A 56,687-nucleotide genomic window follows, 5' to 3' on the forward strand; every position below is an offset into this window, starting at 1 on the left:
AGTCGTGGGGCGTTCGTCGTGTCTGCTCAGTCGGCCGGTCGGGCGTTCGTCGGCGCGCTCAGCTGTGCGGGGTTTCCGCGAGCCACCGGCCGAGGTCGTCGGACCGCAGGGACGCGCTCAGCGACTGGACCGCGCCGGTGTTGACCGCGACGTAGGACTGGCCGTCCGGGGACGTGCCCCCGCCGGCGGTCGGCATCGTGAACGTGTGCAGGTCGTCGGCGCGGACGTCCCGGAGGGACCAGCCGAGGTCGACCACGGAGCGGAACGTCAGGCCGGGATCGACGGCGAGGTACTTGCTGGTCGCGGTGACGAAGTCCTTGATCCGTCCCGGGTTCGTCAGGGTGCCCTCGGACAGGAGCCCGTCGACGATCCCGCGCATGAACGCCTGCTGGTTGCGGACGCGGGTGTGGTCGGCGTCGGCGAAGGCATGTCGTTCTCGCACGAACGCCAGTGCCTGTTCACCGTCGAGGTGGTTCTGGCCGGCGACGATCTGGTGACGGGCTGGCCCGTTGATCGTGAAGGCCTGCGGGGCGTCGACGGTGACGCCTCCGAGTGCGTCGGTCATCCCCGTGAAGCCGGCGAAGTCGATCTCGGCCACGTGGTCGATCCGGACGTCGAGGAGCTGCTCGACGGTCTGCACCGTGAGGGGGATCCCGCCCCAGGCGTACGCGGCGTTGATCTTCGCGGAGCCGTGGCCGGGGACGTCGACCCACGAGTCCCGCATGATCGACATCAGGTAGACGGCCTTCCGGTCCGCCGGCACGTGGGCGAGCATCAGCGTGTCCGAACGGCCGCCCTGGCCGTGACCACCGTCGGCTCCGGCGGCGGCGCGGGAGTCGGAGCCGATGAGCAAGATGTCCTCCGCCGCGGCAGTGGCAGCGGGACGCTCGCCGGAGGGGAAGGCGTCGGCGATGGTGTCGGTGTCCCGGTCGTAGCTCCTGGCGAGGCCGCCGATGAACACGCTCGCGACGACGGCGACCACCCCGGCGATCCCGAGGAGCGAGCCGAACGTGGCGACGAGGGCGACGAGGAACGGACGGCGACGGCGAGGTCGTGCAGAACCGCGGGGTCGTGCAGAACGGCGGCCGGACATGCGGGCTCCTGGGGTCGGGCCGACGTGAGTGCCGACGCGGTCCAGGGTACTGGATGTGGTATTTCAACAGTGATCTGGTCAGGATCTGTGGAGGATCCGGCCCAGGGCTGCGCGGAGTGCGGGGTCGTCTGGCAGCACCTCGCGTTCGATGTGCCTGGCGGTGTCCCACATCACCCGGCCGTGGTCCGTCACGGTGATGACCCGCCGACGCCGGTCGTCCGGGTGCTCGGTACGCTCGACCATCCCGTCACGCTCGAGTCGCTCGAGGGTGCGCGACATCGTCTGGGGCTGGACCCGCGCAGCCCGGGCGAGGGTGTCGGCGCCGGTCGGACCGGTCCGGATCAGGATGTCGATCGCGATCAGCGCCGCGTGCTGCAGGCCGATCGCCCGGAGTCGCTCGTCCCAGTCCCGTTCGACCGACCGCGCTGCCGCTGCGAGCAGTCGCCCGAGGGGCCACTCGGCGGGGGCGTCGTCCATGGGGGAAGTCTACGGTCGGCTCTCTGGCGACCCGACGGACGGCAAGTAGTCAGCATGCTGACGATCGGTGTACGCTCGCCGACGTGTCCCGCCTCCTCCGCATCGTGGTCCCCGCCGTCGTGATCGTCGTCTGGCTCGTCGTGGCCGCGATCGGCGGTCCCTTCTTCGGGCGGGTGTCCGAGGTCTCCACGAATGACCAGACCTCGTTCCTGCCGGCATCGGCGGACGCGACGACGGTGCAGGACCGGGCCGCGGCCTTCCGCGACGAGACCGGTGCCCCGGCGGTCATCGTGCTCGAGCGCGACGGTGGGCTGCGGGACGCCGACTCCGCTGCCGCGGCGACCCTGGTCGACCGGCTCGCCGACCGCTCCGACGTCGACGCGGTCAGTCCGCCGATCCCGAGCGCGGACGGGGACGCCGTCGAGATCGTCGCCACGCTGACGAGCGCAGCCGACACCGGGACCGCGGTCGCGGCGATCCGGACGGACGTGGACGACGCGTTGCCCGACGGTGTGCGCGGGTACGTCACCGGTCCGGCCGGGTTCGCCGCCGACCTCACCGAGGCCTTCGCCGGCATCGACGGCATCCTGCTCGGTGTCGCCCTGGCCGCGGTGTTCGTCATCCTGGTCGTCGTCTACCGCTCGCCGCTCCTGCCCTTCCTGGTGCTCGGGACGGCGACGTTCGCCCTGACTGCGTCGATCCTCGTCGTGTGGGCGCTCGCGAAGGCCGGCGTCGTCACGGTGAACGGGCAGGTACAGGGCATCCTGTCGATCCTCGTCATCGGCGCGGCGACGGACTACGCCCTCCTCTACACGTCCCGGTACCGGGAGGCCCTCCGAGACCACCGCACCGGGTGGGACGCGACGAGGGCCGCGCTCCGAGGCAGCCTCGAGCCCGTCCTCGCGTCCGGTGGCACGGTGATCGTCGGCGTGCTCTGCCTGCTGCTCTCCGACCTGAACTCGAACAAGGCGCTCGGGCCGGTCGCCGCGATCGGCGTCGCCTTCAGCGTGCTCGCGGCGCTGACGCTGCTGCCGGCGCTCCTGCTCGCGTTCCGCCGGGCCGCGTTCTGGCCGCTCCCACCGGTCCACGGCAGCGGACACCCCGTCGTCACCGGGCCGGATGCCCGCGGGCTCTGGGCGCGGGTCGGTCGCCTCGTCGCGCGGCGCTCGCGGGTCGTGTGGATCGTCTGCACCGTCGGGCTGCTGGCGATGGGGGCCGGCCTGTCCGGCCTCCGGGCGGACGGGGTCCCGCAGAGCGACCTGGTGATCGGGCAGTCCCAGGCGCGTGACGGTCAGGCCGTGCTCGCGGACCACTTCCCTGCCGGTTCCGGCAGTCCAGCGCAGGTCCTCGGTGACGCGGACCGGCTCGACGAGCTCGTCGCGGCAGCCGACGGCGTCCGCGGGGTCGACGACGTGGTCGCCGTCGCGAAGGACTCGCCGACGGGCACGGTCCCCCTGGGTGCAGGGCCCCGGGGTGGCGCGGCACCGGGGGCCGACGTGCAGCCGACGGTGTCCGACGGGCAGGTGCTCCTGCAGGCGACGCTGACCGACGCGGCGGACTCCCCAGCCGCCGAACAGACCGTCCGCGACCTCCGCACCGCCGTCGAACGCGCGGACCCGGGAGCGCTCGTCGGGGGTGTGACGGCGACGGCGATCGACACGAACGACACCGGCATCCGCGACCGCACGCTGATCATCCCCGTCGTCCTGGTCGTGATCCTGCTCATCCTGATGCTGCTGCTCCGGAGCGTGGTGGCTCCGCTCGTGCTCATCGGCAGCGTGATCGTGTCCTTCGCCGCGGCACTCGGGGTCGGAGCGTTCGTGTTCGACCACGTCCTCCACTTCCCGGGGGCCGACCCGGCCGTGCCGCTGTACTCGTTCGTGTTCCTGGTGGCGCTCGGGGTGGACTACAACATCTTCCTCATGACCAGGGTCCGGGAGGAGTCCCTGCGCTCCGGGCCCCGTGAGGGCGTCCTGCGGGGGCTCGGCGTCACCGGCGGTGTCATCACCTCGGCCGGGGTCGTCCTCGCCGCGACGTTCGCCGCCCTCGGGGTGATCCCGATCCTGTTCCTCGTGCAGATCGCGTTCGTGGTCGCGTTCGGCGTCCTGCTCGACACCGTCGTGGTCCGGTCACTGCTCGTGCCGGCGATCGTCCACGACCTCGGCCGGCACGCCTGGTGGCCGTCCCGCCTCTCGCGCCGACCGGGTGACATGTGACACGCTGAGACCATGCCAGTTCCCTCGACGCAGCCAGCAGCCGAGCGCAAGCTCCTCCGAGACACCGTGCAGGACAAGATCCGTGACGCGATCATGGACGGCACGCTCGAGCCGGGGGAGCGGCTCAACGACGACGACCTGATCGCCTGGCTCGGCGTCTCCCGCACCCCGATCCGCGAAGCCCTCGCCGAACTCGCCCGCGCCGGCCTGATCGAGATGGCGCCGAACCGCTACACGCGGGTCGCAGCACCCACCTCGGTGGAACTGCTCGACGCCTACCGCACGCTCGGCGTCATCTACGGGGGCGTGGTCCGCCTGGCGGTGCCGCGCTTCACCGACGCCGAGCGGAAGAAGATCGTCGCGATGCTCGACGACGTCGTCGCACGGATCGGCAAGGACGAGATCGGCGCGGTCGCACAGAACGGCACGGACATCTACGCCATGTGGGCCGACGCCTGCGGCAACCCGTCGCTCGCGCAGCTCTGCCGGTCCACGACGGACGGGCTCGCGTTCAAGCTGCGGGTCCCCGAGCTCGCCGAACTCGTGCCGGCCGCGGTCGTCCTGCCCGAGCTGGCGAAGCTCAAGGAGGCGGTGAGCGCGAAGGACCCGATCGCGGCGGAGCTCGCGATGGAGGCCGCCCACCTGCTCCCGACGCGCGGCTGACCCGGCCCCTCGTCCAGACATACTGACATACGGTGCACTGATGTACTAGTGTCCAGGTATGGTCACCACGCGCTCACCCTTCCTCGCTCTCGGGCTCGCGATCGCCGTCGGAGCGCTGATGGCTCCGGCGGTCGCGTCCCCGGCCGCGGCCGCCACGATCGGACTCTCGATCGCGGTGGGCAGCGACGGCGCCGGGAGCTTCACCCCCGCTGATGGTCCCGGGGCCGATTCCGGGCCGCACAACGGCGTCGTCCGCACCTTCGACTCCGTCACCTACCAGGTCGAGGTCAGCTCGAACGACGGCAGCTCGACCAACGAGACCTTCCGTGTCACGAAGCCCCAGGGCACGACCTGGGCTGGGCTCCCCGGGCAGTGCGTCGGACCGGGCTCCGGGATCGAGGGCGACGTCCTCACCTGCAACGTCGGAGTGCTCGCCGAGGGCCAGGCGCGGGCGACCCCCGTCGTCCTGCGGGTCGATGGTGACCTCGCGAACGGAACGCTGCTCGGGATCACCGGGACCGTCACCGCCGACGGCTCCACGGAGCCCGGTCCGACCATGTCCTCCCCGGTCACCACGGTGTCCGCCGCCCCCAGGTACGACCTGACCAAGAACGTCGTGACGTCGCAGCTCACCGCCGGGGTGACCGGCCCGGACGGCGTGACCGAGGGCATCGCGATCCGGTACCCGATCGCCGTGAGCTGGAACCCGGTCGTCCAGGGGCAGGGGATGCTCGGGTTCGAGCGGAGCACCGGGACGTTCTCGTTCGAGGACGACGTGTCGGGGATGGCGGGAGGTGACCGGTCCCAGGCACAGCTCCTCGACCTCGGCGGGGTCCCGGCGTGCGGCCAAAACGCGCGCGGCATCATCGGACTGATGCCCGGTGGCAGCGGCGGCGGCTCGCAGGCCGTCCTCGACTCGGGCTCGATCACCTGCACGCAGGACGGCGGCCCGGGCTCGCCAGTCCGGGTGGTCGCCTCGGGCGTCGACACCGCGATCACCCCGTCCACCCTCCCGGACCGCACGCTCGAGGGCGGTTCGATCCCCGGGGGCACCAAGCCGTACGTGATCTCCGGCTACATCACCCTCTGGGTCCCGGAGCCGGCAGCGAACGCGACGTTCGTCGCGGTGAACAGGTTCGGTGCCCTGCAGACCCAGTCGATCAGTGGCCGCGCGAACGCCGCCGAACCGATGGCGAACAACGTGGCCGAGCGGAACCTCTCGAACTTCCTCCCGGGGACCGGCTACAAGTCCCTCGGGCAGATCACGGACCAGGACACCGACGCGACGAAGGCCGGTTCTGCCAAGAACGGCGATCCGTACGTCACTGCTGGGCAGCTCCTCCGTGCCCATGTGAGCACGACCAACCTTGGCACCGGCGCGTACCGGGACGCGGTCCTCTGTGACGTCATCGACAACCGGTACCAGCACGTGTCGGACCGGAACGCCCGTCGGACCGCGGCCTACTCGTCCGGAATCGCAGGAGCGCGGGTCGAGTACGCCGCGTTCGGGTTCACGGACCCGGTCGTCGGGCGCGACGCCACCTGCGGCGACGGCGACGGGCCGTGGTACTCCGACCCCGACGACGTCCCCGGCGGCGCGCACGCGGTCGGCAAGGTCCGAGCCGTCGGTTCGGTCGACGGCGGCCGGACGGGCAACCTGTTCGTGTACCTCGACGTCGACGCCGCACCCAACGACACCCGCGTGCGGGACTTCGGGCAGGTCTTCTACGGCAGCACCGGCGACGGCACCTGGGTCCACGACCGGACCGACCCCGGGACCGGCGCGGGGCCGTACGCCGACAGTGTCATCGTCACGGAGTCGATGGCCCGCGTCACGAAGAAGATCGTCGACCCGGGCACGGACGAGGACACCACCCCCGACGACACCTCCTTCGTCGTGTCCGGGAACAGCCTCGACTTCGCGGTCTACCCGACACTGTCGAACGCGAACGGCACCGGGCGGGCGCAGGACGTCTCCGTGGTGGACACCCTGCCCGTGTCCACGGAGTACGAGGCCGGTTCCGCGTCCGTCGAGCCCGCTGACCGGGAGTGGGTCACCGACCAGGACGGACAGCGCCGGCAGCGACTGACGTGGGTCCTGCCGGGCGTGGTACCGGGCGTCGTGATCGAACCCATCCGGTACACGGTCGTCGTCGACCCGACCGCTGCGCCCGGGAGCATCCAGAACTCCGTGACGGTCAGTGCGCCGGACGACGTGTCCGCCGAGCGCTTCCGCCAGGCGTTCCGATCGGTCCGGGTCGTCGCGAGCGGCGGCGTCGGTGTCTCGAAGACCGCGCGCGAGCCGGTCGTCGTCAACGGTGACCTCCTCCGGTGGACCCTCACGTACACGAACACCAACGCGTCGCCGATCGAGGGTGTCGACCTGATCGACGTCCTGCCGTACGACGGCGACGGGGGCGGCTCCCGGTTCACCGGGACGGCCCGACTCGCCACCGGTGTGACGACCTCCCCGGGGGAGCTCGCGACCTACACGGCGTCACGTCCCCAGGACATCGACGTCGATGCCGGTCACGAGTCGAACCGTCCCGGCGGTTCGACCACGTGGTGTGCGGCGGCTGACTTCGGCACCGGCGCCTGCCCCCGTTCGTTCGACGACGTCACCGGCCTGCGGATCCTCCGGACCACCGGTGTCGCCGTCGGCGAGACGCTGCGACACGAGGTCGCTCTGACCACGACGGGTGCCGAGGACGGGGACCGGTACACGAACCGTTTCGGACTCCGGGCATCGAACCTGGAACTCGCGGTGCAGTCGAACCGTGCGACCATCACCGTGGTGTCCGGCGCCGTCGGCGATCTCGTCTGGGCGGACACGAACGCCGACGGACTGCAGGACGCTGACGAGCCCGGGGTCACCGACGTGGCCGTCACGCTCACCGGCACGGACGACACCGGAACCGCGGTGGAGCGCTCGACCAGCACCGACGCCGACGGTCACTACCGGTTCGACGGACTGCGACCGGGCTCGTACCGCGTCCACGTCGCGCTGCCACCGGGGACCGCCGCCACCGAGCAGCACGTCGGTGACGATCGCACGATCGACTCGGACATCGCGTCGAACGGCGTGACGTCCCCGGTGACGCTCGTTGCTGAGCGGGACGCCGACGACGTGCTCGCGGGCGTGTCCTCCGACCTCACCGTCGACGCGGGGCTCGTCGAGGACACCGGTCGCGACGACGACTCCGGCGACACGGGTTCGCCCGGCGACGGCGGTGACGGTGGCGACAGTGGCGACAGTGGCGACAGTGGCGACAGCGGCGACAGTGGCGACAGTGGCGACAGCGGCGCCATCGAGACCGGCAGCGGCACCAACGGCAGTGGCAGCAGTGGCAGCAGCGGGGTGGGTGACCGCGGTGCCGGTGCCGGGGCCGGTTCCGCCGACGACCGCTCGGCTGCCCGCACCAGCGCGACCGACCGCGTCCTCGCGTTCACGGGCGCGGAGGTGCTCCCGCTGCTGTTCGGCGCTGGGGCGCTCGTCCTGCTCGGTGCCGGCGCGCTCCTGGTGGCTCGCCGCCGACGATCCTGACGGCTCCGGTACCGGGGCGGCCCTGACCAGCCCAGGACAGGAGGCTCGTGGCGGCATCGCCACGAGCCTCCTGTCCGTTTCCCAGGGCTGTTCCATGTCCCGAGAGCGCGGTGCGGTTATCGTGCTGCAGTGAGCATCGAGCCCGAAGCGACGACCGCCCGCCGCCGACGCGGCGCCGTGCCGCCCCGACACGGCCGCCAGAAGCGCGGCGTCGGCGTGGTCTTCCCCGCCGTCGCCGGCGTGCTGACCATGGCGCTGCTGCTCAGCGGCGGGTACGCCGCGTACGCCTACGGACGGCTGTCGGGCGGGGTGACGCGCATCGACGCGATCGTCGGCGGGACGTCGAAGAAGAACGACGTCGACGGGAAGGCGCAGAACATCCTGCTCGTCGGTGACGACCACCGGCCCGACAACGCGACGCCCGAGCAGATGGCCGAGCTCAGCACGGAGTCCGACGGCGGCGCGACCAACACCGACACGATGATCGTGCTGCACATCAACGCCGACGGCACGCAGGCGACGATGATGTCGTTCCCGCGCGACTCGTACGTCGACATCCCGGGTGTCGGCAAGGGCAAGCTCAACAGCGCGTTCCACTACGGCACGTTGAACGGCGGCGGCGACACCGGTGGGGCGAAGCTGCTCATCCAGACGATCCAGGACCTCAGCGGGCTGACGATCGACCACTACGTCCGGGTCTCGCTGCTCGGCTTCTACCAGGTGGTCAAGGAGCTCGGCCCGGTGCAGGTCTGCCTCAACCAGGCGGCGAAGGACAAGGACTCCGGCGTCGACCTGCCCGCCGGGGTGTCGACGCTCGACGCCAAGCAGGCGCTGTCCTTCGTGCGCCAGCGCAAGGGCCTGCCGAACGGCGACCTCGACCGCAGCGTCCGCCAGCAGTACTTCCTGTCACAGGAGGCCCGCAAGGTCCTCTCCGCCGGCACCCTGCTGAACCCGGTGAAGATGGGGAACATCCTCGGTGCCGTCGGTGGGTCCATCCAGACCGACACCGACCTCATCTCGCTCGCGTCGAAGCTGCGGAACCTGCGTCCGGCCAACATCCAGTCCGCCACGATCCCGACGCTCGGCACCCCGACCATCTACCCGAACGGCGTCGCGCTCTCCATCGTCGAGGTCGACACCGTCGGGCTCCCCGCGTTCGTGCAGAGCCTCGTCGGTGAGCCGGAGTCCTACACCAAGGCGGCCGCAGCGCAGCCCGCGTCCACGACGGTCACCGTGCTGAACGGCAGCGGGATCACCGGCGCGGCGACGAACGCCGGGGGCGTGCTGACCGCCCGCGGCTTCCAGGTCGGTGCGCCGGGTTCGTCGGACACCACGAAGACGACCCTGGTGCGGTACCCGGCCGGCATGGAGGGGCAGGCCAAGGCCGTCGCCGCGGTGGTGCCCGGGGCGGTCGCCGTGCGGTCCACCACGGCCACCGGCGTCGAGCTCGTGCTCGGCACGGACGGCAAGACGGTCAAGCCCGTGGCCGAGGCACCGGCTCCGGCACCCTCGGAGAGCTCGGCACCCGAGCCGGCACCCGCTGAATCGCAGTCCTCCGAGCCCGCTCCCTCGTCGACCGACGTGCAGAGCTACGGCAAGGACGGCGTCTGCATCAACTGACGGGTACGGTCGACGGGTGGACAACGCAGCCCGTCCGATCACCCTGATGACCTACAACGTGAAGAACCCCGACCCGGCGCGCAACTGGCCGGCCCGGGTCCCCGTCCTGCTGGACATCGTCCGTCGGAACGACCCCGACCTCCTCTGCGTGCAGGAGGCCTTCGACCACCAGATGGACGACCTGCGGCAGGGACTGCCCGGGTACACCGCCATCGGCCAGGGCCGTGAGGGCGGCACGGCGGGCGAACACGCGGCCGTGTTCTTCCGCACGAGCCGGTTCCGCCCCGACGTGGACGGGTCCTTCTGGCTCTCCGACACCCCGGACGAGCCGGCGTCGAACACCTGGGGCAGCGTCTACCCGCGCATCGCCAACCACGTGCGCTTCCTCGACGTCGAGGGGCCGACGTTCACGCTCCTGACGACGCACCTCGACCACGAGCCGAACGAGCACGGCGACGAGGTCCGGGGCCGCGGTGCCGCCCTCATCGTCGAGCGCCTGGCCGGGATCGGCGGGCCCGTCGTCGTCGCGGGTGACTGCAACGAGCCCGCGGGGACCGGGAGCGCGTCACGCGTGTTCGCCGACGCCGGGTACTCGGACGCGTGGACCGTGGCGGGGGACCCCGACGACCGCACCGCGACCTACAACAACTGGGAGCCGCCGGTGGACTCCGGGGAGCGCATCGACTGGGTCCTCACGAAGGACGTCGCCGGCGTCGACCGGGTGCGCATCGACCACGACGGACCGGAGACCTGGTTCGCGAGCGACCACTTCCCGGTGATCGCGACCCTGCGCATGTGACGCTCTGGCCGCGCTGCGGTGCGGCGGGCTCAGCAGCCCCGCGTCGCGTGCACGGGCATCGGGGACCCGATGACCGTGACCGTGGTGTCGTCGGTGAGCGCTGAGACGCCGTTCGTGCCGGCACCGCGACGGTCGGAGGGCCAGCCCTCCTCGAGCAGGACCTGCCACGCCTCGGCGTCGTCGGAGCCGAGTGACTCGCGGTCGTCGGAGTCGGCGTGTTCGATGCGGTGCTCGACGTCGTCGCCGACCTGGACGCCGTGCGGGCCCTGGAGTTCGACGACGGCACCGGTGCGGGTGCGGACGTCGTCGCGGAGGACCCGGACCTCCACCGAGTTGCCGAGCGCCGACGGCGTGGCCAGTGCGGCGACGCGGACGGCACCACCCCACGTGGAGGTCGTGCTGGCGGGGAAGCAGCGACCGCCGTCGCCCTCGGCGGTCTGCGTGCGGGACGGTGTGCCGAGCAGTCGCGTGAGCACCCGGACCGTGGTGCGGGCGTCCCGCATGGAGACGACGGCGACGGTCCGCCGGCCGTCGCGGAGCGTGATCGACTCGGCGTCGAGCTCGATGGCGTCCACCCGCTTGAGCGTGCCGGAGGGGACCCAGGTGGCGCTCGACGAGCGCGAGAGCCCGGCGGCGGCGCGGTCGTCCGGGGCGGACACGCGCACGAGGTCGGTCGACGTCACGCCCGCCACGACGGCGAGCGCGGCGGTGCCGAGCACGAGCAGGGTCCGGAGGGTCACCCGTCGACGGTACGACCAGCGACCCGGCTGCGCGACGGGTGTTACCGAATCGGGGCCGGGCCGTCACCGGACCGTGATGTTCGTGGCGGCGGTGGGACGAGCCTCCCGACCGCTCGTGATCCGGCTGTTCCTGGACTGGACAGGTCTTGTACATGTACTGTCGTGTCCATGCCCGTCTCATCGAAGCGACGCCTCGTCGCCGACGCCCTGCGTGAGGCGATCGGCACGGGCCGGTACGGTCCCGGCGAACGACTGCCGGGGGAGCACGAGCTGGCCGAACGGTTCTCGGTCAGCCGGGGCACCGTCCGCGCGGCACTGGCCGACCTGGCGGACGACGAGTACATCGCCACCCACGGCGGCATCGGGTCGGTCGTGACCTTCGACGGCGCGGCCCTCGACCCGCGCGCCGGGTGGGCACGGTCGATCGCCGGCAGCGGCGCCGAGGTCCGGGCCGTGACGCTCCGGATCGAGCGCGTCGTGGACGCCGAGCTCGCCGGTGTCGTCGGGGCCGACCCCGAGCTGGTCGCGGTCGACCGCGTGCGGTCGGTCGTCGACGGTCCGGCCGTCTCCTACGAGCGGAGCCTGGTCCCGCGCATCGGCCGACTGGACCGATCCGTCGAGGACGGCCTGGTCGACGGATCCCTGAGCGCCACCATCGCGGCTGCCGGCCTCGTCCCCGCCCGGGCCGAGCAGTGGATCGACGTCCGCCCGCTCGACGAGTCCGAGGCGCTCGTCCTGGGCCGCGCAGCCGGCACGCCCTTCCTGCACAGCCGACGGGTGTCACGGACCGCCGGGGGCGCTTTCGTGGAGACGGTCGACAGCCTGCTCGACCCCGACCGGTTCCGGATCCACATGCGGTTCGGCCAGCCGTCCGCCGCCCCGACCCCACGACAGGACACCACCCGATGACCCCCCACGACCACGCGCTCGCCGCCTTCCAGGGCCTCGCGATCGGCGACGCGCTCGGCATGCCCACGCAGTCGATGTCCCTCGCCGAGATCCGCGCCGACCACGGGCGCATCGCCGGCTTCGTCGACGCCGGGCCCCACCAGCGGATCGCGTACGGCATGCCCGCCGCGAGCGTCACCGACGACACCGAGCAGGCGGTCCTCGTCGCCCGGCTGCTCGTCGAGGGCGACGGGCGGCTCGACCCGACCCGGTTCGCCGAGGCCCTGATCGCCTGGGAGCGGGCGATGGCAGCGAAGGGGTCCCTCGACCTGCTCGGCCCCAGCACGAAGACGGCCGTGCAGCGCATCCTCGACGGCGTCCCCGTGGCCGAGGCCGGCTCCACCGGGACCACGAACGGGGCAGCCATGCGCATCACCCCCGTCGGGATCACCACGCGGGCCGACGACCTCGACGCGCTGGTCGACGCCGTGCAGGACGCCTGCCGGGTCACGCACGACACCGGGCTCGGCATCGCCGGTGCCGCTGCGGTCGCCGCCGCGGTGAGCGCCGGGATCGACGGCGCCACCCGGGCCGAGGCCCTCGACGTCGCGGTCGCCGCCGCGCGGATCGGGGAGCGCCGTGGCCACTGGGTCGCCGGCGCCTCGATCGCGGCGAAGACGAGCTGGGCGCGCGGCTTCCTGCCGACGATCCCGGCCGACGAGCGGATCGCCACCGTCGACGGCGTCATCGGCACGAGCGTCGCGAGCCAGGAGTCCGTCGTGGCAGCGCTCGCGCTGGTGTCGCTCGACCTCGACCCGTGGGAGACGCTCTGCACCGCGGCGAGCCTCGGCGGCGACACGGACACGATCGCGGCGATGGCCGGTGCGGTGCTCGGCGCCGTGCACGGACCCTCCGCGTGGCCGGCCGGCGCCGCCGAGCAGGTCGAGCGTGTCAACGACCTGCGGTTCGCCGACGTCGTGACGCCGCTCCTCGCGCTGCGCCCCACCGCGTAGCCCCAGAGCCCCCCAAGGCACACAGCCCACACCCCCCCCCAAAGCCCCCGGTCGGTGGCGTCCCCCCAGCGCCATCGACCGGGTCTCCCCCCCCGCAAGCCCTTCCGACGACGTAAGAGGAATGATGTCCGACACCGCTCCCCACTCCAGCGGCACGCTCACCAGCATCGAACAACGCGGGATCGAGCCCGTCCCCGCCGCCGAGCGCACCGGGAACGCCGGCGCGCTGTTCTGGGTCTGGTTCGCCGCGAACATCTCGATCCTCGGGCTGCCGCTCGGGGCGACCCTGGTGGCCTTCCAGCACCTGAACATCTGGCAGGCGCTGCTCGTCGCCGTGATCGGCGCTGCCGGGTCGTTCGCCGTCGTCGGCGTGATCTCGGTCGCGGGTCGTCGCGGCGGTGCACCCGGCCTGACCCTGAGCCGCGCGGTCTTCGGCGTGCGCGGCAACATCGGCCCGACGTTCGTGTCGCTGTTGTCCCGCCTGGGCTGGGAGACGGTGAACACGACGACGGCCGCGTTCGTCCTGCTGTCGCTCTTCACGATCATCGGGTGGAAGGACGCAGCCGGGACGGACGGCGACGCCAAGCACAACCCGGTCCTGACGATCGTCGCCATCCTGGTGTTCGTCGTCGCGACCGTGCTCATCTCCGGCCTCGGCCACGCGTTCATCGTCGCCGTGCAGAAGTGGGCGACGTGGGTGTTCGGCGCGCTGAACCTGTTCGTCGCCGTGTTCCTGGTGCTCCGCGTCGACTGGCAGGTCGTCGGCAGCGCCCCCGCCGGGCCGTTCGCCGCGATGGCGATCGGCATCGGCACGATCGCCGCCGGCACCGGGATCGGCTGGGCCACCGCCGGTGCGGACATCGCCCGGTACTCCAAGCGCAGCGTCCGCGCGTCGAAGCTCGTCGCCGCGAGCGCCGCCGGCGCCGGCATCCCGCTCGTGCTGCTCGTCGGGCTCGGTGCGCTCGTGTCCGCCGGTGACCCGACGCTCGCCCAGGCCGGCGACCCGGTGGCAGCGATCCGCGACCTGCTGCCCGGCTGGATGGCCGTGCCGTACCTGATCGCCGCGTTCGGTGGTCTGCTGCTGTCGAACCACCTGTCCGTGTACTCGGCGAGCCTCACCACGCTGACCCTCGGCATCAAGGTGCCCCGGGTGTGGGCGGTCGCCGTCGACGTCGTCGTGACCACGCTCGGCGCGATGTACTTCATGCTCGTGGCCGACGGCTTCTACGCGCCGTTCATCACGTTCATCTCGGTGCTCGCCGTCCCGATCACCGCCTGGCTCGGGGTCTTCATCGCCGACATCGTGCGGCGCACCTGGTACGACCCCGAGGCCCTGCTCGACCTCCGCGCCGGTGGTCGCTACTGGTACTCCGGTGGCATCGCCTGGCGTGCGGTGGTCGCCTGGGCCGTCGCGATCGTCGTCGGCTTCCTGTTCACCAACGTGCAGGTCGGCGACGCCGACCCGGTCTTCGTCGGGGCGTTCTCCTCGACGTGGATCGGTGCGAACGGCCTCGGCTGGATCGTCACGTTCATCGTCGCCGCGGCGATCTACGCACTCACCGGCGGGCCGAAGGGCGTCCTGCACGAGCCCGTGGACGAGTCCGCGCCGATGCCCGTCCGCGAGCGCGCCTGATGCCCCGGCTCATCTCGGTCGGCAACGTGATCGTCGACATCGTGATGCGGATCGGCACCCTGCCCGAGCCGGGTGGCGACGTCATCGCGTCGTCGTCGGACATCACGGCCGGCGGTGGGCTGAACACCATGGTCGCCGCACGCCGGGACGGGCTCGAGGTCGTCTTCGCCGGCCAGTACGGCACGGGCCCGTTCGGTGACGTCGTCCGCCGGGCACTCGTGGACGCTGACGTCGAGGTCCTGCAGCCCGGCCTCGACGACGTCGACAGCGGGTACTGCGTCGCGCTCGTGGACGCCTCCACCGAGCGCACCTTCGTCACGAGCGTCGGCGCCGAAGGACGGCTCGGTGCCGAGGAGCTCGCCCGCGTCACGCTCCGCGACGACGACACGCTGTTCGTCTCCGGCTACGGCCTGGCACACCCCGTGAACGGGCGGGCGATCGCCGACTGGCTCGGGTCCGTCCCCGAGGGCGTCCGGGTCGTGTTCGACCCGTCGCCGCTCGTCGACACGCTCGACCCGGCGGTGCTCGGCCCCGTCATGGCGCGCGCGGACGTGCTGTCCACGAACGCCCGGGAGGCTCGGCTGCTGTCCCCGGGGTCGGCCGACCTCCGTCAGGCGGTCACCACCATGGCCGCGGGTGCGTCCGGCACGGTGCTGGTGCGTGACGGCGGGGCCGGGTGCTGGGTGGCCGACCGCTCGCTGCCCGACGGGCCCGTCCTGGTGCCGGGGTTCCCGGTGACGGCCGTCGACACGAACGGCGCCGGGGACGCGCACGGCGGTGTGCTCGTCGCGGCGCTCTCCCGCGGTGCGGCGCTCCTCGACGCGGTCCGGCGGGCGAACGCCGCCGCGGCGATCGCGGTCTCGCGACCCGGCCCCGCGACGGCGCCCACGCGCGCCGAGACCGACGCGTTCCTGGCGGCGCACGCGTCGTAGGCGGCGTGGCGGGCGTGCCCCGAGCCTCCCGTCCGGGACCCGTGCCCGGCGGCTCAGCGCCCGGGCAGGGTGGCGAGTGACTGCGACCGCTGCTCGAGCAGCGCGGCGTACGTGCCGTCGCGCTCGGCCCACCGCAGCGCCTGTGCGCGCTCGACGACGACCTCGTGCGGCGTCGGTGTCTGCGTGAGCAGGCCGACGGCCTCGTCGAGGTATGCGTCGAGCGGCAGGGCGTTCGGGTTCACCTGCTCCTGGCCGGCGGTGGCGACCGCGGGCGGCACGAGTTCGGTGACGCCGACGCCGGTGCCCGCGAGCTGAGCGCGGAGGGCCTCGCTGTACGCGTGGACCGCGGCCTTCGACGCACCGTAGGTCGCCATGAGCGGGAACGGCATGAACGCGATGCCGGAGGTCACCGTCAGGAAGTCGCCGTGGCCCTGCGCGACGAGGTGCGGCGTGAAGGCGTCGAGCACGCGGATGGTGCCGAGCAGGTTGACGTCGATCGTGGTCGCCGAGGACGCGAAGTGCGCCGGGTCGCGGAGGTCCTCGAGCAGCATCACGCCGGACATCGTCACGACGAGGTCGAGGTCGGGGTGCGCCGTCAGCACCTCGTCGCGAGCACGGAGGACCGAACCCGGGTCAGTGACGTCGACGGAGACGGTCTCGAGGTCGTCGACCCGACCGGTGTCGCGGCCGCCGACGACGACGGTGGAGCCGGCGTCCGCGAGACGACGGGCGAGGCCGCGGCCGATGCCGGACGTGCCGCCGACGATGAGGACGGTGCGGTCGTGGATGTCCATGGCAGTGCTCTTCTCTGGTTCTTCGTGGTGGGTGGTCCTGTGATGGGTGGGACGACTCGATGGTGCGCGCGCCGTCAGGACCGCGGGAGGTCCCCCGTGGTCCAGGGGAGTGACAGGGCACCCCTGGCATCCGGAGTGCTCAGTAGCGTGAGCGGCATGGACGAACCCACGGCGAACCGGCTCGGCGAGTACCTGCTCGCACGGCGGGGCCTCGTCACGCCGGAGCAGGTCGGACTCGCTCCCGGCGGGAACCGGCGGGTCACCGGACTCCGGCGCGAGGAGGTCGCACTGCTCGCCGGGATCAGCCTCGACTACTACCTGCGCCTCGAACGCGGGCGAGACGGCAACCCGTCGGCGCAGGTGCTGGAGTCCCTGGCGCGGGTGCTCCAGCTCGACGACGTGGAGACCGAGTTCCTCCTCGGTCTCGGAGCGACCCGCACGAGGCCACGGCGTCGTCGCGCGGTCGAACGCGTGCCGGCCCGCCTGTACCAGCTCCTCGCCACGCTCGAGGTGCCGGCGTTCGTCGAGGGGCGGTACTTCGACGTCCTGGCCGTGAACGCGGTCGCGACGGCCTTCTCGCCGCGCCTGACCCCGGGGGAGAACCGCTTGCGGTCGCTGCTCCTCGACGCGGAGGAGCGCGAGTTCCACGACGACTGGGAGACCGCGACGGCCGACGCGGTCGCGTCCTTCCGGCACACGGTCGGCGACGACGTCACCGATGCCCGGGCGGTCGAGATCGTCGGGGAGCTCTCGATGGCCAGCGCGCGGTTCCGGTCCCTCTGGGCCCGGCAGGACGTCCGCCGGCTCACGGGGAACTCGACCGTCGTGCACCACCCCTCGGTGGGGACCGTGCGGATGCACCGCGAGAAGTTCCCCGTCGACGGTCTGCTGTTCGTCGTGTACTACCCGGACACGGACAGCGAGAGCGCCGAGAAGGTCCGCCTCCTGGCGGCACTGGCGACGAGTCGCGGCAGCGACGGGGGAGTACCCGACGGTGCCGGCGTCGGCAGCGACGGTGCCGGCGGCGACGGTGCGGTGTCGGGCGACCGGTCTTGACGGTGGCCGCCTGCCGGGCCGTGGCCGGTGTGCGCAACCGGGGGACAGCCTCCTGGGCGGTGCGGTGACCGCGCTGCGTACCGTGAGGGACATGACGGACCAGCAGATCGACCAGTACACGATGCAGGACCCGACGAAGCTCTACGCCGACAAGACGCCCGACGAGCAGTACCTCAAGGGTGCCGGCACGGACGCCGAGATGGCGGAGAACGTCCCGGCCGACCACGGTGAGGACACCTACCGCGGCTCGGGCCGACTCGAGGGCCGCAAGGCGCTCATCACCGGCGGTGACTCCGGCATCGGTGCCGCCGTCGCGATCGCGTACGCCCGCGAGGGTGCCGACGTGGCCATCAACTACCTCCCCGAGGAGCAGGAAGATGCCGACCGCATCGTCTCGCTCATCGAGGCCGCCGGCCGCAAGGCCGTCGCGATCCCGGGTGACATCACGTCGCTCGAGTTCTGCGAGCAGCTCGTCGCGACCGCCGTGCAGGAGCTCGGTGGGCTCGACGTCCTGGTGAACAACGCCGGCAAGCAGCAGAACGTCGACGACATCACGAAGATCTCCGACGACGAGTTCGACGAGACCTTCAAGACGAACGTCTACGCGACGTTCCGCATCACGAAGGCCGCCGTCCCGCACCTGAAGCCGGGCTCGACGATCATCAACACGACCTCGATCCAGGCCTACGCGCCGTCGCCGCACCTGGTGCACTACGCGGCCACCAAGGCCACCGTGAACAACCTCGCGAAGGGCCTCGCCGCGCAGCTCGCGCCGAAGGGCATCCGCGTCAACGCCGTCGCACCGGGCCCGATCTGGACGCCGCTGCAGCCGGCCGGTGGTCAGCCGCCGGAGGCGCTGCCGTCCGCCGGTGAGCAGACCTACCTGGGCCGCTGGGGCCAGCCGGCCGAGCTCGCGCCGGCGTACGTGTTCCTGGCGAGCGGCGAGTCGTCGTACGTCGTCGGGGAGACGCTCCACGTCGACGGCGGCATGCCGACGCCGTAGCGGCTGCTGCGTGCCGGTCGGCTGTGTGCCGGCCGCGCCCGAATTGCGCTGAGTTGCGCTGATGGTGCGAGGTTCCACTAGCCGTGCTGGGTCCTGTGCCCGCACGGTGTGGGGAACCTCGCACCATTCCTCGTTCCGGGCGGACGCGGGCGCGCGGGCGGGGCGTGCGGCGCTCAGCGCGGCGTGCGGACGAGCAGCCAGATGAAGTACGGCGTGCCGATGACGGCGGTGAGGATCCCCGCGCCGAGCTGTGCCGGTGCGATGACGGTCCGCCCGACGACGTCGCCGACGCACACGAGCACCGCGCCGAGCAGCACGGCCACGGGCACCACGGCGGCGTGCTTCCGGCCCACCAGTGCCCTGGCCGCGTGCGGTGCGACGAGCCCCACGAAGCCGATCGTCCCGACCGCGGCGATCGCCGTCGCGGTGAGCAGCACCGACACCGCGAGGAAGCCGAACCGGGTGCGGGACAGCCGGACGCCGAGGAGGCGCGGGGTGTCCTCGTCGAGGGAGACGAGGTCGAGCTCCCGGCGCCGGGCGACGACGACGGCGAGCGACACCACGAGGACGACGGCGACCGGCAGGCAGTCCGCCCACGTGCGGCCGTAGGTCGAGCCGGACAGCCACGTCAGCGCCTTCGTCGCGTTGAACGGGTCGGTCAGGACGATCACCAGGCTGATCATCGCGGTGAGCCCGGACGAGACGCCGATGCCGACGAGCACCAGCCGGTCCTGGCGGAACCCACCGCGGGCAGCGAGCCCGAACACGACGGCGGCGGCGACGGCGGCGCCGAGGAAGGCCCCGCCCGCCGTGGTCCACGTCCCGACGACGGGCACCGCGGTCACGACGACGACCGCGCCGAGTCCCGCGCCGCTGGACACCCCCAGCACGCCGGGGTCGGCCAGGGGGTTCCGTGTGACGGCCTGCACGACCGTGCCGGCGAGCGCGAGGGCGGCTCCGGCCAGCAGCGCGGCGGACACCCGGGGGACCCGGGTGTCGAGGATGAAGGCGATGGCCTGGTTGGCCCGCCCGGTGAGCCAGTTCGTGACGTCGCCGAGGAGCAGCTTCGCGTCGCCGAGCAGCACCGACGCGATGACGACCCCGACCAGGACCACGACGAGCGAGCCGATGACGACGGGCACGGTCCACCGACCGGGGACGCTGGCGCCCTCGAGCTGCCCGGACTGGCCGGAGTCCCGCGTGCGGAGGGCCATCACGACGAGGAACACCGCGCCGACGACGCTCGTCACGACGCCGGTCGGCACCGCGGTCGCCGCGTCGCCGTGCACCACCGCGCGGAGCAGGACGTCGGACGCGAGCACGATGCCGGCGCCGACGAGCCCGGCGACCGGGAACGCCGCCCACGACCGGTGCAGCGTCGGGAAGCGCCGGGCGAGGGGGCGGACGAGCGCGGGGGCGGAGAGGCCGACGAAGCCGATCGGGCCGGCGACGGTGACGGCCGCTGCCGACAGCACCACGGCGAGCACGATCGCGACGACCCGGGTGCCGTGCACGGGGACGCCGAGCCCGCGGGCGGTGTCGTCGCCGAGCGCCAGGGCGTCGACCCGGCGGGACACGAACACGAAGCCGGCGACGCCGACGGCCAGGAACGGCAGCATCGGCACGAGCCCGCCGAAGCCGTTCTGCGCGATGCCGCCCTGGCTCCACGCGTACATCCCCTGGGTCTCCTGGGGGAACAGCAGGACCAGGGCGTTCGTCACCGCACCGAGTCCGAGCGCGAGGGCCGACCCGGCGAGCACCAGTCGGACGGTCCCGCTGCCGAGACCCGAGAGCGCGAGCACGACCGCCGCGGCACCGAGCCCACCGAGGAACGCGAGGCCCGACTGCGCCAGGACGCCGAACCCGATGCCGGAGACGGACCCGAGCCCGAGCGCGAGGTAGGCGCCCGCGTTGACGGCCAGCGTGTCCGGGGACGCGAGCACGTTCCGCGTGACGGCCTGCATCGCGGCGCCGGCCACCCCGAGGGCCACGCCGACCAGGAGCCCGGCGACCATCCGCGGCAGGCGGGACGCCACCACGACCGAGGCGTCCGTTCGGTCGGCGTTCCCCGTGACGGCCTTCCACAGCGCACCGGGTCCGACGTCGGCCGTGCCCTGCGTGACGTCGATCGCCGCGAGGATCGCGACGACGACGAGCCCACCGAGCAGCAGCGCGACGCCGAGGGAGACGCGCCGGGTCCGCGCACGTCCCGAGCGACCGGCGGCCGGGACGGCGCGGACCGGCGCCGGGGTGTCGATCACCCGCTACTTCGTGATCGCGGCGACGGCGGCCTCGACGTAGGCCTCCATCGACCCGGGGCCGCCGAACATCCAGATGCCGTCGTCGAGGCGGTGGACGGCACCCTGCTCGACGAAGGGCAGCGACTTCCACACGTCGTTCGACGCCAGGGTCTTCGCGAAGACGTCGTCGCCGTCCACGTCGTTGCCGATGTAGAGGAACGTGGTGTCGTCGGGCAGCGCGGTGAGGCCCTCGACGTCGGTCGACCCGAGGCCGTACGCCGCGTCGCCCGTGATGGTCCACGCGTTCTCGAGGCCGAGTGCGGTGTTCACGGCACCGATCGCGGAGGTCTTCGTGTACGGACGGATCGTCACCTGGTTCGAGAGCACGTACGCGTCGGCGAAGGCCACGCGCGTGCCGTCCTTGCCCGCGTCGGCGAGCTGCTGCTTCGCGTCCGCGAGCTTCGACTCGAAGCCCTTCCAGACCGTCGTCGCCTTCGCGGTGGTGCCGGTCGCCGTCGCGATGAGGTCGAGCGTCTTCTTCATGTTCGCGAGCTGGTCCTTCCCTTCGGCGGACTCCACCACGAGGGTCGGCGCGATCTTCCGCAGCTGCGTGATGACGGAGGACTTGAGCGAGGTCGTCGCCACGATGAGGTCGGGCGCGATCGAGGCGATGGTGTCCGTGCTCGGCTCACCGCGCGTGCCGATGTCCTTCGGGTCGCCCGTGAGCGGCACGGCGGAGTCCCACGCCGAGTAGCCCTTGACGTCGGCCACCCCGGCCGGTGCGACACCGAGGGTCTCGAGGTCCTCGACGACGTTCCACTCGGTCCCGACGACCTTCTCCGCGGCGCCGTCGAGGATCACCTTCGTGCCCGTGGCGTCGGTGACGGTGATCTTCGACGCCGAGGAGGTCGCGTCGGTCGCCGACTGGGTCGCGCCGCAGGCGGTCAGGCCGATCGCGACGGAGACGGCGACGGCGGTGGCGGTGAGGAGGCGCTTCATGAGCTGCTGTGGAGCCTTTCGGTGCGGGTGTGGTGTCGGCCGACGGCGCGGGTGCGCAGGCGTCCGGTGGAGGGGTCGTGGTCGACGTCGATCCGGATGCCGTACACGGCGGAGAGTCCGTCCGAGGTGAAGACCTCGGCCGGGGTGCCCTCCGCGACGACGACCCCGGCCTCGAGCAGGACGACGCGGTCGGCGACGGCTGCGGCCTGGTCGAGGTCGTGCAGGACCACGCCGACGGCGATGTGCCGCTCGTCGGCGAGGTCGCGGATCAGGTCGAGGAGCTCCACCTGGTAGCGGAGGTCGAGGTAGGTGGTCGGCTCGTCGAGCAGGAGCACGTCGGTCTCCTGTGCGAGGCAGCTCGCCAGCCAGACACGCTGCAGCTGTCCACCGGAGAGCTGGTCGACGTGCCGGTCGGTGAGGTCGCGCAGGCCGGTGACGTCGAGGGCGTGCTCGACGACCGCCGCCCCGTCGGGGTCGGACCCGCCGAAGCGCGAGCGGTACGGGTGACGGCCGAACGCGACGACGTCGCGGATGCGCAGGCCGCCGGGGGTCGGCCGGCCCTGGGTGAGGAGTGCGACGCGCTGCGCGAAGGCCTTCGGCGAGAGGGCGAGGCAGTCGACCGCCGCGTCCGCGTCAGCGGTCCCGTCGGCCGGCGGTGCCCCGTCGTGCAGCGTCACCGCGCCACTCCGCGCCGACTGCAGTCGCGCGATCGTCCGCAGCAGCGTGGACTTGCCCGACCCGTTCGGCCCGACGAGCGCGGTCACGCGGCCGGCGACGAGCTCCAGGGACGCGCCGTGCACGACAGCGTCACCCTGGTAGGCCACGGTGACGGCATCAGCTCGGAGATCGACCACGCAGTAAGGTTAGCCTAACCTTCGTACCGTTCCGCAAGCGCGGGCGTCAGGTGGGTGCCGGTCTCAGCCCGAGACGCCGCAGCTCCTCGCCATCGCCTCGAGCAGTTCGCGGGCCGACATCGCGGCGGCCAGCTCGATCTCGACGGGGTTGATCCCGAATGCCCGCTCGAGCTCGCGGCGGCGTGCCTGGTCGGCGACGGGGACCTCCGGCCGCTGCGGCAGCACGGCGATCGCGTGCGCGGCGGCGTCGAATGCGCCGTGCGGCCGGCCGAGCTGTTCCCACATGGTGCGGACGTCGTGCGCGACCTGGTCGGTGTCGCCGCCGAACTCGAAGCCGGCGGACGCCATGGTGGCCAGTCCCTGGGCGATGGGGTCGTTCGGGGTCATGGCGGCATGCTCACACAACCGGCCGGGAACCCGCCAGGACCGCGGCGGGGCACGCGGTGCTGTCCCCCTTCCGCACGACCCCCGGACCGGGGATGCTGCTCGGCCCCGGAACGCGGTTGACTTGCCCAGCCGCCCGTCCTGGGACGGCCATGCGGACAGGACGTCCGCGGATCGGACACGCGCCACGACGACGTCGGCTCGGCGTCCCGGATCGACGGAGGGCACGATGCTCGAAGACACCAGCGCGGACACCGCGGCAGCTGCCGCCGCGGCCGCGACCCTGCACCTGCGCATCACGATCGTGGGTGCCACCGTCGACCTGTTGCGGGACGTGCCCTTCCACGAGGCCCGCCCCGAGGACGTGGCCGACCGGCTCGCGATCAGCGTGTACGAGCTGCGCCAGCACTTCCCGTCGTGGGACGGCCTGGTGCTCGCCGCGCTCGACCGCTGGAACGGCACGCGGATGGACGACGTCACCCAGGACGTCGGCAACGGCACGACCGTCGAGCTCCTCCGTGCCATCGTCGCCTCGAACGCCGAGGACCCCGCGCTCATGCGCCTGCTCGTCGCGCTGCTCTCGGTCGCCGGCAACCCCGCGCACCCGATGTCGACGTACCTCCGATCCCGCTACCAGCTCTTCTTCCTGCAGATCAAGCGCGGGCTCGAGCACGACATCGCCGTCGGCCGCGCGCCGCACACGATGGACCCGCGCCGTGGAGCGGAACAGCTCATCGCGCTGTACGAGGGGCTGCAGCTGCAGGCCCTGCTGCGCGCGGACCTCGACCTGGTGCCGGCGTTCGACCGCTCCGTGGCCCGGCTGGAGCGCGGGTGGATGGAGCGCTACGAGCCCCAGGCCGCCCGGCGGCTGTCCACCTGGGCCGACGACGGCTGGGACATCTGACCCCGACGCCTCTGGCCGCGGCACGCGTCACTGGCCGGAGGACGCGCTGCTGGCAGCGTGACGAGGGTGCGCCGGGTACGACGGGACCTCCAACGGAAGGAGCCGTCATGGCAGCACCGAACCCGATCCAGGTCCAGAAGTTCCTGAGCGGTATCGACTACCCGGCGTCGAAGGACGACATCGTCACGACGGCCGAGAAGGAGGGTGCGGACGACAACGTCCTCGACGCCCTCAAGCAGATCCCGGACCAGGAGTACGACGGCCCGACCGCAGTGTCGAAGGCCGTCTCTGAGACCGACTGACGCCGAGCGTCACCCCACGGCCGGTCCCCCGCCGGTCCCGCCGCCCGCTGTCAGGGCGTGCGTGACCCTCGGGGGACCGTCCCGTTCCCGGGGTCGTACCCCGTGTCGCGCAGCACCCGGATCGCCGTGGTGTCGCTGTGCACCGACTGCACGTGGACCCGCCGCGACCGCCGGAGTGCCCGTCGTGCGCCCGGTGTCGCGAAGAGCGACCCGAGCACCAGACCGGCGCCGATGCCGAGTGCGACGGAGACGGCCGCGACGAAGTCCAGTGCGGCACTCGACGTGCCGGACATGAAGTTCAGCAGGGCGTTCGACACGGCCACACCGGGCAGGAGCGCCCCGCAGAACGCCGGCACCGAGATCGCGGAGACCGCCGTCCGCATCCGCACGGCGGCGTACGTCGACAGCACGCCGAGCAGCACCGCGGCCACGAAGGTCGCCCCGAGCAGCGGCAGCCCGAGCTGGCGGAGCCCCCACAGCGCCGCGGCCGCGGTCACCGAGAAGACGACGGCGACGGGGATCACCCGCGCGCTCGCCTGCTGCACGAAGCAGTTCGCCGCGGCCGACACGACGGTCAGCGACAGCGACGCCCAGAGCGGCAGGGTCTGCGTCACGATGCCCGACGGGTCCACCTCGAGGTGCAGCCACTTCGTCATCGCGATGCCCGCCGGCACCCCCACGACGATCGCGGCGATGACGAGCCCGATGTAGAACGCACGGGCGACGGCCATCGCCCGGAAGCCGGAGATCGCGTCCTGCGCCCACGTCACGAGCGACACGTGGGGCAGCAGGAGCACCACGAGGGCCGCGACCATCGTCGCAGCGCCCGTCGGCTGCAGGACCCCGGCACCGATCGCGAGCGTGCCGATCACCGACGCGACCGCGCCCTGCGCCCCGGACACGAAGAACTGCGGGTAGCCCCGGCCGGTCAGCCACCGTCCGGAGACGATGATGCCGAGCATCAGCACGAACGCCCCGACGCCGGCACGCCAGCCACCACCGGCCTGCATCGCGATCGACGTCCCGAGGATCGACAGCCCGACGTCAGCGATCCACGTCGGCCACCGGGAGGGCATCCGCAGCACGGCGACGAGCGCGCTCACGGCCGAGGTCATGTCCCGCTCGTCGTGGATGACGTCGTCGACGATCTGGTTCGCCCACGCCAGCCGGTTCAGGTCCGACCCGTCCGACCGCACGGTGCGCATCTTGACCAGCACGGGGCCGTCGGACGGCGCGTACTGGATCGTCACCGAGCTGCCGGTGAAGTCGAGCTCCAGCGGTGCGAGGTTCCACTTCGTCGCGACGGCGACCAGCGCGATCTCGACGCTCCTGGTGTCGGCTCCGGACGCCAGCATCACCTCGGCGACGTCGAGGCAGAAGTCGACGATCTGCACGGCCGTGTACTGCGCGGCCGCCTGACGGTCCGGTTCGACGTGCTCGTAGATCGAGCCACGCAGCCGGGCGCGGATGTCCCGCAGGTCGTGCTGCGCGACGCTCCTGGCACGGGGGCGGTGCGGAGGGCGCGGAGGGCGGCCCGTCCGGGGAGCAGGGTGGAGCGGGTCGGGCATCACGCCATTGTGCCTGGCCGACGGACGCGAGTCCGCACGTCCGCTGGACGCGCCGCGGAGTCCGGCTGTGTCAGCGTCGGCGGCGGACGCTGAGCCGCCCGGCCGCGAAGGCGGCGACGACCGCGCCGGACACAGCGACGGCCGCCCCGATCACGACCGGCCAGTTGGTCGTGCCGGCGACGAAGGCGTAGTCGGACAGCGGGGCATAGGCGAACCACCCGGTCGGGATCCGACGGTGCGTGACGGCCACGACGGTCCCGATGACCGCGGCGAGCAGACCGAGCCACAGCGCGACGTGCGTTCCGGTCTGCCGCGGTCCGCTCATGGCCACGAGCGTAGCCGCCGGGGGCGGCCACATGACGGACGGGAGGCCCGGTGCCAGCTGGCACCGAGCCTCCAGTCCGTGGATGGTGCGGACTACTGCTCGAGCGTCGCGTTCAGCGTGATCTCGACACCGGTGAGCGCCTTGCTGACGGGGCAGGTCGCCTTGGCGTCCTGCGCGGCCTTCTGGAAGGTGGCCTCGTCGACGCCGGAGATCTCGCCGTTGACGGTGAGGACGATGCCGGTGAGCTTGAAGCCGCCGGCGCTGTCCGGGCCGAGCGAGACGTCGGCCTTGACGTCGAGGGCCTCGACGGTGCCGCCGACCTCGCCGAGGATGGCCGAGAACTGCATCGCGTAGCAGGCGGAGTGCGCTGCGGCGATGAGCTCCTCGGGGCTGGTGGTGCCGTCGGCGTCCTCGGCGGCGCGCTTCGGGAAGGAGACGTCGTAGGTGCCGACCTTGGAGCTGGAGAGTTCGACCTGGCCGGAGCCGTCGTTCAGTCCGCCGTTCCAGGCGGTGCGAGCGGTGCGCGTGGGCATGCCGATCCTTTCGTCGTGGGGGAGGGACCGAGCGGACCCGCCAGAGCCGAGTCAAGCGGAGAACGCTCGTTCTCGCAACCCCTTCCCGGGGAAGACGCAGACTCGGGCACGCGCCCTCGGCGGCCGGTCCACGGCCGTGGTGGCGATATCCAACAGGTGTAGCGTGGGATCATGCGTGCCGTCGTGTTCGAGCAGTACCAGACCTTCCCGTCCCTCACGGACGTCCCGAAGCCCACGCCCGGCCCGGGGGAGGTGCTCCTCAAGGTCGCCGGGGCCGGCGCCTGCCACTCCGACGTCGCCGTGTACCGCGAGTTCCAGGAGGGGCAGCCCGGCGCACAGGTCCCCGCGTTCACCCTCGGGCACGAGAACTCCGGCTGGGTCGAGTCCCTCGGCGAGGGCGTGACCGGGTTCGACGTCGGCGACGCCTACCTGGTCTACGGCCCGGTCGGCTGCGGGCACTGCCGGTACTGCTCGAAGGGGCAGGACACCTACTGCGAGAACGCCGCGACGAACCCGTACATGGGCATCGGCCTCGGCCGGGACGGCGGCATGGCGGAGTACGTGACCGTGCCGGCGCGCAACCTCGTGCCGCTCGGTGACGCCGACCCGATCGCCGCTGCACCCCTGAGCGACGCGGCCCTGACGCCGTACCACGCGATCAAGAACTCGCTGCCGAACCTGGCGGGCGGCGGGAAGTACGCGCTCGTCGTCGGACTCGGCGGCCTCGGGCAGATCGCCGTCCAGATCCTCACGGCGCTGACAGGCGCGACCGTCATCGCGACGGACATGAAGGAGGACGCCATGGCCCGCGCAGCGGAGCGCGGCGCGGTCACCGTTCCCGGCGGCCCGGACCAGGCGGCCCGGATCCGCGAGATCACCGGCGGGAAGGGCGTCGACGCGGCGTTCGACTTCGTCGGTGCGACCCCGACCGTCAAGCTCGCCCAGGCGTCCATGGCCGTCGGTGGTCGGTTCACCGTCGTCGGGATCGCCGGCGGCACCACCGAGTGGAACTTCTTCTCGACGCCGTACGAGTCGACCATCACGAACACGTACTGGGGCACGATCGAGGACCTGCACGACGTCGTCGCGATGTACCGCGCGGGGCAGATCGCGCCGGACGTCGAGCGGTACTCCCTCGACGACGCGCTCGAGGCCTACCGGAAGCTCGAGGCCGGGGAGCTGTCCGGCCGAGCGGTGGTCGTGCCCACGCTCTGAGCCGTCGCGCTCGTCCCGTCGGCGCGCACGACAGCACGTGTCGTGCACGAGGGACAGCCCCCGCCCTGGGGGCTGTACCTCTCGCCGTGCCCTTGCGACCATCGTTCGGCGGCTCTCAGGGCGGGTCGCGCTCGACTCGCACCCGGTGGGTCGTCGACAGGGGAGACATGCGCAGCAGCACCACCACGACCAGGACCGGCGCCAGGACCAGGCTCGCGGCGATCACGGTGGCCACGGCCGTCGTGATGGCGGGCATCGTCGGGATCGCCGCTCCGGCCAGTGCCACGACGTACAAGAGCACCGTGAAGGCCGGCACCACCATCCAGGTGAACGACGCCGTCACCTCGGCGAACGGCCAGTTCCGGCTCGTGATGCAGGGCGACGGCAACCTCGTCGAGTACGGGATCGGCAACGTCGTCCTGTGGGCATCGAACACCGCGACCTCGCCCGGCGCCGTCGCCACGGTCGGCAAGGACGGCGCGCTCGTCCTGCACCGCGGCAACACGATCATCAAGCAGTGGGGCAAGGCCGGCGCCGCGAAGGACTTCGGCGTCCGGGCCGACGGTGAGCTCCGGATGCGCACGACGTCCAACGGCCTGCTCTGGCGCGTCACCACGTTCCAGGACCGGATCTCCTCCGGCGCGGCGATCGCCCCCGGCACGGTGCTCCGGTCGAACGCTGCTGCCGCACGCTCCTTCACGATGCAGACCGACGGCAACCTGGTGCAGTACGTCAGCGGCAAGGCCACCTGGTCGTCGCAGACGTTCGGCAACCCGGGCGCCTACGCGGCGCTGCAGCCCGACGGCAACTTCGTCGTCTACTCCGCGGACGGCCGCCGAGCCCTCTGGGCCTCGAACACCAGCGGCAAGGGCCGTGCGCAGCTCCTCGTGCAGCTCGACTCGAACGTCGTGCTCTACGGCAGCGCCGACACCCGTGTCTGGTCGACCCGTGCCGTCACCGGCCTGCGCTGGCCCGTGAAGAGCACGCGGATCACCGGCCGCTACGGCGACGACCGTGGTCCGGGACACACCCCGCGCTACCACCAGGGCACCGATGCCGGCGTCGGCACGGGCACGCCGGTCTACTCGTCCGGTCGCGGTACCGTCACCACCGTCGTCCGGGACAACGCCAGCTACGGCAACTACGTCGTCGTGACCTACGGGCTCACCACCGTGCTCACCGCCCACCTCAGCGAGATCGAGGTGACGAAGGGGCAGATGGTCTCCGTCGGCAAGGAGATCGCCAAGTCGGGCAACACGGGGCAGTCGACCGGGCCGCACGTGCACGTCGAGACCCGGGTCAACGGTGCGCTGCAGGACCCGCTGACGGTGCTGCACTTCCGCTGACGCACCGGTCGCGCTGACCCGTCGCCAGGTGTCGGGTCAGCGTCCGGTCGCGTGGCCCTGGGCTCCTCGTGAGTTGGCGGCGGCGCCCAGCAGGCCGGTGGCCGGGTCACGCGTGACGCACGACAGCCGGCCGAGCGACCAGTCGCCGGCGCGGGTGACGACGTGGCCGAGGGCTTCGAGCCCGGCGATGACGTCGTCGCCGAGACGGTCCTCGACGACCAGGCCGCCCGGCGTCCAGGTGCGTGGCCAGAACGACCCCGGGAACGACGTCGTGTGCAGCGCCGGGGCGTCGATCGCCTGCTGCGGGGAGTACCCGCCGACGATGGTGCGGAGCAGGAACAGCAGCTGCCACTGGTCCTGCTGGTCCCCGCCGGGCGAGCCCATCGCCATCACCGGTGTGCCGTCGCGGAGCACCAGGGTCGGCGTGAGCGTCGTCCGCGGTCGGGCACCGGGCCGCAGCGTCGTCGCGGTGCCCTCCTCGAGCCAGGTCATCTGCAGGCGGGTGCCGAGGCAGAACCCGAGCTCCGGGATCGTCGGCGACGACTGCAGCCACCCGCCGGACGGTGTCGCGCTGACGATGTTGCCCCAGCGGTCGACGACGTCGATGTGGCTGGTGTCACCGCGCGTCTCGCCGGTCTCCATCACGATCGGTTCGCCCCGGTCCTCGTGGACAGGGTCGTCCTCCACGGGGACCGCGACCGCGTCGCCGCGGGCACCGGGCACGGTGGGCTCGCCGACGCCGGCCACCGGCTCGCCACTGGGCGTGTAGGTCTCACGGAGCGGCGGGAGCGCGCCGGCCGGCGTCGTCACCGACCCCGGGCGGAGCTCGTGCGATGCGCGCTCACCGATCAGGGACCGGCGGCGGTCCGAGTAGGCGTCGGAGAGCAGCTCGTCCATCGGGACGTCGCCATCGCCGTAGTGGACCTCGCGGTCAGCGAGCGCGAGCTTCTGGGCCTCGACGACGGTGTGCGCACCGGCGACGGTCGACGGGTCGAGCAGGGCGTCGTCGAGCGGGTCGAGCAGCCGCAGCGTCTGCAGCAGGGCCGGCCCCTGCCCCCACGGCCCGGTCTTCGCGATCGTGCAGCCGCGGAACTCGGCCGTCGTCGCTGGTTCGTACGAGGCCCGGAACGCGGCGAGGTCGTCGGCGCGGATGACCCCGGCGTGGTCGGTGCCCGAGGCGTGGCGGTGCGGGGTCCGGACGAAGCGGTCGACCGCCTCGGCGACGAAGCCGTTCGCCCAGGCGTCGCGAGCCGCGTCGATGCGGGCGACGCGACCGTCGCTGTCTGCGGCATCCAGAGCTGCGCCGGCGTCGACCAGTCGGTCGAGCACGACAGCCCAGGTCTCGTTGCGGATGATGTCCCCGGGTGCCGGTGCCGAGCCTCCTGGCATCCAGCGGTCCGCGGAGGACGGCCAGTGGTCGCGGAACAGGCTCTGGACGGTCGCGATCGTGGCGGCCACGCGCGGCGCGACCGGGTGGCCGTCGCGGGCGTAGCCGACGGCGGGCGCGAGGACGTCGGCGAGCTCCCACGTGCCGTGGTCGCGGAGCAGCAGGAGCCAGGCGTCGACCGCGCCGGGGACGGCAGCGGCGAGGGCGCCGGCACCCGGGACCAGGTCGAGGCCCTCAGCGCGGAAGTGCTCGGGCGTGGCGCGGGCGGGGGCCGGACCCTGGCCCATCAGCACGGTCGGCGTGGGGTCGTCAGCGGTGGCGAAGATCGCCGTCATGTCGCCGCCGGGGCCGTTCAGGTGCGGTTCGACGACGTGCAGGACGAAGGCGCCGGCAACGGCCGCGTCGAAGGCGTTGCCGCCGCGCTCGAGGACGGACTGCGCGGTGGCGGTCGCGATCCAGTGCGTCGAGGCGGCCATGCCGAACGTGCCCAGCAGGTCCGGCCGGGTCGTGTCGGCGCTCGGTGCGACGAACGCGGGGTTGTGGCTCATGACGCTGCTTCCTGGTGCTCGGGGGCGGGGCTCCTTGCATACAACCACGGCCGGTCGTCGCACCCGCGTGCACGGCATCGCACTGTGGACGGTCGGCGCTCTCCACAGCTCGGCAGTCGGTCGGCTCATCGGCTTGCCGGGGTCCGAGCATGGCGGGATGCCCTGCCTCCCGCCGTCACGGCCGCGTCCGACCGCGGTCGTGTACGTCGACGGGTTCAACCTGTTCCGTCGGGCGTTGCAGGGCCGTGACGACCGCAAGTGGCTCGACCTCGAACAGCTCTGCCGACGACTGCTCCCGACGTTCGACGTGCGGCAGATCCGGTACTTCACGGCGCGGGTGCGCCACGTCGAGGGGAAGGACCCGCGAGCCCCGCAGAACCAGGAGGCCTACCTCCGGGCACTCGGCACCTTGCAGACGGTGTCGTTGCACTTCGGCACGTTCCGCGCGGACAAGCGCTGGATGGCCGTGTCACCGCTCGAGTTCGACGAGGCGGGCGAGCCTCGACGAGTCCGCGTGCGCAAGATCGAGGAGAAGGGGACGGACGTGAGCCTCGCGGCGCACATGGTCTGTGATGCCATGGACGGCATCGCCGACGTGTACTTCCTGCTGTCGAATGACTCGGACTTCGTGGACGCGCTGCGGCTGGTCCGGGAGCGGGCTGGTGCGGAGATCGGGTTGATCGTCCCGACGAGCGCTCCGGCGGCTCGGAGCCTGCTCGACCTCCGACCGGAGCACGTCCGTCACCTCCGACCTGGAGTGGTCGTCGCCAGCCAGTTCCCGCGGCGTCTGGCTGACGGCGCCGGTGGGTTCTCGTGCCCGGCGAAGTGGAGACGTACAGAAGCCCCTCTCCGAGGAGAGGGGCTTCGCGCCGGTTAGCCACCAGGGCACCCCGGGGGGTGGTTCGACAGTAGCGCATCAAGCGGAACCGGTCAACTGACATGTCACCGCGCAGCCATTGCCTCGCGAAATCTCGGGAAAGTACAGGGGCCCTTCCTCGAGAGGAAGGGCCCCGCACCGGTTAGCCACTACGGGGCACCCCGGGTTCCGACGTCGAGCCTCCTGAGCGATCACGACGTGAGCAACTGATACGTCACCGGTCGTCTCCGTTGTTGTCCCGCGGATTGGGGACAGGCGTGGTCTCATCTCGTGATTGTCTGTCAACTACGGTCGCAGTGATCAGGGGAGAAGAACCGTGGACTTCGAGGAACGACTGGCAGCACTCGCTGTCAAGGTGCAGAACCAGCGCGAGGCGATCCAGACCGAAGAGGCGACGAAGAACGCGTTCGTCATGCCCTTCATCTCGACGATCCTGGGCTACGACGTCTTCAACCCGCTCGAAGTCGTACCCGAGTTCACCGCCGACGTCGGGGTGAAGCGCGGCGAGAAGGTCGACTACGCCATCATGCGCGACGGTGAAGTGCAGATCCTCATCGAGTGCAAGAAGTCGACGGAGCCGCTCAAGATCGAGCACGCGTCGCAGCTGTTCCGGTACTTCTCCGTCACGAACGCGCGGATCGCGGTCCTGACCAACGGAGAGGTCTACAACTTCTACACGGACCTCGACGCCCCGAACAAGATGGACGACCGCCCGTTCCTCGTACTGGACCTGAGCGACATCGACGAGACGCTGCTGCCGGAGCTCCGGAAGCTGACGAAGGACGTCTTCGACCTCGACTCCATCATCAGCGCCGCTGAGGAACTGAAGTACGTCGGCGCCATCAAGCGGGAGATCGCGACGCAGTTCCGCGAGCCCGACGAGGCGTTCGTCAAGCTCTTCACCGCTCGCGTCTACGAGGGGCGCTTCACGCAGGAAGTGAAGACGCAGTTCACGACCCTGGTGGCCAAGGCGTCCAAGCAGTACCTCAACGAACAGGTCAACGACCGCTTGAAGACCGCGCTGGGTGCTTCCTACTCCGCTCCGATCCAGACCGCTCCCATCGCTGAGCCGATCACGAGTGAAGCCGCGGCCGAGGACGACCTTGCCCGTGACACCGAGATCGAGACCACGCTCGAGGAGCTCGAGGGCTACCAGATCGTGAAGGCGATCGCCTGCAGCGAGGTGAAGCCCGAGCGCATCGCCCACCGCGACCAGAAGTCGTACTTCGCCGTCCTGCTCGACGACAACAACCGCAAGCCCATCGCGCGCCTGTGGTTCAACGGCAAGAAGCAGAAGTACCTCGGGCTCTTCGACGACGACAAGGTCGAGACAAAGCACGCGATCGAGTCCCTGGACGGCATCTACGAGCACGCGGAGGCAATCCGCGGCGCCGTCGCCCGCTACGTCGCCTGAGGTGAAGACGGCGTCTCGGCGCCGACCGTAAGCTCGACACGATGACCTCCCGCCCCACCGCCGAGGACGTCCTGGTCGCCTTCGCGCGCACCGAGGGGGACGTCGCCGCTGCGCGCCGCGTGGCCCGACGCTTCGCGGACCTCGACGAGGGCGAACGCTCGGCGCTGCTGTGGAGCGAAGACCCTGGCGGGCGGCTGCTCGCGGTGGTGCTGCTCGTGCAGGCGATGCGGGAGCGGCCGGACCCGGAGCTGACGGACGAGTACCTCGCGGCGGCACGGGCGGAACGGCTGGACAACGCTGACCTGGTCGACATCGCCGCCGAGGAGCTCGTCGGTGCGCCGATGGTCGGCGGCTCGACGGGGCCGCTGTTCGCGCTCGTGAAGTCCGACGTGGCCTGGGTGCGACGGATCGCGGTCGTGGCGACCCTGGCGTTCGTCAAGCAGGGCGATGCCGAGGTGCCGCTCGCGATCGCCGGGCGGGTGGTCCGCGAACGCGGCGACACCGTGCAGAGCGCCCTCGGCTGGGTGCTCCGCGAGGTCGGCAAGCGGGCGTCGGAGCCGGCGCTCGTGGCGTTCCTCGAGCAGCAGGGTCGCTTCCTGACCCGAGGCGCTCTGGACACGGCGACCGAACACCTGCCGCCGGCCGTCCGTGACCGGCTGCGCGAGGGCCGCGCGAGCTGAGCGCCGTTCCGGCGCCTGCTGGCCCTCGGCGACGAACCTGCTACGCCGCCTGACCCTCGGCGAGGATCGTCGTCAGCGTTGTGATCACGCCGTCGCGGACCTCGATGACGTCGATGCCGCGTGCGACCGGGTCGCCGACGGGACCGAACCCCCAGGACAGCGCGCCGTGGGTGGCGGAGACGTAGCGGCGGCCCTCCTCCGCGAACTGGAACGCGCCGGGCGTCGGGTCGAGGAGCCCTGCGGCCTTGGCCTCGAGCGCGTCCCAGCCGGTGACGGAGCCCTCCGGGTCGGTGAAGACGACGTCGGGCGCGTAGGTGCGCTCGATCGCGGCTCGACGGGCGGTGGCGTCCCGGTTGCCGAAGACGTCGTGCAGGTTCGCGGTGAGGAGCTCATCGGGGGTCGACATGCTCGGAGCCTAGGCGCAGCCGGTGTCGACGAGGAGGATGACGTCATGCAGCACACCGACGTGCCAGACGTACCCGACGTACCCGACGTGCCCGACCGGCCGCTGATCGACGCCGCCCTCGTCGAGCGCCTCGTCGCGGAGCAGTTCCCCGCGTGGTCGGGGCTGCCTGTCCGCGAGGTCGACGTGCAGGGCTGGGACAACCGCACGTACCGGCTCGGCGACGACCTGAGCGTCCGGCTGCCGAGCGCCGCCGCCTACGTCCCCGCGGTCGAGAAGGAGCAGCGGGTCCTGCCGTACCTCGCGCCGCTGCTCGACGTCGCGGTGCCGGAACCGGTCGCGCTCGGTCGTCCGGGCAGCGGCTACCCGTTCCCGTGGTCCGTCCGGCGGTGGCTCGCCGGGACCGTCGCCACGAGCGCCGACGTCGACCGGTCCGAGCTCGCGGCGGAGGTCGGAGGCGCACTCCGGCAGCTCCGGTCGGTCCCGCCGGGGGACGGCCCCGCACCGGGCCCGCACTCGTTCGACCGCGGTGCCCACCCCTCCGTGTACGGGCACGAGGTCGAGCGCACCCTCACGGTCCTCGGCGACACGGTCGACCAGCAGGCGTGCCGTCGGGTCTGGGAGGCGGCGTGCGCGTCGAGCTGGCCGGGCCCGGGCGTCTGGTTCCACGGCGACGTCGCGGCGACGAACCTGCTGGTCGACGATGGCGGGCGGCTCTCGGCACTCCTCGACTTCGGCACGTGCGGTGTCGGCGACCCGGCGTGCGACCTGGTGCTGGCGTGGACGTTCCTCGACCACACGGGCCGCCGGGTGTTCCGCGACGCCGTCCGGCTCGACGCCGACACGTGGGCGCGCGGCCGCGGGTGGTCCCTGTGGAAGGCGCTCATCATGCTGGCCGGCAGCGCCGGCCCCGGGGACGCCGCGACATGGAAGGCGGTCCTGGCCGCCACGCTCGCCGACCCGGTGGTCTGACTGGAGGCTCGTGGCGGCGCCGCCACGAGCCTCCAGTCTGCTCTGGGGCTGGGAGGGCACCACGGGTCGGGCGGGTACCCAGGAGGGGGACGTGAGCCGACCCACCCGGCCGGCTCGACCCCGCGACGAGAGGAGCGCTCATGCGCGCACTGACCTGGCAGGGCACCGAGAAGGTGTCCGTCGAGACCGTTCCCGACCCCACCATCCAGGAGCCGACCGACGCCATCGTGCGGATCACCTCCACGGCGATCTGCGGCTCCGACCTGCACCTGTACCGCGTGCTCGGCCCGTACATCGACAAGGGCGACGTCCTCGGCCACGAGCCGATGGGCATCGTCGAGGAGGTCGGCTCCGCCGTCACGAACCTCAAGGTCGGCGACCGCGTCGTCGTCCCCTTCAACATCTCCTGCGGGCACTGCTACATGTGCAAGCGCGGGCTGCAGTCGCAGTGCGAGACCACCCAGGTCACGGAGTACGGCAGCGGTGCCGCGCTCTTCGGGTACACGAAGATGTACGGCCAGGTCCCCGGTGGCCAGGCCGAGTACCTCCGCGTGCCGCACGCCGACTACGGCCCCATCGTGATCCCGGACGACGGCACCCCCGACGACCGCTGGCTCTTCATGAGCGACATCCTGCCGACCGCCTGGCAGGCCGTGCAGTACGCCGACGTGCCCGAGGGCGGCACGCTCGCGGTGCTCGGCCTCGGCCCGGTCGGGCAGTTCGCCGCCCGCATCGGCAAGCACCTGGGCTACCGCGTGCTCGCCGTCGAGCCGGAGCAGGTCCGTCGTGACCTCGCGGCGAAGTACGGCATCGAGACGTTCGACATGTCGAAGGACCTGGTCTCCGAGCTCGTCGACCTGACCGAGGGCCGCGGCCCGGACGCCGTCGTGGACGGGGTCGGCATGGAGGCGCACGGCAACCCCGTCGCCGGGTTCGCCCAGCGCGCCGCCGGCCTGCTGCCCGACAAGCTCGCACAAAAGGCCATCGAGACCGCCGGAGTCGACCGGCTCGATGCCGTGCACACTGCGATCGACCTGGTCCGTCGCGGCGGCACCGTCTCGCTGAGCGGCGTCTACGGCGGCATGGCCGACCCGATGCCGATGATGACGCTGTTCGACAAGCAGATCACCATCCGCGAGGGCCAGTGCAACGTGAAGCGCTGGATCGACGACATCATGCCGCTCGTCTCCGACCCGTCGGACCCGCTCGGCACGCTCGACCTGACGTCGCACCGGGTGTCCCTCGAGGACGCGCCGCACATGTACGAGGTCTTCCAGAAGAAGCAGGACAACTGCGTGAAGGTCGTCCTCGACCCCGCCATGGCCGCGGCGTGACCCGCGTCGTCGTCGTCGGCGCGACGGGCAACGTCGGGACCGCCGTGCTCCGTCGCCTGTCGGCGGAGTCGGACGTCCAGGTCGTCGGGGTCGCCCGACGCCTGCCCGACCTGCACACCGCGCCGTACGGCGACGCCGTCTGGCACGCCGTCGACGTCGGGGCTCCGGACGCGGTCGACCAGCTGGTCGCCGTGTTCCGGGGCGCGGACGCCGTGGTGAACCTGGCGTGGGCCCTGCAGCCGACCCACGACATCCCCACGCAGTACCGGACGAACGTCGTGGGCACGGCGAACGTGCTCGAGGCGGTCGCTCGCGCCGAGGTGCCGCAGGTCGTCGTCGCCTCGTCGGTCGGTGCCTACCGCGGCGTCGACGTCGAGGGCAAGCGCCACCGCGTCGACGAGTCCTTCCCGACCGACGGCATCCCGACCGCCACGTACGCCATCCACAAGGCGGAGAACGAGCGGGCGATGGACGCGTTCGCGGCCGCGCACCCCGAGGTCGTCCTCACCCGTCTGCGCCCCGGGCTGATCTTCCAGCGAGCAGCCGCCGCCGAGATCCGCGGCCTGTTCCTCGGCCACCTGGTCCCGATGCGGGCCGTCCGGTGGATCCAGTGGGCCGTGCTGCCCCTGCCGTACCCGTTCGTGTTCCAGGCCGTGCATGCGGACGACGTCGCCGACGCCTACTGGCGCACGATCGACCGTCGAGCGGGCGGCGCGTTCAACATCGCCGCCGAGCCGGTGCTCACGCCGCCCCGCATTGCGCGGGTCCTGCGGATGCGCGGTGCCGTCCGCATCCCGCTCGGCCTGCTCCGCGGGATCGTCACCCTGACCTGGCGCCTGCGGCTCCAGCCGACGGATGCCGGCTGGATCGACATCGCGGCGTCGGTGCCGGTCATGTCGACTGAGCGTGCGCGCACGGAACTCGGGTGGGAGGCTCGCCACACCGCCACGGATGCCCTCCGTGACCTGGTGGCCGGGTTCGCGACCGAGACGAACGTCCCCGGGTCGGGTCCCCTCAGCGGGTAGCCGGGTAGCGGGCGCGCCGGGGTAGCCGGGTGGTGCCCGCCGCCGCGGGTGTCGTCGGTCGTGGGCGGCAGACTGGGCGTATGGCCCGATCCTCCGCGAAGTCCTCCGGCACCGACGCTCCGCGCATCACGCTGACCGCCCCCTCCGACCTCACCGACTGGGCGCCCGCCCCGGGCGACGTGCTCACCGGCGACCGCATCGACGGCCGGCGTATCGCGTCGCTCGACCTGGCGGGGGAGCGGCTGCCGGACCTGGAGCTCGAGGAGTGCGTCGTCGACGTCCTGCACGCCGACGACGCCGACCTGCGCGGGCTCCGCGTGCGCGACACCGTCATCGAGGCCCTCGACGCCCCGGTGCTCCGGGCGTCGAGCAGCTCCTGGCGCGAGGTCCGCGTCGCCGGCGGCCGGATCGGGTCTGCCGAGCTCTACGACTCGGGGCTGAACGGCGTCGAGTTCGTCGGCATGAAGCTCGGGTTCGTGAACCTCCGCGGCGCCACGGTCACCGACGTCGTGTTCCGCGACTGCGTCATCGACGAGCTCGACATCGCCGACGCCCGACTGCTGCGCGTGTCCTTCGAGGGCACCCGCATCCGCGCTGCCGAGGGCTCGAACACCCGCGTCGAACACGTGGACCTGCGCGGCGCCGACCTCGACCGGGTCGAGCGGCTCGAGGGCTTCCGCGGTGCGACGATCGGCGCCGACCAGCTGTACGTGCTCGCGCCGCTGCTGGCCGCGCAGGCGGGGTACCGCGTGGCCTGAGCTCGCACCGTGCGAGCTGCTCCGGCCCGTGCGCCAGCTCCCGGCGCCGCACGGTGCGAGCCGCTCCGGCCCGTGCGAGGTTGCACACCCCGTGCGGCCCGACAAGCCCGCACGGGGTGGCCAACCTCGCACCGGGGCCAGCCGCACCGCGCCGCACCGGGGCCAGCCGCACCACGGCCGGCCGCACCGCGCCGCACCACGGCGGGACTACCGCGCGGCGTCGACCAGCGCCAGCGCCGCAGCCAGGTCCGCCTGCACGAGGTCCCCGTGCACGGCAGCACCCGCCATCGTGCCGGCTGCCGCGGACGCGATGACGGTGGCCATCGGCGACGCGACGTTGCCGGCGGCCCACACCCCGGGGACGTCGGTCGCCCCCGTCGGCCCGACCGTGACGGCGCTGGCGATGCGGTGGTCGCCCATGAACTGGTCGACGGCGACGAGCCCAAGGCCCTCGAGCCCGTCGACCCGCGCCTCTGCCGTGCTCGCCGTCGCCAGGGCGTCGAGCTCCACCACGGAGCCGTCGTCGAGCTCGACGCCCGACAACCGACCATCGGCTTCGAGCACCCGGGCCACGCGAGCATCGACCACCCTGATCCCACGGGCCGCGAAACCCGCTCGGGCGGTGTCGTCAGCGAAGGCGGGGTCGACGACGAACGCCGTGACGTCGTCGCTCAGTGCCCGGAACATCAGCGCGTGGTGGGCGCCGAACGGGGTCCCGACGAGCACGCCGATCCGCCGGTCGCGGATCTCCCACCCGTGGCAGAACGGGCAGTGCACCACGCCTCGGCCCCACTGCTCCGCGAGCCCGGGCACGTCCGGCAGGACGTCCACGGCGCCGGAGGCGACGACCATGCGCCGGGCCGACACCTGCTCGCCCGAGTCGAGGGTGGCGGTGAAGCCGACCGGGTCGCCGTCCGCGACAGGTCCGGCGGTCGCGGCCACGAGCCTCCCGGCCGTGACGGTGACGCCGTACCGGGCGACCTCGTCGCGACCGGTGTGGAGCAGGTCGGAGGGTGCCGTGCCCTCCTGCCCGAGGTAGTTGTGGACGCCCTCGGCGCGCGCGTTCCGGGGCGCGCCCGCGTCGACGACCAGGACGGACCGGCGGGACCGGCCGAGGATGAGTGCTGCGGCGAGGCCGGCGGCTCCGCCGCCGATGACGATGACGTCGTGGGTGCTTGGCATGCGCCCATGGTGCGGCCCGCGTCGCCGCACTGGCAAGGTTCGTTGCTGCTCTGGCAACATGGTCGCCATGGGACACGACCAGGAGGCTCGGAGCACGCCCCGGACGACGGCGCAGGTCGTCGACGGGGTCGGCCCGCGCCTGCGCACGCTGCGGCAGCGACAGGACGTCACGCTCGCGGCGCTGGCGGAGCGGACGGGCATCTCGGTCAGCACGCTCTCGCGGCTGGAGTCCGGGCAGCGGAAGCCGACGCTGGAGCTCCTGCTGCCGCTCGCGCAGGCGTACCAGGTGCCCCTCGACGACCTCGTCGGAGCGCCGCAGACCGGGGACCCGCGGGTGCACCTGAAGCCCGAGCAGCACGGCGACCGGGTGGTGGTGCCGCTGACCCGGCGGACCGGGGGCGTGCGCTCGTTCAAGCAGCTGTTCCCACCGAACTCGCCGGGCGGGGAGCCCTCGCTCCGGACGCACGAGGGCTACGAGTGGCTCTACGTGCTGTCCGGGCGGCTGCGACTGCTGCTCGGGGAGCACGACCTCGACCTCGGGCCGGGCGAGGTCGCCGAGTTCGACACGCACACCCCGCACTGGATCGGCAACGTCACGGACCAGGTCACCGAGGTGCTGTGCCTGTACGGGCCGCAGGGCGAGCGCGCCCACGTGCGGTCCCGTCCCGCGTCCTGAGCACGGGCCGATGGGCCGACGCCGGCTTCGCACGGTGCGTGCTGTCCCGGCCGGTGCGAGGTCGCGCACACCGTGCGGGCGCGTGGCCCGGCACGGGGTGGTCAACCTCGCACGAGAACGGGCCGGTCATCCGCTCGACGCGGTTCCGTGGCGTTCCTGTGCCCGTGAGCAGCACCCGGCGACCACCTTGTGACGCACGCCGCTGGTGCAGTGCCCGCGGCGGACGACCGGAAGGCTCATCATGACCACGAACCCACCCGGGAACGACTCCGGGACCCCGATCCACGACCGCACGGCTGCTGCCGACGGGCACGAGATCCACCCCGGTGTGACCGTGCCCGCCTGGGCGGACACCACCCCGCTCGAGGACGGCCGCGACGCCGACCTCCTCGGACTGGGCGACGACTCGCCCTCCGCGGCGGTCCCCGCGAGCGAGCAGCTCCCCGCGACCCCGTCGGCCGCCGGTCTCGGCGGCGCTGGTGCCCCCGGTGCCGGCTCGTCCTCCGGTGGCTCCGACGCGAAGGCCGACGCGAAGGCCAAGGCCGACGCGGCCAAGGGCGCAGCGCAGGACGTCGCCGGTGACGCCAAGGAGAAGGCCGCGAACGTCGCCGGCACCGCCAAGGAGCAGGCCGCCAACGTGGCCTCCGAGGCGACCGACCACGCCAAGCAGCTCTACGGCCAGGCGTCCGAGAACCTCAAGCAGCAGGCCGGCGAGCAGCAGCAGCGTGCCGCCAGCGGGCTGAAGAGCCTCGGCGAGCAGCTCGGCCGCATGGCGGAGAACGACGAGGAGCAGGGTGTCGCCTCGCGCGTCGTCCGCGACCTGTCGGGCCGGGCGACCTCGGCCGCCGGGTTCCTCGAGAACCGCGACCCGGGCTCCCTCCTCGACGAGGTCAAGTCCTTCGCCGCCAAGCGTCCCGGTGCGTTCATCGCGCTGGCCGCCGGCGCGGGCATCCTCGCCGGGCGCCTGACCAAGGCGATCACGACCGAGGTCAAGCACGAGAAGGAAGCCGACGCCACGGGCACCGGCACGACGGGCACCGGCACGACCCACACGCCTGGCACCACCGGCACCGGCACCACCGGGACGGGGACCGGCGTATGAGTTCCTCCGTCCCCGGCGCCCCCGGGCTCGGCGAACCGACGCCCGAGGAGCGCGCCGCGACCACACCGCTCGGCGAGCTCCTCACCGACGTCTCCCGCGACATCTCCAGCCTCTTCCGGCAAGAGGTGGCGCTGGCCAAGGCCGAGCTCACCGAGTCCGCGAAGAAGGCGGGCAAGGGTGCCGGCATGTTCGGCGGCGCCGGCCTGACCGCGCTGTTCGCCCTGTTGTTCCTGTCGATCGCCGCCTGGTGGGGTCTCGGCTACCTCATCGGGAACGCGTGGTCGGCAGTCGTGATCGCGGTCGTCTACGCGATCGTCGCTGGCATCCTCGCGCTGCAGGGACGCAAGCAGATGAAGCAGATCAAGGGCGCTCCCCAGACCGTGGAGACGGCCAAGGAGATCCCCGACGCACTGAAGCCCAACTCCGGGAGGAACGCATGAGCACGCCAGACGAGATCCGCGCAGAGATCGAGCAGACACGGGGGACCCTCGGGTCCGACGTGGACGCCCTCGCCGACAAGGTGAGCCCGTCATCGATCGCACACCGTCAGACCGAGAAGGTCAAGAGCCGCTTCCAGGGCGTCCGCGACTCCGTCATGGGCGCAGCCGACTCGGCTCGCTCCAGCGCCTCGGGCTCCGCCTCCGGTGCGACCGACCAGGCCAAGGACGCCGCCCAGCGCGGTGTCGAGAAGGCCAAGGGCAACCCGCTCGCCGTGGGGCTCATCGCCTTCGGTGCCGGGTGGCTCGCGTCGTCGCTCATCCCGACCTCGGCGAAGGAGGAGGAGCTGGCCGGTGAACTCAAGGACCGCGCAGCGCCCCTCGTCGACCAGGTCAAGGAGACCGCGAAGGACGTCGGCTCGCAGCTCGGCGGCTCCGCCAAGGAGCACGCGCAGGACCTGAAGGGCACCGCGCAGGACGCGGCCCAGACGGTGAAGGACGAGGCGCAGGGCGCCGCGTCCGACGTCAAGGACAACGCGCAGTCGTCCGCACAGGACGTGCGCGGGGCCTGAGACCCAGCCGCAGATCGACGGGAGGCACGGTGCCAGCTGGCACCGTGCCTCCCGTCCGTCGTGTGGTCGAGCGTCGCGTCATGCGGCTCACTGGGTTGTCGGTGACGTCGCCGGGAGTTCGCTGGAGGGATGACCGATGCTCCCTCGACCGCAGTCCTGTTCGACATCGACGGCACGCTCGTCGACTCCAACTACGCGCACGTCGATGCCTGGTGGCGTGCCTTCCGGGTGACCGGGCAGTCGGTCGACGCCTGGCGCATCCACCGGCTGATCGGGATGGACGCCTCCCGCCTGCTCGACGAGCTCGTGCCGGACATGTCCGACGAGGACCGCGACACCGCGAAGCAGTACCAGGCCGCCTACTTCGCCGAGCACATGCCGCGCCTGCGGCTGCTGCCGGGTGCGCGTGAGCTGCTCGAGGCCGTGGCGTCCCGCGGCCACGCGGTCGTGCTCGCGACGAGTGCCCCCGAGAACGAGCTCGTCCGGCTGCGCGAACTGCTCGACGCCGAGCAGTGGATCAGCGTCGTGACGAGCGGCGAGGACGTCGAGGAGGCCAAGCCCGCTCCCGACATCGTGCAGGTCGCGCTCGACCGTGCGGGCGTCGAGCCGGGGAACGCCGTGATGATCGGCGACGCGATGTGGGACGTGGAGACCTCGGTGAAGGTCGGAGTGGTCTGCATCTCCGTGATGACGGGTGGCGTCGGCGGCGACGAGCTGCGGAACGCCGGGGCTGCTGCCGTGTACGACGACGCGGCTGCGGTGCTGGCCGACATCGACGACGGGCCGATCGGCGCGCTCGGGCGGTGAGCGCCGGGCGGGGTCGGGTGGTGCTTCGGTCGTCCGTGGCTCGTCGTCGGGTGGCGGCGACCGGTGTCGGACCCGCGTGGAAAGATGGTCGATCGTGATCACGATCGAACGCGTCCTCTGGGACGACCCCCGCGCCGTCACCCTCCGTGCCCGCATGGACGAGGAGATGCACGAGCGGTACGGCTCGGCCAACGCGGACGAGGACCCCGCCGTCACGGCCGAGCGGGACCGTGCCCTGTCGGTGGACCCGTCGTCGGTGATCTGTTCGGTGCTCGCGATCGACGAGTCCGGTGAAGCCGTCGGCCACATCGCGATCCGCCGGCTCCGTGACGAGGTCGAGCTGAAGCGCCTGATCGTGCTGTCCTCGGCGCGTGGCAAGGGCGCGGCGACGAAGCTGCTCGACGAGTGCGAGCAGATCGGCCGCGAGCAGGGGGCCGAGCGGTTGATCCTGCAGACGGGCGACCGGCAGCCCGACGCCGTCGCGTTGTACGAGAAGACCGGCTGGCGAGCGATCCCCGTCTACGAGCCGTACCTCGCGACGATGCCGTGGTCGTTCTGCTTCGACAAGGCGCTGTAGGCCGCTCCGATCCTGAATTGCACTTTCTGCTCCTGAGTGCAATTCTTGCGTGGTGAACACCGCTGAGCGCACCCGCGTGCTTCGTCGACGCATGGTCGTCGAGGCCCGTCGGGCGACCGTCGAGCACGGGCTCACGGGGTTCACGATCGAGCAGCTGTGCGAGTCGGTCGGGGTGTCCCGTCGGACGTTCTTCAACCACTTCGCCTCGAAAGAGGACGTCGTCCTCGGCATCGAGCTGAACGCCGACGTCGAGACGCTGACGGCGTACGCCAGGGGGCAGGCCGTTCCGATGTCGCTCGACCCGCTCTCCTCGATCGTCGCGCTGGCGATCGAGCAGGTGCGGATCGTCGGTCTGAACCGCGCGGACGAGGTCCTGGTGCGCAAGGTCTTCGACCGCGAGCCGGCCCTGGTGGCACGGTTCATGTCGGCCACGGACGTCCAGCTCGCGAAGGTCACCGCCGCCGTGCGGGAGCGCTTCGGCTGGACCGTGCCGGACGACCCCCGCGCCCGGCTCGTCACCGAGTCCGCCGCCGGCCTGCTCCGGGTCACCGCCGAGCACTACTTCGACGACGACTTCGACGAGTCGACCGGCCCGACCTTCGACGCGTTGCTCACCGCCAACCTCCGCCTCATGCGAGCGGCCATCACCACCGGACCGACCGTGTCCGTCGACCAGGAGAACACCCCATGAGCACCACCGCCTCGCGCACGAAGCGCACCCGTCCCGGCACCGGGGGCGGCGACGGTCCGCTCCTGCTGACACAGCGGCGGATCTGGATCATCTTCTCCGCGCTCATCGCGGGCATGCTGCTGTCGAGCCTCGACCAGACCATCGTGTCCACCGCGATGCCGACGATCGTGGGTGACCTCGGTGGTGTGGCGCACCAGGCCTGGATCACGACCGGGTACCTGCTCGCGTCGACCATCGTGATGCCGATCTACGGCAAGTTCGGTGACCTCATCGGCCGGCGCAACCTGTTCCTCGTGGCGATCGCCCTGTTCACGCTGGCGTCCCTCGGGTGCGCGATGTCGACCGACTTCTGGCAGTTCGTGGTGTTCCGCGCGCTCCAGGGCCTCGGCGGTGGCGGTCTCATGATCCTGTCGCAGGCGATCATCGCGGACATCGTCCCCGCCTCGCAGCGCGGCAAGTACCTCGGCCCGCTCGGCGCGATCTTCGGGCTCTCCGCCGTCGGCGGTCCCCTGCTCGGCGGGTTCTTCGTCGACCACATGACCTGGCACTGGGCGTTCTGGATCAACATCCCCGTCGGCATCGCGGCGTTCGCCGTCGCGTGGTTCGCCCTGACGCTGCCGAGCAAGAAGGCCACCAAGCGGATCGACGTCCTCGGGGTCGCGCTGCTGTCGGCCACCACGGCCTGCCTGGTCTTCTTCACCGAGTTCGGCGGCAACCGCCAGCACGGCTGGGGTGCACCCGAGACCTGGGCGTGGGGCGCGGGCTTCCTCGTCGCCGCAGCGTCGTTCGTGTACGTCGAGTCGCGGGCGCAGGACCCGATCATCCCGCTCTCGTTCTTCCGCAACCGCACCTTCGTCACCGCGACGGCGATCGGCTTCGTGCTCGGCCTCGGCATGTTCGCCGCGATCGGCTTCGTCCCGACCTTCCTGCAGATGGCGTCCGGCACCTCGGCTGCGGTCTCCGGCCTGCTGATGCTGCCGATGATGGTCGGCCTGATCGGCACGTCGATCGTCTCGGGCACGCTCATCACGAAGACCGGCCGGTACCGCGCGTTCCCGGTCATCGGCACGATCGTGGTCGGCATCGCGATGCTCGGCATGACGACCCTCGCCGCGAGCACCCCGATCTGGCTGATCTGCGTCTACCTCTTCGTGTTCGGCGCCGGGCTCGGCCTCATCATGCAGGTCGTGGTCCTCGTGGCGCAGAACGCCGTCCCGCCGGAGCAAGTCGGGACCGCCACCTCGACGAACAACTACTTCCGCGAGGTCGGGGCCTCCCTCGGCGTCGCCGTGTTCGGCGCACTCTTCACCTCACGCCTGACCGACTCGCTGACCGACGTCTTCCGTGGCGCCGGTGGCAGCGCGTCGGACGCGGCCTCCGCGAGCGCGAGCATCGACCCGACGCAGCTCGCGAAGCTGCCCCAGGCCGTGCAGGACGGCATCGTGAACGCGTACGCCGACTCCCTGTCGCCGGTGTTCTGGTACCTGCTGCCCTTCATCGCCGTGGCGTTCGTGCTCGCGCTGTTCATCCCGCAGATGCAGCTCGCGGACGTGGCCGGCATGGTCGCCCGTGGCGAGGCCGTCGGCGGCACCGAGGCCGACGAGCTCGAGCGGTCGCGCCGGGCCGGCGCAGGCGCGGGAGCGGCGCCCGCGTCGGTGTCCGCCGACCCGGAGCCGGTCTCGACGACCCGGCACGACGAAGTAGTCGCGACCACGCTCTGACGGGAGGCCCGGTGCCAGCTGGCACCGGGCCTCCCGTCCGTCGTCGGTGCGCGTCGCGGACCCGCGCTGCCTGCTGTGTGTCCCCGCCTGCCGACCTGCCGACCTGCCCACCTGCCCCACCTGCCCCACCTGCCCACCTGCCCACCTACCCGACTTGGAACGACAACCTCGAGGTCGTACGACAACGGTGTTGTCGCGGGGGTCGACGCGCGGCGGTGCTCTGCGGACGCGCGACATCGTCGAGGTCGTACGACAGCGGTGGTGTCGCGCGGGTCGGCGCTGCTGCACCATCCGCGCGACGGATCGCGTCAGGCGCCGGTGCTCGCGCGGGGGACCAGCCGTGTGGGGAGGGCCGGGTCGGGCGCCTCGGTGCCGTCGAGCGTCGCGAGGAACCGGAGCGCCGCTGCCCGACCGAGTTCGGCTCCGGGCAGTGCGACGCTCGTCAGGGCCGGCGCGGTGACGGACGACGACGGCAGGTCGTCGAACCCGGCGACCGCGAGGGTGCCGGGCACGGCGATGCCCCGTTCGGCGGCCACGCGGAGCACCCCGTACGCCAGAGTGTCGGCCGCACCGACGACAGCGGTGACGCCGTCGTCGAGCCAGGTGTCGACGACGGTTCCCACGGCGGTCGCGGCGGCGTCGATCGTCAGGTCCGCGCGCGCCACGACGGGCGACACGGTGATGCCGGCTACGGCGCAGGCCTCGTCGAACAGGGAGCGGCGCACGGCGAAGGTCGTCGCGCGCGAGGTCCCGTCGAGGTACCCGACACGGCGGTGTCCGGCGGCGGCGAGGTGGGTGACGAGGGCCTCGACGCCGGAGGACAGGTCGTAGTTGACGGCGCCCGGGCCACCAGGAGCGTCGAGCAGCACCACGGGGACGCCGGCGGACATGGACTCGCCGTCGGCCGGGGCATCGACCAGGATCCCCGCGGGCCGCAGTCGTTCGAACCGGCGGACGTCCGCGTCGACGGGCTGTTCGCCACGCTCTGTGACCGACAGCACGAGCTGGAAGCGGTCGCCGACGGTGTCCCGGACGCCGCGGATGACCTCGGCGAAGAACGGGTTCGACAGGTCGGGCGCGATGAGCACCACGAGGTCGCCGCTGCCCCGCGCGAGGGAGCTCGCGGCGTGGTCGACCACGTACCCGAGCTCGGTGACGGCGTCGCGGACCCGGCTGGCGATCGGCACGGACACGCGGCCGCGGTCCTTGCCGTTCACCACGAGGGAGACCGTCGCGATGCTCGTGCCGGCGCGTTCGGCCACCATCGCCGCGGTCACGCGTCCCGACGACGCGGGGCGACTTGGCGGGGACGGGGGCACGGCGTCGATGCTACCCAGCGGCGCGACGGATGCCGGCCCGTGAGCGCGCCCGACTTGACGTCAAGCGCTTGATGCGCTGTGATGTCAAACGCTTGACGCCTCGGGACCGGAGCGTCGATCGCCGACCACCACCCGGGCACGCGCCCGGATCCCCGACGAAGTGGAGCACCACCGTGACCGACGCCCGCCGCCAGCCCGAGAAGATCATCCTCGACTGCGACCCCGGCCACGACGACGCCGTCGCGATGCTGCTCGCCCACGGCAACCCGGACATCGAGCTCCTCGCCGTCACCACCGTCGTCGGCAACCAGACGCTCCCGAAGGTGACGCGGAACGCCCTGGCCGTCGCCCGCATCGCCGGGATCACGGGCGTGCCGTTCGCCGCGGGGGCCGCGCGTCCGATCCTCCGCCCGATCGAGGTCGCCCCGGCCATCCACGGCGAGAGCGGCCTCGACGGACCGGTCCTGCCCGAGCCGTCGTTCCAGCTCGACGAGCGCCACGCGGTCGACCTGATCATCGACACCGTGATGGCGCACGAGCCCGGCACCGTCACCCTCGTGCCGACCGGTGGCCTGACGAACATCGCACTCGCGGCCCGCAAGGAGCCCCGCATCGTCGAGCGCGTGAAGCAGGTCGTCCTGATGGGCGGCGGCGTGCACGTGGGCAACTGGAGCCCGGTCGCCGAGTTCAACATCGTGATCGACCCCGAGGCCGCGTCGATCGTCTTCGACGCCGGCTGGGACGTCGTCATGGTCGGGCTCGACCTGACGCACCAGGCCCTCGCCACCCCCGAGGTCGCCGCCAGGATCGCCGCTGTCGGCACCGGGCCCGCCGCCTTCGTCGGGGAGCTCCTCGACTTCTTCGGCCAGACCTACAAGGACGCGCAGGGCTTCGACGCCCCGCCGGTCCACGACCCCTGCGCGGTCGCCTACGTGATCGACCCGACGATCGTCCGCGCCGTGAAGGTCCCGATCCGCGTCGAGACCCAGGGCACGCTGACCCTCGGCATGACCGTCGCCGACTTCCGTGCGCCCGCACCGGAGGACTGCCGCACGAGTGCCGCGCTGGAGCTCGACCACGGCCGGTTCTGGGACCTCGTCGTCGACGCCCTCGAGCGCATCGGCGAGACGCCCGACACCGGCTGGACGCCCCGTGCCGCCGCCGACGCCGTCGAGGCCGGCCTGACCACGCAGCCGAGCACGAACCAGCCGACCATCACCACCACGGAGATCTGACCCACCATGAGCACCCCCTCGACGACGAAGTCGAACACGTCGAAGAAGTCCATCGGCGCGCTCACCGCCGCACTCCTCGCCGCCTGCATCGCCTTCCAGCTCAACGCCAGCATGCTCAGCCCCGCGCTGGTCACCATGGCGCGCGAACTCCGCACCGACGACGCGACGATCGGCCTCTCGCAGACCCTGTACTTCACGCTCGCCGCGCTGTTCTCCCTGTTCCTGCCCCGCCTGTCGGACATCGTCGGCCGGAAGCGCGTGCTCGTCGGCATGCTCGCCGTGATGCTCGTCGGCAGCATCGTCGCCGCCGTCGCGGTGAACGTCCCGATGCTCTTCGCCGGCCGCATCATCCAGGGCGTCACCGGTCCGGTCGTGCCCATCTGCCTGCTCGTCCTGCGCAACGAGATCACCGACCCGAAGCGCTACGGCGCTGCCCTCGGTCTGCTCACCGCGGTGAACGGCGGCATCGCGGGGATCGACGCCCTGGCCGGCGGCTGGATCGCGACGAACTTCGGCTTCCGCGGGATCTTCTGGGTGATCGCGGTCGTCACGGTCGTCGCGCTGGCCCTCGTCACCGTCTGGGGCGTCGAGTCGCGCCCGTCCGCCGGCACCCGCATGGACTGGGTCGGCGTCGTCCCCCTCGTCATCTCGGTCGGAGCCCTGCTGACGGCGTTCAACGAGGCCGGCAAGCTCGGCGCCGCGAACCCGCTCCTCGTGGTCGGCGGGATCGTCGTCGCGCTCTTGGCCTTCGCCGTGTTCTGGGCGGTCGAGTCCCGCGTCCGCGAGCCGCTCGTCGAGACGCGCTTCCTCAAGCGCCGGGGCACGTGGGCGCTCCTCGCCACGACCTTCCTGACGATGACCGGCGTCTTCGCGGTCGTGAACGGCCTGGTCACGTCGCTCGCCCAGAACGGCGACGCCGGCTTCGGGATGGAGGCCGACCTCGCCTCCCTCGTCTTCCTCACGCCGTACGCGCTGGTCGGGTGGATCGTCGGGCCGTTCGCCGGTCGGCTCGCCCCGACGCTCGGCTACCGCGCCGTGCTGCGCGTCGGGCTCGTCGGCAGCATCGTCGCCACCGTCCTGATGGCGCTCGTCGGCGTGCACTCGCTGCCGGTCCTCGTCGCGACCACCGTGCTCATCGGCATCACGTACGCCGGCATCGCGAACATCATCCTGAACGGCCTGGGCATCGTGCTCTCCCCGGCGTCGAACCCCGGGTTCCTGCCGGGACTCAACGCGGGCGCGTTCAACCTCGGCGCGGGCGTCAGCTTCGCCGTGCTGCCGGCGCTGCAGATCGCGCTCGGGGTCGGCGGGTCCTCGGGGACGTCCGGCTACTCCGGTGGGATGCTGCTCGGAGCCGTCATCACGACCGCCGCCCTGGCGATCTCGTTCCTCATCCCCCGACCGGAGGATGCCGAGACCACCGCCATCGTCCAACAGAAGGAGAGCGTCCGATGACCGAGACCATCGTGATCATCGGGTCGTTGAACGCGGACCTGGTCGTCCGGACGGACCGCTTCCCGAAGCCAGGCGAGACCCTGCACGGATCCGACCTCGCGATCCTGCCCGGGGGCAAGTCCGCCAACCAGGCCGTCGCAGCCGGGAGGCTCGGGGGCGCGGTCCGCATGATCGGTGCGGTCGGCGACGACGGGAACGGCGCACTTCTCCGCGACTCCGTCGCGGCGGCCGGTGCCGACACGACGCACGTCGCCGTCCGCGAGGGAACGGCCACCGGCACCGCCGTCATCACCGTCGACGCCAGCGGCGAGAACACCATCGTGATCTCCGGCGGCGCGAACGCCACGCTGACCCCGGACGACCTGCCCGCCGAGGCCTTCCGCGACGCCGCGGTGCTCGGCCTGTGCCTCGAGGTGTCCATCGACGTGGTGCTCGCCGCCGCCCGCGCCGCGCACGAGGCCGGCGTCACGGTGCTGACGAACCTGTCCCCGTTCGGTGACGTGCCGCGCGAACTGCTCGACCTGACCGACGTGCTCCTGGTGAACGAGCACGAGGCCGCTGCACTCGGCGACCACGGCGTCGCCCGGTCGATCGTGACCCGCGGTGGCGACGGCTCGGTCGTCCACGACGGCGACGCCGCGCCCGTCGAGGTCCCCGCGGTGCCCGTCGAGGCCGTCGACACCACCGGCTGCGGTGACGCGTTCATGGGTGCCGTGGCGCTCCGGCTCGCTGCGGGCGACACGCTCCTCGAGGCCGCGCGGTTCGCCGCCGGCGTCGGGGCCTACGCCGCGACCGGGGCAGGGGCACAGGCGTCCTACCCGACCACGCCCCAGCTCGAGGCGTTCCTGCGGGCGTAGGGCGAGCCTCCAGCCCGTCCCGGCGGTCCAGGCGACCCCGCTGCGGCCGCTAGCGTTGCCGCATGCGCGTGGGAGTCCTCGACATCGGGTCCAACACCGGTCACCTGCTGGTGGTCGACGCCCACGGCGGCGCAGCGCCGCTGCCGGCGTCCTCCTTCAAGCAGGCGCTCCGGCTCGCCGAGCACCTCGACGAGCGGGGTGCGGTGACGCAGGCCGGGATCGACGCCCTCACCGGGTTCGTCGCCGAGTCGGTCCGGGTGGCCGAGGACCGCGGGTGCGAGGACATGCTCGGCTTCGCGACCTCGGCCGTGCGTGACGCGGTGAACTCCGACGCCGTCCTGGCCCACGTGCAGGACCGCACCGGCGTCGAGCTCGCCGTGCTGTCCGGGTCGGACGAGGCCCGGCTGACCTTCCTGGCCGTGCGCCGCTGGTTCGGCTGGTCCGCCGGACGTCTCGCCGTGTTCGACATCGGTGGCGGGTCGCTCGAGATCGCCGGCGGTGCGGACGAGGCACCGGACGTCGCGTGGTCGATGCCGATCGGCGCCGCCCGGCTGGCACGGTCGTTCTTCGCCGCCGGGACGCCGACGGAGGACGACGTCCGCCGTCTCCGGCACGACATCCGGGTCGAGATCGCCCGGGACGCCGGCAAACTCCTCCGATCGGGGGTTCCGGACCGGGCAGTTGCGACCTCGAAGACGTTCCGGTCCATCGCCCGCATCTGCGGTGCGGCGCCGTCGGCCGCCGGGCCGCTCGTCGCACGCTCGCTCGACGGTGACGTCCTCCGGGCGAAGCTGCCGTCGCTGCTGCAGATGTCCGTCGCCGAGCTCGCGGCGCTGCCCGGGGTCTCCCCGAGCCGGGCGCACCAGGTCGTGCCGGGCGCGCTCGTCGCCGAGGCGTGCCTGGACATCTTCGACCTGCCGGCGTTGGAGATCTGCCCGTGGGCGCTCCGCGAGGGCGTCATCCTCGAGCGGCTCGACCAGCTGTCGGTGCTCGGCGCGCCCTAGCGGCTGCGGGCACTCCGTGGCCTCGGCGGTGCGAGCAGCCACGGCCGGATGAGCTTCGTCACGAACGGCAGCACCCAGAACGTCATGATCGGCGTGAGCACGACCGTGGTGATGAGGACGCGGGGGAACGCGGCGAGCCCGGCGAACGACGGCACGAGCAGCCCGACCACGATCGTGAACACGAGGTTGACCGGGAAGAACCCGAGCCAGATGCTCACCGCCTGCTTCCAGCGTGGGGGAGCGCTCGACGACGGAGCGTCCTCGGGGACGTCGAACCAGCCCTCGATGCCGGTGCGCTTCTCGACGCGGGACTCCACCACGAGGTCACGGCCCAGGTCGAGCCAGCGCAGCCGGTCGTCGGAGTTCTCCCACGTCGACAGGGAGTCGTGGTCGGCGAAGCGGTAGAGCATGTGCCACTCGCGGGACTGCGCGCGGGAGCGGACCCATCCGGACCCGAGGAAGCCCGGGTAGCGGTTCGCCAGGTTCACGCCGGACTGCACCCAGCGGGTGACCTCGGGGATGCGCTCGGGTTCGACCAGGCGGGTGATGGACACGGTGACGGGTGGGCCGGCGGTCTCGGGTGACGACTGCAGGCTCCCAGGCTCTTGTGGAGTCATCCGACCAGTGTCCCTGACCCGTGTTTCACGCTCGTGACGCCGCCGTCCCGGACACGGCCCCGGACACGGGGCGGGGCACCGACCACCGGGTGGTGGCCGATGCCCCGCAGGTCATCCGGACGTGTGTCGGTCGGCGGTCACCTCACCGCCGTGACCGCCACCTTCGTCGCCGAGGTGGTCACGCGACCCGAGTCGTTGGTGAAGACGGCCCGGTACTGCCGGCCGTTCATCGCCGTCGTGGCGGTGAAGGTGTAGCTCGCCTTCGTCGCACCGACCTGGGTCACCCACGAGCGACCGCCGTTCGTGCTCCGTTGCCACTGCACCGTCGGCGTGGGGCTGCCGGAGGCCGCGGCGGACAGCGTGACCTTGGTGCCGGCCTTGACCGTCACCTTCGTCACGGGCTGCTTCGTCACGACCGGCTTGGCGGCGGTCGAGGTGACCGTGACCCTGCCGGCGGCACTCGTGTTGCCCGCCACGTCGGTGGCCCGGTAGCGGACGACCTTCGGGGTGTCGGACACGGTGACCCGACCCGAGTACGTCTTCCAGGTCGTGCCGTCCAGCGAGTACTGGACGGTCGCGACGCCGGAGAGCGCGTCCTCGGCGGTCAGGGTCAGCTGGCCCTTCGTCGCCGTCCCCGCCGTGACGGTGGGAGCGGTGCGGTCGATGCGGACGGTGGTCTCGAGCAGCTTCGAGATCGATCCGTCCGTGCCGACGGCCAGGGCACGGAGCTGGTGTTCGCCCTCGTCCGAGATCGTCACCGGGTCGGAGGCCGGGAGCAGTTCGCCCTGGTCGACCGACAGGTACAGGCGTGCGTCGTCGTCCGTGGACGTGACGCGGACCGTCACCGGCCCGGTGGACCACCCCGCGGCGTTCGGCTTCGGCGAGACGCCGACCGCGACGGACGGTCCGTCACCGGTCTGCTCGGTCAGGACCGCGCCCTTCGTCACCGACTGGTAGTCGACGAGGTCGGAGAACTGCGCGGTGTAGGGCTTCACCGAGATCCCGGAGACGCCCTTCGCCTCGGCGAGCTGCTGGAAGCCAGCGGTCTGCGACGCGGTGGCGAGGATCCGGCTCGCGCTGCGCTGCAGGTCGCCCAGGCGCAGGTTGTAGCCGGTCGCCGGGTAGTTCCCGGTGACGGTGACCGTGTACGCCACGACCGGCGAGGTGGCGTCCGCCGGGTCCTGGTGCTGCACGCCGGTGACGGAGATCCCGGCCTTCTGCGCGGCAGTCAGCGTGGTGCCGGCGAGCAGCGCGGTGACGTCGGCGTAGGCGGCCTGGACGGAGGCGTACGGAGCGTTGGCCGCGTACGTCTCGTTGTTGATGGCGTCACGTGTCGTCGTCCCGGAGAGGGGCGTCTTCGTCAGGTCGGTCGTCGCGTCCACCGTGGTCGAGATCGACTGGGTGCCGGTCGCGGCGGGCGTCAGCCCGCCGAACTGCCAGGCGGTCGACGTCCGGGTGGGCGTGACGGTCCTCGTGTACGCGGGCAGGCCGGACACGTCGATGGTCGGAGCGACCTGCTTGAGGGCGTTGAGGACCTCGTTCGGGTTGCCGCCGGGCTCGATGAGGTCGTTGCCGGCGTACATCACACCGGTCGCCCCGGTGCGCGGTCCTGCACCCCAGTCGGTCATCACGGTGCCGGCGAAGCCCCACTCACCGCGGAGGACGTCCGTGTTGAGGTCGTAGCTCCCCGACGCGTACGTGCCGTTGACCTTGTTGTACGAGGTCATCACGGCCATCGGCTGGGCGCTCTTCACGGCGATCTCGAACCCGCGCAGGTAGATCTCGCGGCTCGCCCGCTCGCTGACGACGTCGTTCGAGGTGGTCCGTGCGGTCTCCTGGTTGTTGCCGTAGAAGTGCTTGATCGTGACGCCGGCGCCGGGGATGCTCTGCACGCCCTTCGTCATGGCGGCCGCGGTCAGGCCGGTGAGCAGCGGGTCCTCGGAGTAGTACTCGAAGTTGCGCCCGTTGAGCGGGTCGCGGTGGATGTTCATGCCCGGTGCGAGCCAGAGCGCGACGCCGTACTCGGACATCTCCTGACCGACGGCGACACCGACCTCCTGGACGAGGTCCGGGTCCCAGGTCTGCGCGAGCAGGGTGCCGATCGGCCACGCGGTGCCGAACTGGTAGGTCGCCGGGGTGGTCGACGTCTTCTGCGTGATGCGGAGTCCGGCGGGGCCGTCGGCGAGCGTCATGCCCGGCAGTCCGCGGTCCTCGTACTTCGCCGTCGTGTAGCCGGCGGCGCCGATCGCGGTCGCGGTGGTGCCGGCGGCGCTGGCACCCTCGACGATGTTCGCGAGCTGCGTGGCGCTGAGGCTCGCGACGAACTGCTGCATCGTGATCCGGCCGGTCTTCACGTCGAACAGCGTCGAGTTCGGCACGACGGCCACGGGCTCCGTCGTCTCACCGGTCTTCGGGGCGTAGGGCTTGCCCGTGCCCTCCCAGTCGGTGGTCGCGGCGTCCACGTACGCGGTCACCGAGGCGATGGTGTCGCCGTCGATCGCCGCGTAGGGCGAGTCGGCTGCGACGGGGACGTCCTGCTCCAGCTTCGACGCGTGGTCAGGAGCCGTGAAGCCGGTCGTGTCGAGCGGGATGACGGGGGCGTCGGCGAGCTGCTGCTCCTCCTCCGGGTACGACCAGAAGTCGGCCGGGTCGCTGGTGCGCTCGGTGGCCGGTCGCTGGTCGTCGAGCTCGTTGGCGAGCTGTTCCGTCGTGGTGGTGGCACCGAGCCGGAGCTTCGCGGCCACGCTGGTGTTCCGCGACGAGTCACCGACGCGGATGACGTAGTCACCGGCCTCCATGGTGTTCGCGGCCTTCGTCTCGTCGTAGGACGCCATGTCGGTGGTGTTGTACCGGATCGTCACGGTCTGCGACGCTCCGGGGGCCAGGCTGTCCGTCTTCGCGGAGCCGGCGAGCTGCTGGTACGGCTTGTCGAGACCGGTCTGCGGCGCGGAGAAGTACGTCTGGACGACGTCCTTGCCGGAGGCCTCGGTCCCGACGTTCGTGACGCGGGCCTTGACCGAGACGGTCGACATGTCCGCGGTGACGCCGAGCGGCTCCACCTGGAACTGCGTGTACGAGAGCCCGTAGCCGAACGGGTACTCGACGACGCTCGCCGGGTCCTGTGGGTCGAGCGAGCGGTACATCGAGTCGAACCAGCGGTAGCCGACGTAGATGCCCTCGCTGTACTGCTCCTCGGCGCTGTTGCCGTCGTTGTTCGCGAAGGTCGCTGCCGCCGGGTAGTACGAGTACTTCGAGGCCCAGGTGTCGGTGAGCTTGCCGGACGGCGTGACGGTGCCGTTGAGCACCTCGGTGAGTGCCGTGCCGGACTCCTGGCCCGCCTGGCTCATGAGCAGGATCGAGTCGAGCGGCTTGCCACCGTCCGGGTCGTTCGCCGACTTGTTGATGTCGTCGAAGAACGCCGTGTCGACGATCCCGCCGACGTTGAGGACGACGACGACCTTCCGGTACGTCTGCCCGATGATCTGCAGGTCGTCCTTCTCGGTGTCGGTCAGCTGGTAGTCGCCGGCGCCGGGGGAGCGGTCGCTGCCCTCACCGGAGTTCCGCGCGACGACGTAGACGGCGGTGTCGGTCGGTGCGGTGGGCTGCACGGTCGTCCGGGTGAGCCGCTGTTCCACCGAGGAGTAGTCGATGGAGGGGCCGAAGCCGCCGGCGTTGGCGGTGCCGTACTTGGTGTCGAAGGCGTTCTTCACGGCGTCGGAGTACGCGGGGGCCGTGGTGATCTGGTAGCCGGCGTTCTGCAGACCCTGCCGGACCGAGATCGTGTAGCGGTTGTTGACGTTGCCCGAACCGGTGCCGCCCTTGACGGTGGCGTAGGCGCCGACGCCGTAGACGGCGACAGCGCCGTCCTTCGCCATCGGCAGCGCGTCGTCGTTGTT

Annotated in this window: 51 protein-coding genes (1 of these 51 running past the window's edge); 34 read left to right on the forward strand and 17 right to left on the reverse strand. The window is 72.0% G+C overall.

Annotation, left to right across the window (positions count from 1 at the left end; all coding sequences use genetic code 11):
* Positions 1–58: 58 nt before the first annotated feature.
* Positions 59–1,093, reverse strand: coding sequence for an LCP family protein (locus BIU98_RS16705; protein ID WP_071279029.1), 1,035 nt, complete (start codon positions 1,091–1,093; stop codon positions 59–61).
* Positions 1,094–1,171: 78 nt separating this feature from the next.
* Positions 1,172–1,570 carry a MarR family winged helix-turn-helix transcriptional regulator gene (locus tag BIU98_RS16710; protein WP_071279031.1) on the reverse strand — a complete coding sequence of 133 codons (399 nt, stop codon included), beginning with the start codon at positions 1,568–1,570 and terminating at the stop codon, positions 1,172–1,174.
* 83 nt (positions 1,571–1,653) lie between these two features.
* Between BIU98_RS16710 and BIU98_RS16715 the strand changes: the two genes are divergently transcribed.
* From BIU98_RS16715 to BIU98_RS16735, 5 genes are all read left to right on the forward strand, one after another.
* On the forward strand, positions 1,654–3,786 hold the full coding sequence (locus BIU98_RS16715; RefSeq protein ID WP_071279033.1) for an efflux RND transporter permease subunit: 2,133 nt from the start codon (positions 1,654–1,656) through the stop codon (positions 3,784–3,786).
* 12 nt (positions 3,787–3,798) lie between these two features.
* Entirely contained in the window at positions 3,799–4,449 is a 651-nt protein-coding gene (locus BIU98_RS16720) for a GntR family transcriptional regulator (RefSeq protein ID WP_083393337.1), read from the forward strand.
* 58 nt (positions 4,450–4,507) lie between these two features.
* Positions 4,508–7,993 (forward strand): SdrD B-like domain-containing protein, encoded by a 3,486-nt coding sequence (locus tag BIU98_RS16725; protein ID WP_071279037.1) that lies wholly within the window; start codon positions 4,508–4,510, stop codon positions 7,991–7,993.
* A 129-nt stretch (positions 7,994–8,122) separates the two neighbouring features.
* Positions 8,123–9,613 (forward strand): LCP family protein, encoded by a 1,491-nt coding sequence (locus tag BIU98_RS16730; protein ID WP_071279039.1) that lies wholly within the window; start codon positions 8,123–8,125, stop codon positions 9,611–9,613.
* Between the two features lie 16 nt (positions 9,614–9,629).
* Positions 9,630–10,412, forward strand: coding sequence for an endonuclease/exonuclease/phosphatase family protein (locus BIU98_RS16735; protein WP_071279041.1), 783 nt, complete (start codon positions 9,630–9,632; stop codon positions 10,410–10,412).
* A gap of 29 nt (positions 10,413–10,441) precedes the next feature.
* Here BIU98_RS16735 and BIU98_RS16740 read toward each other — a convergent pair whose 3' ends face one another.
* The gene (locus BIU98_RS16740) at positions 10,442–11,152 is read right to left on the reverse strand and encodes a hypothetical protein (protein ID WP_071279043.1); all 711 of its coding nucleotides are present in this window, start codon (positions 11,150–11,152) and stop codon (positions 10,442–10,444) included.
* Positions 11,153–11,320: 168 nt separating this feature from the next.
* Here BIU98_RS16740 and BIU98_RS16745 point away from each other — a divergent pair, with 168 nt between their 5' ends.
* The 4 genes from BIU98_RS16745 to BIU98_RS16760 all read left to right on the forward strand — a co-directional run bounded on the left by BIU98_RS16745 (position 11,321) and on the right by BIU98_RS16760 (position 15,618).
* Entirely contained in the window at positions 11,321–12,061 is a 741-nt protein-coding gene (locus tag BIU98_RS16745) for a GntR family transcriptional regulator (protein WP_071279246.1), read from the forward strand.
* Entirely contained in the window at positions 12,058–13,053 is a 996-nt protein-coding gene (locus tag BIU98_RS16750) for an ADP-ribosylglycohydrolase family protein (protein WP_071279045.1), read from the forward strand. Before BIU98_RS16745 ends, BIU98_RS16750 begins: the two co-directional genes overlap by 4 nt.
* A gap of 124 nt (positions 13,054–13,177) precedes the next feature.
* Positions 13,178–14,686, forward strand: a complete 1,509-nt coding sequence (locus tag BIU98_RS16755; RefSeq protein ID WP_071279248.1) for a cytosine permease — start codon at positions 13,178–13,180, stop codon at positions 14,684–14,686.
* The gene (locus BIU98_RS16760; protein ID WP_071279047.1) at positions 14,686–15,618 is read left to right on the forward strand and encodes a PfkB family carbohydrate kinase; all 933 of its coding nucleotides are present in this window, start codon (positions 14,686–14,688) and stop codon (positions 15,616–15,618) included. Before BIU98_RS16755 ends, BIU98_RS16760 begins: the two co-directional genes overlap by 1 nt.
* Before the next feature lie 53 nt (positions 15,619–15,671).
* Here BIU98_RS16760 and BIU98_RS16765 read toward each other — a convergent pair whose 3' ends face one another.
* On the reverse strand, positions 15,672–16,412 hold the full coding sequence (locus tag BIU98_RS16765) for an SDR family oxidoreductase (protein WP_071279049.1): 741 nt from the start codon (positions 16,410–16,412) through the stop codon (positions 15,672–15,674).
* A 156-nt stretch (positions 16,413–16,568) separates the two neighbouring features.
* Between BIU98_RS16765 and BIU98_RS16770 the strand changes: the two genes are divergently transcribed.
* Together BIU98_RS16770 and BIU98_RS16775 are read left to right on the forward strand one after the other, a co-directional pair.
* Positions 16,569–17,468: a helix-turn-helix transcriptional regulator gene (locus BIU98_RS16770; protein WP_071279051.1), complete on the forward strand. Its 900-nt coding sequence runs from the start codon at positions 16,569–16,571 to the stop codon at positions 17,466–17,468.
* Between the two features lie 91 nt (positions 17,469–17,559).
* Entirely contained in the window at positions 17,560–18,471 is a 912-nt protein-coding gene (locus BIU98_RS16775; RefSeq protein WP_071279053.1) for an SDR family oxidoreductase, read from the forward strand.
* A 173-nt stretch (positions 18,472–18,644) separates the two neighbouring features.
* Here the strand turns inward: BIU98_RS16775 and BIU98_RS16780 are convergent, their stop codons facing one another.
* The 4 genes from BIU98_RS16780 to BIU98_RS16795 all read right to left on the reverse strand — a co-directional run bounded on the left by BIU98_RS16780 (position 18,645) and on the right by BIU98_RS16795 (position 22,951).
* On the reverse strand, positions 18,645–20,732 hold the full coding sequence (locus BIU98_RS16780) for an iron ABC transporter permease (protein ID WP_071279055.1): 2,088 nt from the start codon (positions 20,730–20,732) through the stop codon (positions 18,645–18,647).
* A gap of 3 nt (positions 20,733–20,735) precedes the next feature.
* Positions 20,736–21,710, reverse strand: a complete 975-nt coding sequence (locus BIU98_RS16785; protein WP_071279057.1) for an iron-siderophore ABC transporter substrate-binding protein — start codon at positions 21,708–21,710, stop codon at positions 20,736–20,738.
* Positions 21,707–22,564 carry an ABC transporter ATP-binding protein gene (locus BIU98_RS16790; protein WP_175481399.1) on the reverse strand — a complete coding sequence of 286 codons (858 nt, stop codon included), beginning with the start codon at positions 22,562–22,564 and terminating at the stop codon, positions 21,707–21,709. Before BIU98_RS16790 ends, BIU98_RS16785 begins: the two co-directional genes overlap by 4 nt.
* 63 nt (positions 22,565–22,627) lie before the next feature.
* Entirely contained in the window at positions 22,628–22,951 is a 324-nt protein-coding gene (locus tag BIU98_RS16795) for a hypothetical protein (RefSeq protein WP_071279059.1), read from the reverse strand.
* Between the two features lie 226 nt (positions 22,952–23,177).
* Here BIU98_RS16795 and BIU98_RS16800 point away from each other — a divergent pair, with 226 nt between their 5' ends.
* Together BIU98_RS16800 and BIU98_RS16805 are read left to right on the forward strand one after the other, a co-directional pair.
* The gene (locus BIU98_RS16800) at positions 23,178–23,852 is read left to right on the forward strand and encodes a TetR/AcrR family transcriptional regulator (RefSeq protein WP_071279061.1); all 675 of its coding nucleotides are present in this window, start codon (positions 23,178–23,180) and stop codon (positions 23,850–23,852) included.
* 107 nt (positions 23,853–23,959) lie between these two features.
* On the forward strand, positions 23,960–24,154 hold the full coding sequence (locus tag BIU98_RS16805) for a DUF2795 domain-containing protein (protein ID WP_071279063.1): 195 nt from the start codon (positions 23,960–23,962) through the stop codon (positions 24,152–24,154).
* A 50-nt stretch (positions 24,155–24,204) separates the two neighbouring features.
* Here the strand turns inward: BIU98_RS16805 and BIU98_RS16810 are convergent, their stop codons facing one another.
* The 3 genes from BIU98_RS16810 to BIU98_RS16820 all read right to left on the reverse strand — a co-directional run bounded on the left by BIU98_RS16810 (position 24,205) and on the right by BIU98_RS16820 (position 26,580).
* On the reverse strand, positions 24,205–25,722 hold the full coding sequence (locus BIU98_RS16810; protein WP_071279065.1) for a threonine/serine exporter ThrE family protein: 1,518 nt from the start codon (positions 25,720–25,722) through the stop codon (positions 24,205–24,207).
* Positions 25,723–25,792: 70 nt separating this feature from the next.
* Positions 25,793–26,047, reverse strand: a complete 255-nt coding sequence (locus tag BIU98_RS16815; protein ID WP_071279067.1) for a hypothetical protein — start codon at positions 26,045–26,047, stop codon at positions 25,793–25,795.
* Positions 26,048–26,139: 92 nt separating this feature from the next.
* Entirely contained in the window at positions 26,140–26,580 is a 441-nt protein-coding gene (locus BIU98_RS16820) for an OsmC family peroxiredoxin (RefSeq protein WP_071279069.1), read from the reverse strand.
* A gap of 171 nt (positions 26,581–26,751) precedes the next feature.
* Between BIU98_RS16820 and BIU98_RS16825 the strand changes: the two genes are divergently transcribed.
* A complete protein-coding gene (locus BIU98_RS16825; RefSeq protein ID WP_071279071.1) occupies positions 26,752–27,795 on the forward strand; it encodes an NAD(P)-dependent alcohol dehydrogenase in 1,044 nt (347 codons plus the stop codon).
* Positions 27,796–27,962: 167 nt separating this feature from the next.
* The gene (locus BIU98_RS16835) at positions 27,963–29,141 is read left to right on the forward strand and encodes a peptidoglycan DD-metalloendopeptidase family protein (protein WP_083393338.1); all 1,179 of its coding nucleotides are present in this window, start codon (positions 27,963–27,965) and stop codon (positions 29,139–29,141) included.
* 36 nt (positions 29,142–29,177) lie between these two features.
* Here BIU98_RS16835 and BIU98_RS16840 read toward each other — a convergent pair whose 3' ends face one another.
* A complete protein-coding gene (locus tag BIU98_RS16840; protein ID WP_175481407.1) occupies positions 29,178–31,004 on the reverse strand; it encodes a gamma-glutamyltransferase family protein in 1,827 nt (608 codons plus the stop codon).
* Positions 31,005–31,233: 229 nt separating this feature from the next.
* Between BIU98_RS16840 and BIU98_RS16845 the strand changes: the two genes are divergently transcribed.
* From BIU98_RS16845 to BIU98_RS16855, 3 genes are all read left to right on the forward strand, one after another.
* On the forward strand, positions 31,234–31,953 hold the full coding sequence (locus tag BIU98_RS16845) for an NYN domain-containing protein (RefSeq protein ID WP_175481400.1): 720 nt from the start codon (positions 31,234–31,236) through the stop codon (positions 31,951–31,953).
* 316 nt (positions 31,954–32,269) lie between these two features.
* Positions 32,270–33,367, forward strand: coding sequence for a type I restriction endonuclease (locus tag BIU98_RS16850; RefSeq protein ID WP_071279081.1), 1,098 nt, complete (start codon positions 32,270–32,272; stop codon positions 33,365–33,367).
* Between the two features lie 41 nt (positions 33,368–33,408).
* Entirely contained in the window at positions 33,409–34,047 is a 639-nt protein-coding gene (locus BIU98_RS16855) for a DNA alkylation repair protein (RefSeq protein ID WP_071279083.1), read from the forward strand.
* A gap of 40 nt (positions 34,048–34,087) precedes the next feature.
* Here the strand turns inward: BIU98_RS16855 and BIU98_RS16860 are convergent, their stop codons facing one another.
* Positions 34,088–34,453, reverse strand: coding sequence for a nuclear transport factor 2 family protein (locus tag BIU98_RS16860; RefSeq protein WP_071279085.1), 366 nt, complete (start codon positions 34,451–34,453; stop codon positions 34,088–34,090).
* Positions 34,454–34,498: 45 nt separating this feature from the next.
* Between BIU98_RS16860 and BIU98_RS16865 the strand changes: the two genes are divergently transcribed.
* From BIU98_RS16865 to BIU98_RS16880, 4 genes are all read left to right on the forward strand, one after another.
* Positions 34,499–35,422 carry an aminoglycoside phosphotransferase family protein gene (locus BIU98_RS16865; RefSeq protein ID WP_139200798.1) on the forward strand — a complete coding sequence of 308 codons (924 nt, stop codon included), beginning with the start codon at positions 34,499–34,501 and terminating at the stop codon, positions 35,420–35,422.
* 140 nt (positions 35,423–35,562) lie between these two features.
* Positions 35,563–36,756, forward strand: coding sequence for a zinc-dependent alcohol dehydrogenase (locus BIU98_RS16870; protein ID WP_071279087.1), 1,194 nt, complete (start codon positions 35,563–35,565; stop codon positions 36,754–36,756).
* On the forward strand, positions 36,753–37,781 hold the full coding sequence (locus BIU98_RS16875; protein ID WP_071279089.1) for an NAD-dependent epimerase/dehydratase family protein: 1,029 nt from the start codon (positions 36,753–36,755) through the stop codon (positions 37,779–37,781). Before BIU98_RS16870 ends, BIU98_RS16875 begins: the two co-directional genes overlap by 4 nt.
* 80 nt (positions 37,782–37,861) lie before the next feature.
* Positions 37,862–38,539, forward strand: a complete 678-nt coding sequence (locus BIU98_RS16880; protein ID WP_071279091.1) for a pentapeptide repeat-containing protein — start codon at positions 37,862–37,864, stop codon at positions 38,537–38,539.
* Positions 38,540–38,746: 207 nt separating this feature from the next.
* Here the strand turns inward: BIU98_RS16880 and BIU98_RS16885 are convergent, their stop codons facing one another.
* Positions 38,747–39,721, reverse strand: a complete 975-nt coding sequence (locus tag BIU98_RS16885) for an NAD(P)/FAD-dependent oxidoreductase (RefSeq protein ID WP_071279093.1) — start codon at positions 39,719–39,721, stop codon at positions 38,747–38,749.
* Positions 39,722–39,788: 67 nt separating this feature from the next.
* On the opposite strand from BIU98_RS16885, the gene BIU98_RS16890 reads away from it, so the two are divergent.
* From BIU98_RS16890 to BIU98_RS16925, 8 genes are all read left to right on the forward strand, one after another.
* Positions 39,789–40,397 (forward strand): helix-turn-helix transcriptional regulator, encoded by a 609-nt coding sequence (locus BIU98_RS16890; RefSeq protein WP_139200799.1) that lies wholly within the window; start codon positions 39,789–39,791, stop codon positions 40,395–40,397.
* Between the two features lie 241 nt (positions 40,398–40,638).
* Positions 40,639–41,499 carry a hypothetical protein gene (locus BIU98_RS16895; protein ID WP_071279097.1) on the forward strand — a complete coding sequence of 287 codons (861 nt, stop codon included), beginning with the start codon at positions 40,639–40,641 and terminating at the stop codon, positions 41,497–41,499.
* Positions 41,496–41,939, forward strand: a complete 444-nt coding sequence (locus BIU98_RS16900; RefSeq protein ID WP_071279099.1) for a phage holin family protein — start codon at positions 41,496–41,498, stop codon at positions 41,937–41,939. Before BIU98_RS16895 ends, BIU98_RS16900 begins: the two co-directional genes overlap by 4 nt.
* Positions 41,936–42,508, forward strand: coding sequence for a DUF3618 domain-containing protein (locus BIU98_RS16905; protein WP_071279101.1), 573 nt, complete (start codon positions 41,936–41,938; stop codon positions 42,506–42,508). Before BIU98_RS16900 ends, BIU98_RS16905 begins: the two co-directional genes overlap by 4 nt.
* A 129-nt stretch (positions 42,509–42,637) precedes the next feature.
* Positions 42,638–43,315, forward strand: coding sequence for an HAD family hydrolase (locus BIU98_RS16910; protein ID WP_071279103.1), 678 nt, complete (start codon positions 42,638–42,640; stop codon positions 43,313–43,315).
* A 94-nt stretch (positions 43,316–43,409) separates the two neighbouring features.
* A complete protein-coding gene (locus BIU98_RS16915) occupies positions 43,410–43,892 on the forward strand; it encodes a GNAT family N-acetyltransferase (RefSeq protein ID WP_217635714.1) in 483 nt (160 codons plus the stop codon).
* 49 nt (positions 43,893–43,941) lie between these two features.
* Positions 43,942–44,583 (forward strand): TetR/AcrR family transcriptional regulator, encoded by a 642-nt coding sequence (locus tag BIU98_RS19620; RefSeq protein ID WP_175481401.1) that lies wholly within the window; start codon positions 43,942–43,944, stop codon positions 44,581–44,583.
* Positions 44,580–46,304 (forward strand): MDR family MFS transporter, encoded by a 1,725-nt coding sequence (locus tag BIU98_RS16925; RefSeq protein ID WP_071279109.1) that lies wholly within the window; start codon positions 44,580–44,582, stop codon positions 46,302–46,304. The genes BIU98_RS19620 and BIU98_RS16925 overlap by 4 nt, the downstream gene beginning before the upstream one ends.
* 308 nt (positions 46,305–46,612) lie before the next feature.
* Here BIU98_RS16925 and BIU98_RS16930 read toward each other — a convergent pair whose 3' ends face one another.
* Positions 46,613–47,623 carry a LacI family DNA-binding transcriptional regulator gene (locus tag BIU98_RS16930; protein WP_254787985.1) on the reverse strand — a complete coding sequence of 337 codons (1,011 nt, stop codon included), beginning with the start codon at positions 47,621–47,623 and terminating at the stop codon, positions 46,613–46,615.
* Between the two features lie 173 nt (positions 47,624–47,796).
* Between BIU98_RS16930 and BIU98_RS16935 the strand changes: the two genes are divergently transcribed.
* The 4 genes from BIU98_RS16935 (at position 47,797) to BIU98_RS16950 (ending at position 52,174) form a co-directional block, all read left to right on the forward strand.
* Positions 47,797–48,858 carry a nucleoside hydrolase gene (locus BIU98_RS16935; RefSeq protein WP_071279113.1) on the forward strand — a complete coding sequence of 354 codons (1,062 nt, stop codon included), beginning with the start codon at positions 47,797–47,799 and terminating at the stop codon, positions 48,856–48,858.
* A 6-nt stretch (positions 48,859–48,864) separates the two neighbouring features.
* Positions 48,865–50,313 (forward strand): MFS transporter, encoded by a 1,449-nt coding sequence (locus tag BIU98_RS16940; RefSeq protein ID WP_071279115.1) that lies wholly within the window; start codon positions 48,865–48,867, stop codon positions 50,311–50,313.
* Positions 50,310–51,170, forward strand: coding sequence for a ribokinase (locus tag BIU98_RS16945; protein WP_071279117.1), 861 nt, complete (start codon positions 50,310–50,312; stop codon positions 51,168–51,170). The genes BIU98_RS16940 and BIU98_RS16945 overlap by 4 nt, the downstream gene beginning before the upstream one ends.
* Before the next feature lie 62 nt (positions 51,171–51,232).
* The gene (locus tag BIU98_RS16950) at positions 51,233–52,174 is read left to right on the forward strand and encodes a Ppx/GppA phosphatase family protein (protein WP_071279119.1); all 942 of its coding nucleotides are present in this window, start codon (positions 51,233–51,235) and stop codon (positions 52,172–52,174) included.
* Here the strand turns inward: BIU98_RS16950 and BIU98_RS16955 are convergent.
* A complete protein-coding gene (locus tag BIU98_RS16955; RefSeq protein WP_071279121.1) occupies positions 52,171–52,791 on the reverse strand; it encodes an antibiotic biosynthesis monooxygenase in 621 nt (206 codons plus the stop codon). The genes BIU98_RS16950 and BIU98_RS16955 overlap by 4 nt on opposite strands.
* A 137-nt stretch (positions 52,792–52,928) precedes the next feature.
* Positions 52,929–56,687, reverse strand: the 3' portion of a protein-coding gene (locus BIU98_RS16960) for a glycoside hydrolase family 3 N-terminal domain-containing protein (RefSeq protein ID WP_139200800.1). It continues 195 nt past the right edge of the window; the window shows 3,759 of its 3,954 coding nt (coding positions 196–3,954); its start codon lies off the right edge, out of view; the stop codon is at positions 52,929–52,931.

The sequence above is a fragment of the Curtobacterium sp. MMLR14_010 genome (assembly GCF_001865015.1).
Classification (GTDB): domain Bacteria; phylum Actinomycetota; class Actinomycetes; order Actinomycetales; family Microbacteriaceae; genus Curtobacterium.

Bases quoted from the DNA above. Each gene is read 5' to 3' on its own strand.
- BIU98_RS16815 (WP_071279067.1), bottom strand. From the start codon at position 26,047: ATGAGCGGACCGCGGCAGACCGGAACGCACGTCGCGCTGTGGCTCGGT.
- BIU98_RS16765 (WP_071279049.1), bottom strand. From the start codon at position 16,412: ATGGACATCCACGACCGCACCGTCCTCATCGTCGGCGGCACGTCCGGC.
- BIU98_RS16750 (WP_071279045.1), top strand. From the start codon at position 12,058: ATGACCCCCCACGACCACGCGCTCGCCGCCTTCCAGGGCCTCGCGATC.
- BIU98_RS16910 (WP_071279103.1), top strand. From the start codon at position 42,638: ATGACCGATGCTCCCTCGACCGCAGTCCTGTTCGACATCGACGGCACG.
- BIU98_RS16880 (WP_071279091.1), top strand. From the start codon at position 37,862: ATGGCCCGATCCTCCGCGAAGTCCTCCGGCACCGACGCTCCGCGCATC.
- BIU98_RS16775 (WP_071279053.1), top strand. From the start codon at position 17,560: ATGACGGACCAGCAGATCGACCAGTACACGATGCAGGACCCGACGAAG.
- BIU98_RS16855 (WP_071279083.1), top strand. From the start codon at position 33,409: ATGACCTCCCGCCCCACCGCCGAGGACGTCCTGGTCGCCTTCGCGCGC.
- BIU98_RS16760 (WP_071279047.1), top strand. From the start codon at position 14,686: ATGCCCCGGCTCATCTCGGTCGGCAACGTGATCGTCGACATCGTGATG.
- BIU98_RS16800 (WP_071279061.1), top strand. From the start codon at position 23,178: ATGCTCGAAGACACCAGCGCGGACACCGCGGCAGCTGCCGCCGCGGCC.
- BIU98_RS16755 (WP_071279248.1), top strand. From the start codon at position 13,178: ATGTCCGACACCGCTCCCCACTCCAGCGGCACGCTCACCAGCATCGAA.
- BIU98_RS16785 (WP_071279057.1), bottom strand. From the start codon at position 21,710: ATGAAGCGCCTCCTCACCGCCACCGCCGTCGCCGTCTCCGTCGCGATC.
- BIU98_RS16745 (WP_071279246.1), top strand. From the start codon at position 11,321: ATGCCCGTCTCATCGAAGCGACGCCTCGTCGCCGACGCCCTGCGTGAG.
- BIU98_RS16925 (WP_071279109.1), top strand. From the start codon at position 44,580: ATGAGCACCACCGCCTCGCGCACGAAGCGCACCCGTCCCGGCACCGGG.
- BIU98_RS16810 (WP_071279065.1), bottom strand. From the start codon at position 25,722: ATGCCCGACCCGCTCCACCCTGCTCCCCGGACGGGCCGCCCTCCGCGC.
- BIU98_RS16940 (WP_071279115.1), top strand. From the start codon at position 48,865: ATGAGCACCCCCTCGACGACGAAGTCGAACACGTCGAAGAAGTCCATC.
- BIU98_RS16885 (WP_071279093.1), bottom strand. From the start codon at position 39,721: ATGCCAAGCACCCACGACGTCATCGTCATCGGCGGCGGAGCCGCCGGC.
- BIU98_RS16720 (WP_083393337.1), top strand. From the start codon at position 3,799: ATGCCAGTTCCCTCGACGCAGCCAGCAGCCGAGCGCAAGCTCCTCCGA.
- BIU98_RS16705 (WP_071279029.1), bottom strand. From the start codon at position 1,093: ATGTCCGGCCGCCGTTCTGCACGACCCCGCGGTTCTGCACGACCTCGC.
- BIU98_RS16835 (WP_083393338.1), top strand. From the start codon at position 27,963: ATGCGCAGCAGCACCACCACGACCAGGACCGGCGCCAGGACCAGGCTC.
- BIU98_RS16955 (WP_071279121.1), bottom strand. From the start codon at position 52,791: ATGACTCCACAAGAGCCTGGGAGCCTGCAGTCGTCACCCGAGACCGCC.
- BIU98_RS16905 (WP_071279101.1), top strand. From the start codon at position 41,936: ATGAGCACGCCAGACGAGATCCGCGCAGAGATCGAGCAGACACGGGGG.
- BIU98_RS16895 (WP_071279097.1), top strand. From the start codon at position 40,639: ATGACCACGAACCCACCCGGGAACGACTCCGGGACCCCGATCCACGAC.
- BIU98_RS16805 (WP_071279063.1), top strand. From the start codon at position 23,960: ATGGCAGCACCGAACCCGATCCAGGTCCAGAAGTTCCTGAGCGGTATC.
- BIU98_RS16710 (WP_071279031.1), bottom strand. From the start codon at position 1,570: ATGGACGACGCCCCCGCCGAGTGGCCCCTCGGGCGACTGCTCGCAGCG.
- BIU98_RS16865 (WP_139200798.1), top strand. From the start codon at position 34,499: ATGCAGCACACCGACGTGCCAGACGTACCCGACGTACCCGACGTGCCC.
- BIU98_RS16845 (WP_175481400.1), top strand. From the start codon at position 31,234: ATGCCCTGCCTCCCGCCGTCACGGCCGCGTCCGACCGCGGTCGTGTAC.
- BIU98_RS16840 (WP_175481407.1), bottom strand. From the start codon at position 31,004: ATGGCCGCCTCGACGCACTGGATCGCGACCGCCACCGCGCAGTCCGTC.
- BIU98_RS16860 (WP_071279085.1), bottom strand. From the start codon at position 34,453: ATGTCGACCCCCGATGAGCTCCTCACCGCGAACCTGCACGACGTCTTC.
- BIU98_RS16825 (WP_071279071.1), top strand. From the start codon at position 26,752: ATGCGTGCCGTCGTGTTCGAGCAGTACCAGACCTTCCCGTCCCTCACG.
- BIU98_RS16770 (WP_071279051.1), top strand. From the start codon at position 16,569: ATGGACGAACCCACGGCGAACCGGCTCGGCGAGTACCTGCTCGCACGG.
- BIU98_RS16890 (WP_139200799.1), top strand. From the start codon at position 39,789: ATGGGACACGACCAGGAGGCTCGGAGCACGCCCCGGACGACGGCGCAG.
- BIU98_RS16870 (WP_071279087.1), top strand. From the start codon at position 35,563: ATGCGCGCACTGACCTGGCAGGGCACCGAGAAGGTGTCCGTCGAGACC.
- BIU98_RS16950 (WP_071279119.1), top strand. From the start codon at position 51,233: ATGCGCGTGGGAGTCCTCGACATCGGGTCCAACACCGGTCACCTGCTG.
- BIU98_RS16795 (WP_071279059.1), bottom strand. From the start codon at position 22,951: ATGACCCCGAACGACCCCATCGCCCAGGGACTGGCCACCATGGCGTCC.
- BIU98_RS16725 (WP_071279037.1), top strand. From the start codon at position 4,508: ATGGTCACCACGCGCTCACCCTTCCTCGCTCTCGGGCTCGCGATCGCC.
- BIU98_RS16820 (WP_071279069.1), bottom strand. From the start codon at position 26,580: ATGCCCACGCGCACCGCTCGCACCGCCTGGAACGGCGGACTGAACGAC.
- BIU98_RS16900 (WP_071279099.1), top strand. From the start codon at position 41,496: ATGAGTTCCTCCGTCCCCGGCGCCCCCGGGCTCGGCGAACCGACGCCC.
- BIU98_RS16945 (WP_071279117.1), top strand. From the start codon at position 50,310: ATGACCGAGACCATCGTGATCATCGGGTCGTTGAACGCGGACCTGGTC.